General features: G+C 66.4%; 54 protein-coding genes and 1 tRNA gene. 37 read left to right on the forward strand and 18 right to left on the reverse strand.

Features of this window, described 5'->3' with window-relative positions:
* Positions 1–92: 92 nt before the first annotated feature.
* The 3 genes from VNN77_12400 to VNN77_12410 are packed head-to-tail and all read left to right on the forward strand — an operon-like array spanning position 93 to position 3767.
* The gene (locus VNN77_12400; protein ID HXG52188.1) at positions 93–587 is read left to right on the forward strand and encodes a (2Fe-2S)-binding protein; all 495 of its coding nucleotides are present in this window, start codon (positions 93–95) and stop codon (positions 585–587) included.
* The gene (locus VNN77_12405) at positions 574–1455 is read left to right on the forward strand and encodes a xanthine dehydrogenase family protein subunit M (protein HXG52189.1); all 882 of its coding nucleotides are present in this window, start codon (positions 574–576) and stop codon (positions 1453–1455) included. The genes VNN77_12400 and VNN77_12405 overlap by 14 nt, the downstream gene beginning before the upstream one ends.
* Positions 1452–3767: a xanthine dehydrogenase family protein molybdopterin-binding subunit gene (locus VNN77_12410; GenBank protein HXG52190.1), complete on the forward strand. Its 2316-nt coding sequence runs from the start codon at positions 1452–1454 to the stop codon at positions 3765–3767. The genes VNN77_12405 and VNN77_12410 overlap by 4 nt, the downstream gene beginning before the upstream one ends.
* Positions 3768–3894: 127 nt before the next feature.
* On the opposite strand, the gene VNN77_12415 is transcribed toward VNN77_12410, so the two are convergent.
* Both VNN77_12415 and VNN77_12420 read right to left on the reverse strand, forming a co-directional pair.
* Positions 3895–6447 (reverse strand): ABC transporter permease, encoded by a 2553-nt coding sequence (locus VNN77_12415; protein HXG52191.1) that lies wholly within the window; start codon positions 6445–6447, stop codon positions 3895–3897.
* On the reverse strand, positions 6444–7157 hold the full coding sequence (locus VNN77_12420; protein HXG52192.1) for an ABC transporter ATP-binding protein: 714 nt from the start codon (positions 7155–7157) through the stop codon (positions 6444–6446). The genes VNN77_12415 and VNN77_12420 overlap by 4 nt, the downstream gene beginning before the upstream one ends.
* A 55-nt stretch (positions 7158–7212) precedes the next feature.
* On the opposite strand from VNN77_12420, the gene VNN77_12425 reads away from it, so the two are divergent.
* Complete coding sequence (locus VNN77_12425) at positions 7213–7884, forward strand: arylesterase (GenBank protein ID HXG52193.1); 672 nt, start codon at positions 7213–7215, stop codon at positions 7882–7884.
* 101 nt (positions 7885–7985) lie between these two features.
* Positions 7986–8270: an Lrp/AsnC ligand binding domain-containing protein gene (locus VNN77_12430; GenBank protein HXG52194.1), complete on the forward strand. Its 285-nt coding sequence runs from the start codon at positions 7986–7988 to the stop codon at positions 8268–8270.
* A gap of 82 nt (positions 8271–8352) precedes the next feature.
* On the opposite strand, the gene VNN77_12435 is transcribed toward VNN77_12430, so the two are convergent.
* The 4 genes from VNN77_12435 to VNN77_12450 form a co-directional block, all read right to left on the reverse strand.
* Positions 8353–9840, reverse strand: a complete 1488-nt coding sequence (locus VNN77_12435) for a tripartite tricarboxylate transporter permease (protein ID HXG52195.1) — start codon at positions 9838–9840, stop codon at positions 8353–8355.
* 104 nt (positions 9841–9944) lie between these two features.
* Positions 9945–10445, reverse strand: coding sequence for a tripartite tricarboxylate transporter TctB family protein (locus tag VNN77_12440; GenBank protein ID HXG52196.1), 501 nt, complete (start codon positions 10443–10445; stop codon positions 9945–9947).
* Positions 10446–10450: 5 nt separating this feature from the next.
* A complete protein-coding gene (locus tag VNN77_12445; GenBank protein ID HXG52197.1) occupies positions 10451–11404 on the reverse strand; it encodes a tripartite tricarboxylate transporter substrate-binding protein in 954 nt (317 codons plus the stop codon).
* Positions 11405–11573: 169 nt separating this feature from the next.
* Positions 11574–13265, reverse strand: a complete 1692-nt coding sequence (locus VNN77_12450) for a radical SAM protein (GenBank protein HXG52198.1) — start codon at positions 13263–13265, stop codon at positions 11574–11576.
* Between the two features lie 229 nt (positions 13266–13494).
* On the opposite strand from VNN77_12450, the gene VNN77_12455 reads away from it, so the two are divergent.
* The 25 genes from VNN77_12455 (at position 13495) to VNN77_12575 (ending at position 36677) form a co-directional block, all read left to right on the forward strand.
* Positions 13495–13863: a cupin domain-containing protein gene (locus VNN77_12455; GenBank protein HXG52199.1), complete on the forward strand. Its 369-nt coding sequence runs from the start codon at positions 13495–13497 to the stop codon at positions 13861–13863.
* An 18-nt stretch (positions 13864–13881) separates the two neighbouring features.
* Positions 13882–15576 carry a type II secretion system ATPase GspE gene (gene gspE, locus VNN77_12460; GenBank protein HXG52200.1) on the forward strand — a complete coding sequence of 565 codons (1695 nt, stop codon included), beginning with the start codon at positions 13882–13884 and terminating at the stop codon, positions 15574–15576.
* A 57-nt stretch (positions 15577–15633) separates the two neighbouring features.
* Positions 15634–16857, forward strand: a complete 1224-nt coding sequence (locus tag VNN77_12465; protein HXG52201.1) for a type II secretion system F family protein — start codon at positions 15634–15636, stop codon at positions 16855–16857.
* Positions 16858–16867: 10 nt separating this feature from the next.
* Complete coding sequence (gene gspG / locus VNN77_12470) at positions 16868–17320, forward strand: type II secretion system major pseudopilin GspG (GenBank protein HXG52202.1); 453 nt, start codon at positions 16868–16870, stop codon at positions 17318–17320.
* Positions 17235–17765 (forward strand): prepilin-type N-terminal cleavage/methylation domain-containing protein, encoded by a 531-nt coding sequence (locus tag VNN77_12475; GenBank protein HXG52203.1) that lies wholly within the window; start codon positions 17235–17237, stop codon positions 17763–17765. Before gspG ends, VNN77_12475 begins: the two co-directional genes overlap by 86 nt.
* Positions 17762–18166 (forward strand): type II secretion system protein, encoded by a 405-nt coding sequence (locus VNN77_12480; GenBank protein ID HXG52204.1) that lies wholly within the window; start codon positions 17762–17764, stop codon positions 18164–18166. The genes VNN77_12475 and VNN77_12480 overlap by 4 nt, the downstream gene beginning before the upstream one ends.
* A complete protein-coding gene (locus VNN77_12485) occupies positions 18163–18798 on the forward strand; it encodes a type II secretion system protein GspJ (GenBank protein ID HXG52205.1) in 636 nt (211 codons plus the stop codon). The genes VNN77_12480 and VNN77_12485 overlap by 4 nt, the downstream gene beginning before the upstream one ends.
* Positions 18759–19790, forward strand: coding sequence for a hypothetical protein (locus VNN77_12490; GenBank protein HXG52206.1), 1032 nt, complete (start codon positions 18759–18761; stop codon positions 19788–19790). The genes VNN77_12485 and VNN77_12490 overlap by 40 nt, the downstream gene beginning before the upstream one ends.
* Positions 19791–19806: 16 nt before the next feature.
* Positions 19807–21360 carry a PilN domain-containing protein gene (locus VNN77_12495; GenBank protein HXG52207.1) on the forward strand — a complete coding sequence of 518 codons (1554 nt, stop codon included), beginning with the start codon at positions 19807–19809 and terminating at the stop codon, positions 21358–21360.
* On the forward strand, positions 21357–21998 hold the full coding sequence (gspM, locus tag VNN77_12500; protein HXG52208.1) for a type II secretion system protein GspM: 642 nt from the start codon (positions 21357–21359) through the stop codon (positions 21996–21998). The genes VNN77_12495 and gspM overlap by 4 nt, the downstream gene beginning before the upstream one ends.
* A gap of 358 nt (positions 21999–22356) precedes the next feature.
* Entirely contained in the window at positions 22357–22812 is a 456-nt protein-coding gene (locus VNN77_12505) for a hypothetical protein (protein ID HXG52209.1), read from the forward strand.
* A 399-nt stretch (positions 22813–23211) separates the two neighbouring features.
* A complete protein-coding gene (gene gspD / locus VNN77_12510; GenBank protein HXG52210.1) occupies positions 23212–25869 on the forward strand; it encodes a type II secretion system secretin GspD in 2658 nt (885 codons plus the stop codon).
* Positions 25870–26086: 217 nt separating this feature from the next.
* Positions 26087–26920, forward strand: coding sequence for a selenium-dependent molybdenum cofactor biosynthesis protein YqeB (gene yqeB, locus VNN77_12515; GenBank protein HXG52211.1), 834 nt, complete (start codon positions 26087–26089; stop codon positions 26918–26920).
* A 24-nt stretch (positions 26921–26944) separates the two neighbouring features.
* Positions 26945–27865, forward strand: a complete 921-nt coding sequence (locus VNN77_12520) for a MoxR family ATPase (GenBank protein ID HXG52212.1) — start codon at positions 26945–26947, stop codon at positions 27863–27865.
* A 1-nt stretch (position 27866) separates the two neighbouring features.
* Positions 27867–29078: a VWA domain-containing protein gene (locus VNN77_12525; protein HXG52213.1), complete on the forward strand. Its 1212-nt coding sequence runs from the start codon at positions 27867–27869 to the stop codon at positions 29076–29078.
* Between the two features lie 29 nt (positions 29079–29107).
* Positions 29108–29503, forward strand: coding sequence for an XdhC family protein (locus VNN77_12530; GenBank protein HXG52214.1), 396 nt, complete (start codon positions 29108–29110; stop codon positions 29501–29503).
* Positions 29500–30273, forward strand: a complete 774-nt coding sequence (locus tag VNN77_12535; GenBank protein HXG52215.1) for an XdhC/CoxI family protein — start codon at positions 29500–29502, stop codon at positions 30271–30273. Before VNN77_12530 ends, VNN77_12535 begins: the two co-directional genes overlap by 4 nt.
* A gap of 43 nt (positions 30274–30316) precedes the next feature.
* Positions 30317–30697: a DUF120 domain-containing protein gene (locus tag VNN77_12540; GenBank protein ID HXG52216.1), complete on the forward strand. Its 381-nt coding sequence runs from the start codon at positions 30317–30319 to the stop codon at positions 30695–30697.
* Entirely contained in the window at positions 30694–31341 is a 648-nt protein-coding gene (locus VNN77_12545) for a UbiX family flavin prenyltransferase (protein HXG52217.1), read from the forward strand. Before VNN77_12540 ends, VNN77_12545 begins: the two co-directional genes overlap by 4 nt.
* A gap of 19 nt (positions 31342–31360) precedes the next feature.
* A complete protein-coding gene (gene fni, locus VNN77_12550) occupies positions 31361–32410 on the forward strand; it encodes a type 2 isopentenyl-diphosphate Delta-isomerase (GenBank protein HXG52218.1) in 1050 nt (349 codons plus the stop codon).
* Positions 32411–32442: 32 nt separating this feature from the next.
* Positions 32443–32916 (forward strand): pyridoxamine 5'-phosphate oxidase family protein, encoded by a 474-nt coding sequence (locus VNN77_12555; protein ID HXG52219.1) that lies wholly within the window; start codon positions 32443–32445, stop codon positions 32914–32916.
* A gap of 42 nt (positions 32917–32958) precedes the next feature.
* A complete protein-coding gene (locus tag VNN77_12560) occupies positions 32959–33435 on the forward strand; it encodes a hypothetical protein (protein ID HXG52220.1) in 477 nt (158 codons plus the stop codon).
* A complete protein-coding gene (locus VNN77_12565) occupies positions 33432–34718 on the forward strand; it encodes an efflux RND transporter periplasmic adaptor subunit (GenBank protein ID HXG52221.1) in 1287 nt (428 codons plus the stop codon). Before VNN77_12560 ends, VNN77_12565 begins: the two co-directional genes overlap by 4 nt.
* Complete coding sequence (locus VNN77_12570; protein ID HXG52222.1) at positions 34715–35458, forward strand: ABC transporter ATP-binding protein; 744 nt, start codon at positions 34715–34717, stop codon at positions 35456–35458. The genes VNN77_12565 and VNN77_12570 overlap by 4 nt, the downstream gene beginning before the upstream one ends.
* 4 nt (positions 35459–35462) lie before the next feature.
* A complete protein-coding gene (locus VNN77_12575; protein HXG52223.1) occupies positions 35463–36677 on the forward strand; it encodes an ABC transporter permease in 1215 nt (404 codons plus the stop codon).
* A gap of 39 nt (positions 36678–36716) precedes the next feature.
* Here the strand turns inward: VNN77_12575 and rnr are convergent, their stop codons facing one another.
* The 7 genes from rnr to VNN77_12610 all read right to left on the reverse strand — a co-directional run bounded on the left by rnr (position 36717) and on the right by VNN77_12610 (position 43837).
* A complete protein-coding gene (gene rnr / locus VNN77_12580) occupies positions 36717–38882 on the reverse strand; it encodes a ribonuclease R (GenBank protein HXG52224.1) in 2166 nt (721 codons plus the stop codon).
* Positions 38883–39075: 193 nt separating this feature from the next.
* Positions 39076–39351 (reverse strand): DUF4911 domain-containing protein, encoded by a 276-nt coding sequence (locus VNN77_12585; GenBank protein HXG52225.1) that lies wholly within the window; start codon positions 39349–39351, stop codon positions 39076–39078.
* 66 nt (positions 39352–39417) lie between these two features.
* The gene (locus VNN77_12590; protein ID HXG52226.1) at positions 39418–40620 is read right to left on the reverse strand and encodes a thiolase family protein; all 1203 of its coding nucleotides are present in this window, start codon (positions 40618–40620) and stop codon (positions 39418–39420) included.
* Positions 40617–41366, reverse strand: a complete 750-nt coding sequence (locus tag VNN77_12595; protein HXG52227.1) for a 3-hydroxyacyl-CoA dehydrogenase family protein — start codon at positions 41364–41366, stop codon at positions 40617–40619. Before VNN77_12595 ends, VNN77_12590 begins: the two co-directional genes overlap by 4 nt.
* Positions 41353–42219 carry a 3-hydroxyacyl-CoA dehydrogenase NAD-binding domain-containing protein gene (locus VNN77_12600; GenBank protein ID HXG52228.1) on the reverse strand — a complete coding sequence of 289 codons (867 nt, stop codon included), beginning with the start codon at positions 42217–42219 and terminating at the stop codon, positions 41353–41355. Before VNN77_12600 ends, VNN77_12595 begins: the two co-directional genes overlap by 14 nt.
* Positions 42220–42266: 47 nt before the next feature.
* Positions 42267–43049 carry an enoyl-CoA hydratase-related protein gene (locus VNN77_12605; protein ID HXG52229.1) on the reverse strand — a complete coding sequence of 261 codons (783 nt, stop codon included), beginning with the start codon at positions 43047–43049 and terminating at the stop codon, positions 42267–42269.
* 14 nt (positions 43050–43063) lie between these two features.
* Entirely contained in the window at positions 43064–43837 is a 774-nt protein-coding gene (locus VNN77_12610) for an enoyl-CoA hydratase-related protein (GenBank protein ID HXG52230.1), read from the reverse strand.
* Between the two features lie 130 nt (positions 43838–43967).
* On the opposite strand from VNN77_12610, the gene VNN77_12615 reads away from it, so the two are divergent.
* From VNN77_12615 to VNN77_12625, 3 genes are read left to right on the forward strand one after another with little or no spacing between them, the layout of a single operon-like run.
* Positions 43968–44666 (forward strand): TetR/AcrR family transcriptional regulator, encoded by a 699-nt coding sequence (locus tag VNN77_12615; GenBank protein ID HXG52231.1) that lies wholly within the window; start codon positions 43968–43970, stop codon positions 44664–44666.
* Between the two features lie 22 nt (positions 44667–44688).
* Complete coding sequence (locus VNN77_12620) at positions 44689–45216, forward strand: peroxiredoxin (protein HXG52232.1); 528 nt, start codon at positions 44689–44691, stop codon at positions 45214–45216.
* Between the two features lie 3 nt (positions 45217–45219).
* Entirely contained in the window at positions 45220–45951 is a 732-nt protein-coding gene (locus VNN77_12625; protein ID HXG52233.1) for a VIT1/CCC1 transporter family protein, read from the forward strand.
* Here VNN77_12625 and VNN77_12630 read toward each other — a convergent pair.
* From VNN77_12630 to VNN77_12650, 5 genes are all read right to left on the reverse strand, one after another.
* A complete protein-coding gene (locus VNN77_12630; protein HXG52234.1) occupies positions 45932–47320 on the reverse strand; it encodes a sigma-54 dependent transcriptional regulator in 1389 nt (462 codons plus the stop codon). The genes VNN77_12625 and VNN77_12630 overlap by 20 nt on opposite strands.
* Positions 47320–49059 carry an ATP-binding protein gene (locus VNN77_12635; protein HXG52235.1) on the reverse strand — a complete coding sequence of 580 codons (1740 nt, stop codon included), beginning with the start codon at positions 49057–49059 and terminating at the stop codon, positions 47320–47322. Before VNN77_12635 ends, VNN77_12630 begins: the two co-directional genes overlap by 1 nt.
* A 470-nt stretch (positions 49060–49529) precedes the next feature.
* Positions 49530–49922 carry a PepSY domain-containing protein gene (locus VNN77_12640; protein ID HXG52236.1) on the reverse strand — a complete coding sequence of 131 codons (393 nt, stop codon included), beginning with the start codon at positions 49920–49922 and terminating at the stop codon, positions 49530–49532.
* Positions 49923–50092: 170 nt separating this feature from the next.
* Positions 50093–50959: a deoxyribonuclease IV gene (locus VNN77_12645; protein ID HXG52237.1), complete on the reverse strand. Its 867-nt coding sequence runs from the start codon at positions 50957–50959 to the stop codon at positions 50093–50095.
* 62 nt (positions 50960–51021) lie between these two features.
* Positions 51022–52632, reverse strand: coding sequence for a DUF885 domain-containing protein (locus VNN77_12650; GenBank protein ID HXG52238.1), 1611 nt, complete (start codon positions 52630–52632; stop codon positions 51022–51024).
* Between the two features lie 103 nt (positions 52633–52735).
* Here VNN77_12650 and VNN77_12655 point away from each other — a divergent pair, with 103 nt between their 5' ends.
* The 4 genes from VNN77_12655 (at position 52736) to VNN77_12670 (ending at position 55104) form a co-directional block, all read left to right on the forward strand.
* The gene (locus VNN77_12655) at positions 52736–53146 is read left to right on the forward strand and encodes an EVE domain-containing protein (protein HXG52239.1); all 411 of its coding nucleotides are present in this window, start codon (positions 52736–52738) and stop codon (positions 53144–53146) included.
* Positions 53143–54021 carry a methyltransferase domain-containing protein gene (locus tag VNN77_12660; protein ID HXG52240.1) on the forward strand — a complete coding sequence of 293 codons (879 nt, stop codon included), beginning with the start codon at positions 53143–53145 and terminating at the stop codon, positions 54019–54021. The genes VNN77_12655 and VNN77_12660 overlap by 4 nt, the downstream gene beginning before the upstream one ends.
* 474 nt (positions 54022–54495) lie before the next feature.
* Entirely contained in the window at positions 54496–54954 is a 459-nt protein-coding gene (locus VNN77_12665; protein ID HXG52241.1) for a RidA family protein, read from the forward strand.
* A gap of 73 nt (positions 54955–55027) precedes the next feature.
* Positions 55028–55104: transfer RNA gene (locus tag VNN77_12670), tRNA-Val, on the forward strand.
* Positions 55105–56091 lie beyond the last annotated feature (987 nt).

The following is a 56091-nucleotide window of genomic DNA, read 5'->3' on the forward strand; positions in this document are numbered from 1 at the left end:
TGAACCGCCTGAACCGCCGGAACCGTCAATGTCCCGTCCCGGGCCGATTCCCGCACCCGGGGGGCACCAACAACTCAAGCGAAGGACGCGCCATGGAAGACGATCGCATCGGTATCACCGTCACGGTCAACGGCAAGACGCATCGCGCCGAGGTCGAGCCCCGCGAGCTGCTCGTTTATTTTCTACGGGAGCGGCTCGGGCTCACCGGAACTCACGTCGGCTGCGACACCAGTCAGTGCGGCGCCTGCACGGTTCATCTGGACGGCCGGGCCGTGAAATCGTGCACGGTTCTCGCCGTGCAGGCGGACGGAGCGGAGGTGACGACGATCGAAGGGCTCGCGCGCGGCGGCGAACTCCACCCGGTGCAGGCCGCTTTTCACGAGAAGCACGGGCTCCAGTGCGGCTTCTGCACTCCCGGCATGATCATGACGGCCGCCTACCTGCTGGCGCAGAATCCAGCTCCGAGCGAAACGGAGATCAGGCACGCGCTGGAAGGCAACCTCTGCCGCTGCACGGGCTACGTGAATATCGTGGAGGCGATCCGGCACGCGGCCGAGAACATGGGGGGCGCGCATGTATCCCGCTAGCTTCCGCTACCTGAGGCCGCGCTCGCTCGCGGAAGCGCTGGAATTCCTGACGCGCCACGGCGAGGAAGCGAAGCTTCTCGCCGGCGGCCACAGCCTGCTTCCGGCGATGAAGCTCCGGCTGGCGTCGCCGCGGTATTTGATCGATATCGGCGGGCTCCGGGAGTTGCGCGGCATCGACACGAGCCCCGGCGAAATGGTGATCGGCGCGCTCACGCTGCACGCCGAAATCGCCGCGTCGGACAGCGTCCGCCGCCTCCTTCCCGGGCTGGCCGAGGCTGCTTCGGTGATCGGCGACCTCCAGGTGCGCAATCGGGGCACGATCGGGGGCAGCGTCGCGCACGCGGACCCGGGCGCCGACTTTCCCGTGATCCTCACGGCGCTGAGCGCCGCCTTTGTCCTGCAATCTTCTTCGGGAAAACGACGCGTGGCCGCGGACGGCTTTTTCCGGGATTTCTTCACGACCGCTCTCGCGCCCGATGAAATTCTCACGGAGATCCGGATTCCGCTTCCGCCCCGCGGCGCGGGAACGGCCTACGCCAAGCTCGGCCATCCCGCTTCCGGCTATGCGGTCGTGAGCGCCGGCGCGTGGCTGATCGTGGACTCGGCGGGCAACTGCGAAAGCGCGCGCGTGGCGGTCGGCGGCCTGGACGGGATTCCGCGGCGCGCGGCGGCGACGGAAGCCGCCCTGCAAGGTCGGCCGTTGACGGCGGAAAACATCGCCGCGGCCGCCGCCAGGGCGGCGGACGGGGCGAAAGCGGAAGGGGACACCTACGCCAGCGCCGAATACAAGCTGCACGTGGCGACGGTCTTCGCAAGACGCGCCATCGAGGCCGCGGCGGGTCGGGCGGGGAGGCAGGATCGGGCATGACAACCGAGCACGGGAACGGAAAGCTGATCGGTGCGCCGGTGAGGCGGGTGGAGGATGCCGCCCTGATCACCGGAGCAGGTTGCTTCGTCGAGGATATTCGGCGTGCGGGCATGCTGCACATGGCGTTGCTGCGGAGCCCGCACGCGCACGCCAGGATCGTTTCCATAGATGCCCGCGCCGCCGGAGCGATGCCCGGAGTCGTTGCGGTGGTGACGGGCGAGGACGTCGCCGAGTTGCGCATCCCCGTTGCCGCGGTGGTCCAGGGACAGAAGATCCCGCCCCATCCGGTTCTGGCGCGTGGCGCGGTTCATGCGGCCGGCGTGCCGGTGGCGGCGGTGGTGGCCGAGACGCGCGCGCAGGCGGAAGACGCGGCCGCAGCCATCGAGGTCGAGTACGACGAGATGCCGGCGGTGGTCGATGCCGAGAAGGCGCTCGAGCCGGGAGCGCCCCTGGCGCGTGAAGAGCTGAGCGACAACGTTTGCTATGTCGCCACGAAGAAAGGCGGCGACGTCGACAAGGCGTTCGCCGAAGCCGATCACGTCGTGCGCATGCGCATCGCGAGCCCGAGGCAGGTCGCGCTCGCGATCGAGCCGAGGGGAATCGTCGCCGATCCGGAGCCGGCGGGCCGCGGGCTCACCGTCTGGGCCTCGACGCAGGCGCCACACCGGCTGCGCGCCGACCTCGCCACGGCGCTCGGCTTTCCCGAGCACAAGATCCACCTGATCGCACCCGACGTGGGCGGAGGCTTCGGCAGCAAGGGCCCGCTCTACCGGGAGTACGTGCTGGCCTGCCACATGGCGCTCAAGCTCGGCCGCCCGGTGAAATGGATCGCGACCCGCAGCGAGGATTTCGTGACCATGATTCAGGGACGCGATCAGATCATGAGGTCGGAGCTGGCGCTCAAGCGCGACGGTACCATGCTCGGCCTCAAGGTCCGTGTGGTCGCGAACGTGGGCGCTTATCTCTATTCCAACACCGCCGGCCCGCCGCAGCGCATGATGGCGATGGCTCCGGGCTGCTACCGGATCCAGAACTGCCACGTCGAGGTCGTCGCCGTCTTTACCAACACCGTCCCCACCGGACCTTACCGCGGCGCGGGGCGGCCCGAATCCGTCCTCAACATCGAGCGGCTCGTCGACAAGGCCGCTCGCGACCTGGGGATCGACCGACTGGAGTTGCGGCGAAAGAATTTCATCCGGCCCGAACAGTTTCCCTACCGCACCGGCGTGGGCGTCGAGTACGACTCGGGGGATTACGACAAGGCGCTCGCGGAGGCTTTGCGGCTTTCGCGCTACGACGACCTCGTCCGCCGGCGCGACGAGGCGCGCAGGCGCGGCGAGCTGGTGGGCGTGGGCGTTTCCACGTTCGTCGAGCCCAGCGGCGGCGCGGGCTTCGAAAGCGGCACCGTGCGCGTCGAGCGCACAGGGGAGATCACCGTGCTCACCGGATCCAGCTCGCACGGCCAGGGGCACGAGACTTCGTTCGCCCAGGTGATCGCGGACTTGTTGCGGGTCTCCATGGATCACGTCGCGATCCGTCACGGCGATACCGTGGCCGTGCAGCAGGGCGTCGGCACGTTCGGCAGCCGCAGCATGGTGATGGGAGGCGGCTCGATGGCGATCGCGGCGCAGCGCGTGATCGAGAAAGGGCGCCGCATCGCGGCGCATCTGGCCGAGGCTTCGCCCGACGACATCGTGCAGGCCGACGGGGGCTTCGCGGTCGCCGGGGTGCCGGACAGGCGGATTACGTGGCGGCAGATCGCCGCCGCAGCCTACGGCGGCAAGCTGCCGCCGGGAATGGAGCCGGGACTGCAGGAGACGGCCTTTTTCAATCCTCGCCGCGAAGCGTGGGGCTTCGGAACGCATGTCGCCATGGTCCGCATCGACAGGGAAACGGGAACACCGTCGATCGAGAAGCTGGTGCTCGTCGACGATTGCGGCGTGGTGGTCAATCCGATGATCGTCGAAGGACAGATTCACGGCGGGGTCGCGCAGGGGCTTGGCGAGGCGTTCCGCGAGCAGATGCTCTACGGCGAGAACGGCGAGATACTTACCGGCACGCTGATGCACTACGCGGTGATGCGCGCGCCGGACATGCCGGTGCTGGTGCTGGGGGAGACCGTGACGCCGAACCCGTTCAACCCTCTCGGAGTGAAGGGCGTGGGCGAGGCGGGCACCAACGGCGCGCCGCCGGCCGTGGCCAACGCCGTCATGGACGCGCTTGCGCCCCTCGGGATCGATCACATCGACATGCCGTACACGCCGCCCAAGCTCTGGGCGGCGATCCGCGACGCGGAGCGGCGGGCGCACTGAGGCGCCTGCTTCGCCGGCCGCGAGCCCGGACGTAACCGGTGCCGACATTGAAGACGTGGTTGCCGTTGTCGGCATTTCGGCCCACGCGATCGAAGGCGTCGAAGAACCCCTCGTGGCGGACGGCGCGCTAGGTTTCGGCGCGAAGCGCCTCGAGGGGAGAACGGCGAAAAATTCCCGCGCAGCCCGCGATGCCCGCCAGGAGGGTCGTACCGGCCGCGGCGGCGAGGACGAGCACGAGCGACGACCACGAGATCACCGCAGCGGTCCCCAGGAAGTAGAAGCTCAGCCCCCAGGTCGCGAGAACCGACAGCGCGGCGCCGCTCCCGCCGGCGATGACGCCGAGAAACAGGTATTCGGCGGCGACCGCGGCGACGATCTGAGCCCGAGGAGCTCCGAGCGTTCGCAGCAGAATGCCTTCCCTGACGCGTTGCGCGCGGCTGCCGAGGACGGCGCCCGCGAGCACGGCAGCTCCCGTGACGATCGTGAACAGGGCGATGAAGCGGATCGCGCCTGCGACCTTCCGGAGAATCGCGCTCAGGGTCTCGAGCACCAGACCGAGGTCGATGATCGAGACCGTCGGGAAACGCTCGGCCAGGGCGCGCTGGACGCGGGCGAGCGCTTCCCTGGAGTCGGCGCGCGTCAGGATCGCGTAGAAGCGCGGCGCGCTTTCGAGCACGCCTTCCGGAAAGACGACGAAAAAGTTGGGACGCAGGCGCTGCCAGTCGACTTCCCGAAGGCTTGCCACCCGGACCGCCAGCCGCACTCCCTGGACGTCGAATTCCAGCCGGTCGCCGATGCGGACGCCGAGCGTTTCGGCAATCCCGGTTTCGAGCGAGACCGGTACGGGGCCGCCGTCGGGAGGCGCGCTCGGGTACCAGCGGCCCGCGGCCAGCGTTTCGGTGCTCGCAAGACCGCTCCGGAACGTCGAGCGATACTCCCGCCGCAGCGCCCAGTAGGGGATGGGCGCCTTCGGGTCGGCCCGCAGCTCCTCGACGCGCCGGTCCTTCACGGCCGAAAGCCGCATCGTGACCACAGGCACTTCCTCGGAACCGCGTATGCCGAAGGATCGCAGCAGCGCCGCCACGCCGTCGCGCTGATCCTGCTGCACGTCGAAGAGCACCAGGTTGGGCTCGCCTTCGCCGACGCGGTCGAGGACCTGGTTGAGGAGCATGCCGCGGACGCCATAAAGCGTCGCCAGCAGGAACGTCCCCAGACCGACCGCGAGCGTCAGCGCCGCCGTCTGGTTGTCGGGGCGGTGCAGGTTGGCGAGCCCCTGGCGCCAGGGGAAGGGAAAAAAGGCGGGCGTGATTTTCCTCGCCAGAAGCGCGCTGCCGCGGGCGAGCCCGGTGAGCAGCGCCGAGACGACGAGAATCGCCGCCGTGAACCAGAGACCGTGCAACCATCGACCCGCGGCTGCGGCGGCAAACCCCAGGATCCCGACAACGAGGATTGTCCCCAGAGCCCAGAGCACCGGGTCGCGGGCCGGGCTCTTCACGGGCTCGCAGGAGGCGCGCAACGCCGCGAGCGGCGCCACCTTTCTCAGCCCGACCAGCGGCAGGAGAGCGAACAGAGCGGCCGCCGCCATGCCCACGAGAAGCCCGGCGACAAGTCCCGGGAGCGAGAACGAGGCGGCGGGGGCCACGGGCAGGAAATCGGCCAGCGCCAGCGGCAGCAGCGCCTGGAGCGCCGCGCCCAGCGCCGCCCCCGCGATCGAGCCGGCCGCTGCGATTGCGAGCGCCTGGATCAGGTAAACGGCGACGGTTTCCTCCGGCAGCGCCCCGATGCACCGCAGCGTCGCGGCCGCAGCCCGCTTTTCCCGGGCATAGGCGTGGATGCCGCTGGCAACGCCGACGCCGGCGAGCAGCACGGCAACGAAGGTCGCGAGCTGGAGATAGCGGGAAAGGTTTTCCGTGGCGTGCTCGATGCGCCTCAAGCGCCGGCTCACGGTGTCCGCTTCCAGGCGCAAGGCGCTCAGCTGCCCCGAGAGCCCGTGGGCGAGCCGGTCCGCGTCCATTCCATCCGGCAGCTTGAGGAAGACACGGTAACGCGCCAGGCTGCCGGTCCGGATCAGCCCGGTTTCCTCCAGAAAGGCGAGCGGAATGTAGACCCGCGGGCTGATCAGCGACAGCGCCGGGGTTTCCCCCGGGATCCTGATGAGCTTTCCCGCGATGCGGAACTGCCGATCTCCGATCCTCACGAAATCGCCGACCCCCGCATTCATCTGGTGCATCAGGGCTTCGTCGACGAGCGCGTTGGGTCCGTCCCGGAACCGGGCCGCCGCCTCCGGCGGGTCCGTCTCAAGCTTGCCGTAGTACGGAAACCCGCCCGCGAGCGCGCGCACCTGGACCAGGCGCGAGCCGCCGCCCCGGGGAAAGTAGGCCATCGAAGCGAAGCTCACCTGGCGCGATCGCTCGCCTGGAAGCGAGGCGACGAGGGCTTCGGCTTCCGCCGAAAACGGCTCGCGGCCGGCGATGGCGAGATCGGCGCCGAGCAGGATCTTCGATTGCGCCCGCACGCTCCGCTGCAGGCTGTCGCGGAACGAGAACGCGCCGACGACGGCCGCGACGCCGAAAACGACGCCAACCATCGACAGCAAAACGGACTTCAGGCCGCGGCGTGCGTCACGCGCAGCGACGCGCCAGACCCATGGGCCCGGAAAGAGCGCGAAGGCGGCGGTCACGCGCTCCCGCCTCCGCCCGCGTCGGGCGCCGTCGCGCCGCCGTCGAGGACGCCGCCTCTCAGCGTGAGCGTGCGGCTCGCCTGGCGCGTGAGATCTCGATCGTGCGTCACCAGCACGAGCGTCGTTCGGGCGCTCGAGTTCAGCTCGAAGATCAGCCGGGCGATGTCGCGGGCCGTCTCGGCGTCGAGGTTTCCGGTCGGCTCGTCGGCGAAGAGTATCTTCGGGCGGTTCATGAAGGCGCGCGCGATGCCCACCCGTTGCTGCTCCCCGCCGGAAAGCTGGGCGGGGTAATGGTGCCGCCGCTCGGCCAGCCCGACCCGTTCGAGCAGCTCGGCGGCGCGGCTGCGGGCGCCGCTTTCGCCGCGAATCTCCGCAGGCACCATCACGTTCTCGAGCGCGGTCAGCGACGGCAGGAGCTGAAAAGTCTGGAAGATGAAGCCGATCTCACGATTGCGGATCCGCGCGAGCTCTTCCTCGGACAGCCGGTGGAGCGGCAGGCCGTCGAGCAGCACCGCGCCCGAGGTGGGGCGCTCCAAACCCGCGCAGATCGCGAGCAGCGTGGTCTTGCCGCTTCCCGAGGGCCCAACGATCGCGCACGCCGTCCCGGCGCCGATCTCGAAGGAGACGTCGTCGAGAACGGTGATGTCGCGGTTCCCGCTCTTAAAAACCTTGGTGAGATGTTCTACCCTGAGAATCGGCGTCGCGGTCATCGGCTGCGGCGAAGGGTCCGGAAGATCGCGGGGCGGCGCGGCATACCGGTCGGCAATGCTTCACTGTAGATTCTTTGCCCGGGCAACACAACACGGAGCGGCCGGCCTCGCCGCCGCGCTGCTTTTCTTCGTCTGGGCCGCGGCCGCGCCCGCCGCGGCGGGCCGGACCGTGCTCTTCCTGGGCGACAGCATCACGGCGGGCCACGGCGTCGACCCGGAGCTCGCCTATCCGGCTCTCATCCAGCGGCGCATCGAAGAGAACGGCTGGGATTTCCGGGTCGTCAACGCGGGGCAGAGCGGCGATACGAGCGCCGGCGGGCTCGGGCGGCTCGACTGGCTGCTCAAGAATCGGATCGACGTTCTGGTCCTGGAGCTGGGAGGAAACGACGGGCTGCGCGGCTTCCCCGTGGAGGCGACTCAGAAAAACCTTCAGGCGATCATCGATCGCACCAAGCAACGCTATCCGGAGGCGAAAATCGTCGTTGCCGGCATGAAGGCGCCCCCGAACATGGGAAGCGACTACGGCCGGCGGTTCCACGCCATGTTCGCCGCGCTGGCGAAGACCAATCGGGCCGCGCTCATCCCCTTCATCCTCGAGGGCGTGGGCGGAGTCCGCCGCCTCAATCTCCCGGACGGCATCCACCCCACGGCCGAAGGGCACAGGATCGTCGCCGCCAACGTCTGGAGGGTGCTCGAGCCGGTGCTGCGTTCCCTGCTCGCGCGCTGACGGCGGCGGCAGCGCGCGCAGGACGGCCGCGCCCGCATTGACGGCCGGGCGGGCATCGCATAGTGTCGTTGCCGTCGGGAGCGAACTCAGGAGGATCCGTTATGGTCACTGCCATCGTTTTGCTGACGGTCGAGCGCGACAAGATCAACCGGGTCGCGGACACGATCGCCGATCTGGACGGCGTGAGCGAGGTCTATTCGGTCGCGGGCCGCTACGATCTCGCCGTGGTCATCCGTGTGCGCGACAACGACGCGCTCGCCCGGGTCGTCACCGAGCATATCCGCGGCGTCCCCGGCATCACTTCGTCCGAAACGCTGATCGCTTTTCGCGTCTACTCGCGCCACGATCTGGAGCGCATGTTTTCGATCGGGCTGGAAAAGGCCTAGCGCTCAGGGATTCCGCCGATTGCAGGCGCGTTCCGGTGAAGCTCCGCTCCCGGGCCGACGAGCGCGCCGATCCGGGATCGCTTCAACCGGCTCGGGCGCGCCGCAGGACAACCGGAACGATCAGGAGCAAGGCGGAAATCAGCAGCAGCCCGGCTGCGATCGGCTGCGTGACCAGGACCAAGAAATCGCCCTGGCTGATGGCGAGCGCGCGCCGGAGCTGGGTTTCGGCGAGCGGGCCGAGGATCAGGCCGATCACCGCCGGGGCGACCGGAATGTCCCAGCGCCGCATGACAAAGCCGAGCAGGCCGAAGACATAGAGGATCAAGAGGTCCACCGCGGACTGGTGCAGGCTGTACGCGCCGAGCGTGGCGAAGAGCAGGATGCCGCCGTAAAGCAGCGGTTTGGGAAGGGCCAGAACCTTGACCCAGATACCGACCAGCGGGAGATTGAGAATCAGCAGCAGGACGTTGCCGACGTAGAGGCTGGCGATCAACCCCCACACCAGCTCCGGTTGCGCCTGGAACAACAGCGGTCCCGGCTGAATGCCGTAGTTCTGAAACGCTCCGAGCAGGACCGCGGCCGTGGCGGAGGTCGGAATGCCGAGCGTCAAGAGCGGCACCAAGGCGCCGGTTACCGAAGCGTTGTTGGCCGCTTCCGGGCCCGCCACCCCTTCGATCGCGCCGTGGCCGAACTCGTGCGGATATTTGGTGAGCCGCTTTTCGGTCGCGTAGGAAAGAAACGTCGGAATCTCGGCGCCGCCCGCGGGGATCGAGCCGAAGGGAAAGCCGATGATCGTGGCGCGGAGCCAGGCGGGCACCGACCGCTTCCAGTCCTCTTTCGACATCCACAGCGACCCCTGGAGCTTTTCGATCTTTTCCTCCAGCCGGCTCGAATAGGCAGCCACGTAAAGCGCCTCGCCGACCGCGAAGAGCCCGACCGCGAGCACCACCACGTCGATTCCGTCGAGCAGCTCGGGAATCCCGAACGTGAAGCGCGACTGGCCGGTCTGGCTGTCGATGCCGACGAGCCCCAGGAGGAGCCCGAGAAAGAGACTGGTCAGCCCGCGGGCGGTGGAGCGGCCGATCACCGCCGAGACCGTGGTGAAGGCGAACACCATCAAGGCGAAATACTCCGCCGGACCGAATTTCAGGGCGAACTCGATCACGATCGGAGCGAGCAGCGTGACGAGCAATGTCGCGATCGTCCCGGCGACGAACGAGCCGATCGCCGCGGTCGCCAGCGCGGGACCGGCGCGCCCGTTTTTCGCCATGAGGTTGCCCTCGAGCGCGGTGGCGATCGAGGCCGACTCCCCCGGCGTGTTCAAAAGGATGGTCGTGGTCGAGCCGCCGAACATCGCTCCGTAGTAGATGCCGGCGAACATGATCAAAGCCCCGGTCGGATCGAGCTTGACCGTGAGCGGCAGCAGCATGGCGACGGTGAGGGCCGGGCCCACTCCGGGCAGGACGCCGACGAACGTTCCCAGCGTGACGCCGAGAAAGCCCCAGAAAATATTGAACGGTGTCAGGGCGACGTCGAAGCCTTGGGCGAGCGATTGTAGGGTGCCCGTCATGCCGGCATCCGCCCTGCCGGCTCGCCCGAGTCGCAAGCGCCGGGAAGCGACCTGTCGACGTCCCGCTTGAGCCGGAAGGAAACCGAGCGGATCATGGGGTTAGGTCAGATTCCGGCGGTCCCGAGGATCGGCTTCAGCCAGCCCGGAGGAAGGCTGACATTGAGGAACTTGACGAAAAACAAGAAGACCGCCACCGCCAGGGCGAGCCCCACCCCCAGGTCACGAGCGGCGCGCGTGCTTCCGAACCCCCGGGCCACGCAGGCGAAGAGCACGGTCTGGGCGACGACGAATCCCGCTCGCTGAATCAGGAGAATCTGCGCGAACAGTCCGGCGGTAACCCAGAGGAAAGCGCCCGTATGAAAGTCGTGCTCGCCCCGCTGCGCGGCCCGGTCAGGGACGCCGTTGCGCCACCCCCCCGTGAGCGCCTCGTAGAGCAGCCGTATGCCGAGCAGGATCAATCCGGCGGCCACCGCCGCCGGCGCCGCGTTGGGGCCGACGCCGGCGTAGCCGCCATGCGCGGGCAGCGCCGCCGTTCCCATCGCCACGGCGGCGCCCAGGACCAGAACGGCCAGCGATAAGAACAGCTCCGCCCGTTTGAGCTTCACGCTTCCTATTTCTTCTTGAGGCCGAGCGAGTCGATGATCGCGGCGATCCGCTTGCTGTCCTGGTCGATGAACTTCTTGTATTCGTCTCCGGCGAGGAAGATCGGCGCCCAGCCGTATTTCGCCAGCGCGCCTTTCCACGACTGGGTCTCGGTCGCCGCCCGCACCAGCTTCACGAGCGCGTCGCGCTGCGGCGTCGTGATCCCGGGGGCGCCGAAGACGCCGCGCCAGTTGGCCAGCTCGACGTCGACACCCTGCTCCTTGAGGGTCCGGATGCCCTCGATGCGCGACGGCGAGGAGACCGCCAGCGCACGCATGCGACCGCCCTTGATGTGCTCGGAAAACTCACCGATTCCGGAAACCCCGGCGGTCACGTGGCCCCCGATGATGGCGGCAACCGCCTCGCCGCCTCCCTTGAACGCCACGTAGTTGGTCTTGGCCGGGTCGACGCCGACCGCTTTGGCGATCAGTCCGACCAGGATGTGATCGGTTCCGCCCGCCGAACCGCCGCCCCAGGAGACGGCTCCGGGATTTGCCTTCAGCGCCTTGACGAGATCGGCCATCGACTTGTGCGGCGAGCTGGCGGGAACGACGATGACCTCGTATTCGCCGGTCAGCCGGGCGATCGGCGTGACCATGTCGAGGTTCACGGGCGCATTGTCGAGATAGATGGCGCCGACCATGACCATGCCGCCGATCATCAACGCGTTGGGGTCGCCCTTGGACGAGTTGACGAACTGCGCCAGGCCGATGGTACCGCCCGCTCCGCCCTTGTTCTCGAATTGAACCGACGAGACCAGCTTGGCGCTTTGCATGGCCGCCGCCAGCGCCCGGCCGGTCTGGTCCCAACCGCCTCCGGGATTGGCGGGAATCATCATCTTGAGGCTCGGCTGCGCGCCGGCGACGGCGGCGCCGAAAGCGACGAGCAGGCCAGTGGCAAGACTCACAACCCAATTGCGCATATCTCCTCCATGTTAAGCGGGCCGGCTGAACCGCCAAATGGCGGAGAGCCTCGGTCCGAGCAATCGCGACGCGACATCCATGGGACTTGCGGATTCACTAATAGTCCAGGGCGCGACATTTCACAACCTCGGATCGCGGTCTCCGGTCCGGGCAGCTCCGGAGCAGGCGTTACGGCGCGCGTCCTCGTTGCGCGCTCCGGACCGGTTCGGGCGCCGCGCAGCGTGCGCGAAGAAGCTCCGCGAATTTCCCGACGGCGATCCTCCCCCCGGCGCGGCAGCGTATCTCTCCGGCTTCGCGCAACACGTCGCCGAAGAGGCCGGTCTTGAACCTCTGGTTTTCGACCGCTCCGCCGGCGGTCAGAAAGCAGAGGCGGCCGGTTGCCGAGAGCCGCCCCAGGAGAGCGAGGCCGACGGCCGCTCCGTTGCCTGCCGGCGGGGAGTCGATCAGGTCGACGAGATCCGCAAAGGAGGCGATCGGCAGGCCCTTGAGGAAGTTCACGATCCGCGTGGCGACGAGCAACGTATAGATGTCGTCGCGTCCGAACCGATCCGTTTCCACGCCGAGGGCCGTCAGCCGCGCGCGCACGTAGTCCGCCTCCGCAAACTCTCGACCGCGGGCGATCGGCGCATCCGGCGTCAGATAGAACGGCGAGGCGCCGAGCAACACCGGCAGGCGCGCGTTGAAGGCCAGCGTTTGCACCATGCTTTCCAGGCTTTCGCTCGGGAGGCCGAGGATCTGGTACGAGACGATTTTGAAACCGAGCCCGGCCGCCCGGTGAACCACCCTCAGGTAGGCTTCGAGCGTGTGCGGTCGTTTGGTGGTTTCGCGGACGGCCTTGTCGGAGCTCACGAGCGAGAGGTTCAGGTGCGAGAACCCCGCCGCGCGCATCAGCTCGAGTAGCTCGTCGTCGAGGCTCAGGTAGCTCACGCCGTTCATCGCGACGAACTCCATCTCGCCGCCCGGAAAACGGGCGATCAATCTCCGGCAGAGCTCCTTGAAGGCGCTCCTGTAGTAGGTCAGGTTGTCGTCCTCGAAATCGATCACGCGATAGCCCTGGCGGTAGCGCAGCTCGATCTCTTCCAGGACGTTTGCCACCGAGCGGCGCCGGTAGGTCGTTCCGAAGGTCGTGTGCACGGAGCAGAACGAGCAGCGGTGCGGGCAGCTGCGCGAGGTGATCGCGAAGGCGAGCGGCTTGCCGGCGATCCGGTAACGGGAGGGCGAGAGATCGCTCAGGTCGGGGAAGGGGAGATCGTCGAGCGGGAAGTTGTCGGCGAGCGGATTGAAGCACAGCCGGCCGTCGCGCCTGTAGACGAGGTTCGGCACCTCGTCGACGCGCAGCTCGCCCCGGAGAAAACGGAGAAAGGCAACCAGCGGCCGCTCGCCCTCGCCCCGCACCACGTAGTCGACGTGGGGCGAGGCGAGGAGCGACTCCGGAGCGGCGGAGGCGTGGGAGCCTCCCATGAGCACCGGAATGTCGCGGCGGCGCTTGACGCGCGCCGCGACTTCCAGCGCCTCGCGGAAGTAGGGCGTGAAGAGGGACGAGATGCCGACGACGTCGGGCCGAAGCGACGCGATCTCTCCCTCGATCGCGTCGAACGATTCGCCGAAGTGGTAGTACCGGTGGAAGGTGGAAAAAGGCGACGTATCCGGCGCGGCGTAATAGCCGCGGAGATAGCGGAGCTCCCGCGGTATGGCGACCGTGAAGCGGCCGCGGCCGGCGTGGCAGTCGCGGATCACGACATCGACGTCGGGCAGGTGGCGCGCGACCGCAGCCTTGAGATAGCAAAGCCCGATCGGCTGAAGGCGGACGTCGGTGTCGTAGAAGTCCTGGACGGGAGGCTGGATCAGCAAAAGCCTCATCGCCGTCGCTTATAGCACTTCAACCGGGCGCCCTTCCACGCTCCGGCTTGGAAGAGGAGGGGGCAGCGGTATACAATGGACCAGACGGATCGTCGACCCGAAGACTTCCTGCGGCTCGCGAAACGGGCGATCGGGCTCACCGCCCCGGTCTTTTTTTTCGGCCGCGGGACGATGCTGGTTCCCGGGAGCGCAAGAATCTGTTATCATTGCGGCAACTTACATGGCGGAGCTGACGCACACGGCAAGGGTCGTCGATAAACCGTGGGGCTACGAGCTCATCTGGGCGCAGACGTCGCGTTACGTCGGCAAGGTTCTCCACATCAAGCGGGGTGAATCGCTCAGCTACCAGTACCACCGGGTCAAGGATGAAACGATCCGCCTGCTCAACGGCCTCATGGACATGGACATCGAGGTGGACGGCCGGGCTTCCAGGGTGCGCCTGAGCCCCGGAGACTGCCTCCACATCGTCCCGGGCATGAAGCACCGGATGATCGCCGTCGAGGAATGCGACGTCCTGGAGGTCTCGACGCCCGAGCTGGACGACGTTGTCCGCCTCGAGGACCGCTACGGACGCGCCGATCCCGGCAAACCGCGGTAGTCGTTCACGCATGCCATCATGAACGCGTACTCCAATCTCGCCGAGAGGCTCATCGAGCGACGCCTCCTGTCGGCGGAGGAAATGGAAAGGGTGCAAAGGCTCCAGGAAGAGCATCAAAGCCCTTTGATCCGCCTGATCGTCGAGCTGGGCTTCCTTTCCGAGGACGATCTGCTGCCGGTGCTGCGGGACCATTTCGACATTCCGCTGATGTCGCTGAAGGAGCCGGCGACGGTGCCGCTTGCGCTGGAATTCGCACCCGGCATCGCCGACTTTTTGCGGCAGGCGCGGATGGTTCCGGTCAAGATCGAGGGCAAGGAGCTGATCGTGGCGACCACCGATCCGCTCGACCTCTCGCGCCTGCACGCCCTCGAGCTGGCGGCGGGGATGCGGGTCCGGCCGGTCCTGGCGAAGGAAAAGGAGATCCTGGCGCGCATCGAGACCCTGTTCGGCAACGGTTATGCGGCGGAAGGCGCGCCGGCGCCGGCCGCGCGGGAAATCGAGGGCGCGGTGGACGAGGAAGACGTCGCGCACCTGCGCGACATGGCGTCCGAGGTCCCGGTGATCCGCCTGGTCAACCAGATGCTGGTGCGCGCGCTGGAAAGCCGCGCCTCCGACGTGCACATCGAGCCGTTCGAGAACCAGCTCAAGGTGCGCTATCGCATCGACGGCATCCTGCACGACGTCGAGCCGCCGCCGCGGCAGCTCAAGGCCGCGGTGATCTCGCGCCTGAAGATTCTCGCGCAGCTCAACATCGCGGAGCGCCGCCTGCCGCAGGACGGCCGGATCAAGATCCGCCTGGCGGGAAAGGACGTCGATCTGCGGATCTCCACGGTGCCGACGCTGTACGGCGAGAGCGTGGTGATCCGGCTGCTCGAGCGGGCGCAGATCTTCACCCGTCTCGATTCGCTCGGCTTTCCGCCGGAGATCCTCGAACGATTCAACGAAATGATCGCCAAGCCGCACGGCATGATCCTGGTCACGGGACCGACCGGCAGCGGCAAGACGACGACGCTCTACGGCGCGCTGCAGAAGATCAACGATCCCGGGAAGAAGATCATTACGATCGAGGACCCGGTCGAATACCAGCTCACCGGCGTCAACCAGATCCAGGTGAAGCCGCAGATCGGTCTCACGTTCGCGAACGGGCTGCGCTCCATCGTGCGGCAGGATCCCGACGTGATCATGGTCGGCGAGATTCGCGACACCGAGACGGCGGAGATCGCCGTCCAGGCGGCGCTCACCGGGCACCTGGTCTTCTCCACGCTCCACACCAACGACGCGGCCGGCGCGATCTCGCGGCTGCTGGAAATGGGCGTGCAGGACTATCTGCTTTCGTCGTCGCTGCTCGGGGTTCTGGCGCAGCGGCTCGTGCGCCGGCTGTGCACCGCGTGCCGCCGCGAGACGCCGTTTACCGGCTTGGGCCCCGCTGCAAGCGAGCTCGGGAACGGCGACGCGCCGCGCACCGTCTGGGAAGCGGTGGGCTGCGAGGCGTGCAGCGGGACCGGTTACCTCGGCCGGATCGGCATCTTCGAGCTGCTCCCGGTGACCGCGGAGATCTGCAAGGTCATCGTCCAGCGGGCGGATGCCGGCTCGATCCGCAACCTGGCCGTGCAGCAAGGAATGCGGCTGCTCCGCCAGGACGGCTGGAGCAAGGTACGCCAGGGCATCACCACCCTGGCGGAGGTGCTGCGCGTGACGCGCGAGGAGATTTGAGCCGAGGTTCCGGACCGGGCTCGCCCAGGGGCGAGGGGTTCGGGCGCAGATTCCACGATGGCATTTTTCCAGTACCGCGCCGCGGATCACGCCGGCAAGATCGTCGAAGGTGTCATGGAGGCGGAAGCCGAACGCGGCGTGGTCGCGCGCCTGCACGAGATGGGATGCGTGCCCCTGCGGATCTATGCCCCCGGGGAGCGGGCGGCCGGCGCAGGGTCCGCGCACCGGCCGCTGTTCGCCAGACGTAGGGTCGGGCAGCGCGAGCTGCTGCAGTTCACCCACGAGCTGGGCACGCTCCTCGCGGCCGGGATGCCGCTGGACCGCAGCCTTTCGATCCTCAGGGGGCTGGCGGAGGGCGGGGAGCTCGGTAAGGTGATCGGCGCCCTGCTCGAGGCGGTGCGAGCCGGGAAGTCGTTGGCGAGCTCGATGAGCGAGCATCCGGACGTCTTCCCCCGCCTCTACGTCAACATGATCCGCGCGGGCGAGGCGGGCGGCATGCTCGAAGGGGCGCTGCGCTACCTCAGCGACTACCTTGAACGCTCGACCGCCTTGAAGGAGGACATCAAATCGGCGCTGATCTACCCGGTGATGCTGGCGAGCGCGGCGGGTCTGTCGCTGATCGTGCTGTTCGTCTACGTGGTGCCGCGCTTCGCGCTGATCTTCAAGGACGTGCGCCAGACGGTTCCCTGGATCACGCGCGCCGTGATCGGCGTCAGCCAGCTGCTGGCCGACTACGGGTGGCTGGCTTTGCTGGTCGCGGTGGCCGCCGCCGCAGGGCTCGCCTGGTACTGGCGAACCCCGGCGGGACGGCTGGAGTGGGACCGGCTCTCGCTGCGGTTGTGGCTGATCGGCGATCTGGTCCGCAAGTTCGAGACATCGCGCTTTGCGCGCACGCTGTCGGCCCTGCTCAAGGGAGGCGTGCCGCTGCTCGAGGCCCTCGGGACGGTCCAGGGCGTGGTCGGCAACCGGCTGCTGGCGCGGGCGATCGGACAGGTCCAGGTGCGGGTGCGCGAGGGAAAGGGAATGGCGCGAACCCTGGCCGAGAGCGGCCTTTTCCCGCAGCTCGCCCTGAACATGATCGGTGTCGGAGAGGAGACCGGCAAGCTGGAGGGAATGCTGGTCGAGATCGCGGACTATTACGACCAGGAGGTGAAACGCGCGACCAAGCGGCTCACCTCGCTGCTCGAGCCGGTGTTGATCCTCGGCATGGGGCTCGTCATCGGGATCGTGGTGATCTCGATGTTGCTCGCGATATTCAGCATCAATGATCTGCCCTTCTGAACCGAGGTCCATGAAAAACGCGCACGCACGAAAGCAACGCAACCGCACGCCGGCGTCTCGCTGCGAGGGCTTCACGCTCGTCGAGCTGATCGTCGTTGTCATCATCATCGGCCTGCTGGCCGGGCTGGTTCTTCCTCAGTTCATCCGCCAGGAAGAAAAGGCGAAGCTGAAGGCGGCCCGGGCGCAGATCGAGCTCCTGGGCACGGCGCTCGACACCTTCCGCCTCGACGTCGGGCGCTATCCGACGACTCAGGAGGGGCTCCAGGCGCTCCGGCAAAAGCCGCCGGGGGTCGACCGCTGGGACGGCCCGTATCTCAAAAAAGAGCTTCCGGTCGATCCATGGGGCAACCCCTACATCTACAAGAGCCCCGGCGATCATGGACCCTACGACATCATCTCTTACGGCGCCGACAAGGCGCCGGGGGGCGAGGGTGACAACCGCGACATCAACAGCTGGGAATGACGCGCGCGGCTTCAGCCTGCTGGAGCTCGTGCTGGTGCTCCTGCTCTTCGGGGTGGCGGGCCTGATCGTGCTGCCGAACCTGCGGGAAGCGCTGCGCGATCAGTCGGTCAAGCGTTCGGCTCTGGGGCTGGCAGCCGCCGCTCGCGAGCTGCGCCACCGCGCCCTGGAAACCGCGACGCCGCAGCGGCTGCTGCTCGATCTTTCGCGGAACAGCTATCGGGCGGCGCGCGAGCGCGAGGTTCAGCTCCCCGGGGACGTGCGCTTCGCCGGGGCGGAGGGAGCCGAGATTCCGGAGGAAACGCTGCGGCAGTTCGTCTTTTTCCCGAACGGCAGCGTAACCGGCGGGGTCGTGGCGCTCTCGGGCGGGGAAAACGAGGTTTCCTATGCCGTGCGCCTCGAGCCGATCACGGGCAGGATCGTGGTTTTGCGGGGAGACTTCCGATGACCTCTCGGGCCAGACGCGCGTCGGCGGGCTTTACGTTGCTGGAGATCGTGGTCGCGATGGCCATCGTCGGCCTGGGCATCGTCACCCTGCTCGAGATCTTCTCCCTCGGGCTTCGCCTGGGCGGCCGGAGCACCGCGCGCACCGAATCGATGCTCGACGCCGGGCGGGTCATGGACGAGCTTTTCGCCCGGCCGGCGCTCAAAGAGGGGACGGAGCGGGGAAAGAGCCCCGGGGGGCTCCTGTGGAAGCTCGAGGTTCGCGCGGTCAAACCGTCGGACGGCGAGCTTACGCTGTCGAGCGACTGGGAGCTCAAGGAAGTGGCGGTGGAGATGCGATCGGCCGGCAGCCCGGAGGCGCCGGTGGAGCTGCGCACGCTCCGGCTGGCGAGGAAAGAGCGGTGAAGCCGCAGGAGAAACCGCCGGTCCCGCCGGCCGGCTTCACGCTGATCGAGGTCGTTCTCGCGATGACGATTTTCGCCCTGATGGCGACGATTCTCTACGGCGCCTTCGCGCTCGGCCACAGCGCGATAGAAAGAACCCGGGGCCGGTTCGACGAAAACCAGAAGCTGCGCTCGTTCAGCGACCTCCTGGCCGGCTATATCCGGTCGTCGTACCCCTACCGGCCCTCGCCGCAGGATCCGGCGGTGTACTACGAAGGCCAGGAGCGCCGGCTGGCGTTTGTCTCCTCGATCTCGGTGGCGATGGGCGGCCGCGGCATGGCCCGGGTGGAGCTGTCATGGAGCGGGTCGGAGGACGGCGAAGGCGCGTTGCTGCTCGAGGAGCAGGTGCCGGTTCGCCTGGACGGCGAAAGCGAAGAGAGCGGCCAGCGCAGCCGGGTCGTGCTCGACGAGAGGGTCCGCGACGTGCGGCTCGCCTATCTCGATCCCCAGGGCGACGGGGAGAGCTGGGAAAGCGAATGGAGCGGGGGCCGCAATCAGGCGCTCCCCCGAGCGGTCCGGCTCGCCTACCGGACCGCGGCGGGGCGCGAGGTGCAATGGACCTTTCCGATCATGATGACCGTGTTGCAGCCGTGACACCGGCGCGCATCGGGCGCGACGAGCGGGGCGTCGCCCTGCTGGTCGTGCTGTGGATCTTCATTTTCCTGTTCGTTGTCGCTTTCGACTTCAGCGCGGCGGTGCGCGAGGAGGGAGCGGCCGCCGGCCGTTACAGCGAGGAGACCGCCGGCTACTTCCTGGCGCTGGCGGGCTTCCAGCAGGGGCTCTACGAGCTGGTTCATCGCCCGCCCGGTCCGGTCCAGGGGGAGAAAAGGAGCGAGGGGGACTTGTTCGACGGCGAGTGGCGCGAACGCGTGCTGGGCGGCGGCTCGTTTCGCGTGCGGTTCGTCGACGAAGGCGGCAAGATCAACATCAATCGCGTCGACGAGCAGACGCTGCGGCGGATCTTCACTCATCTGGGGATCGAGGAGCCGCGTCGGACGATCCTGGTCGACTCCATCATGGACTGGCGCGACCCGGACGACCTGCACCGGATCAACGGCGCCGAAAACGAGTACTACCGATCGCTTTCGCCGCCCTACACGGCGAAAAACGGCCCGTTCGACACGGTCGAGGATCTGCTGTGGGTCCGGGGTATGACCGCCGGCCTTTTCTACGGCACTGCCGAGCGGGCCGGTCCAGGAGAGGATGTCGAGAAGGTCGGGCTGCGGCAGATCTTCACCGTCGACAGCACGATCGACCGGGTCAACCTGCGGACCGCCCCGGCCGAGGTGCTGCACGCCTTGCTGGGCATGCCGCTGGAGAAAAGCCGCGCCTTCGTCGAGGAGCGAAAGAAGCTGTCCGACAAGACCATCGGCGATCTGCTGCCGTTGCTCGGGATGAACGCCGGCGACCCCGCGCTGCAGATGTTCGTCTTCACCAATCCCTCGGTGGCCTCGATCGAGGCCGAAGGCCGCGCAGGAGGGGTCGGGGTGCCGCGGCGGATCAAAGCGGTGGTGCGTCCCGGAGGCAACCGCGGCTTCGAGCTCGTGCGATGGGTCGATCGCGAGGCCGCGCCGCCCCAAGGGTGAAGGCTGGGGGTAAGCCATGCGCAAATTGCAGATGAACATCGGGGCGGCGAGCTTGCCGTCTCCCCCGCGCTGGTTGCGCGAGCTGTCGCGCGCCGACTTCCTGCGCAGCGTCGGGCTCTACATCACCCGCGACCACGTGGTTCTCGCACGCCTGCGGAAAAATCTCCAGAGAGTCGCATTGCTGCAGGAGGAAAAACGGGAGCTCGCCGCGGCGGAGGGCCGGCAGGCGATCTCGGAACTGACCGGCTGGATCGCCGAGGACGTTCGCGAGATCGCGCTGAAGGCGGAAGGGGACTCGCGCGAGCGGGCGCTGCGCCAGGCGCTGCTTTCCCTGCTGCCGCACTTCAGCGCGGGCAAGGACTCCCTCTACATCTGCGTCCCCGAGGACCAGGCGATCGTCCAGCCGATCTTGCTGCCGCGGGTTGCGGAGGAAAATCTCCGTCAGGTTCTCGAGTACGAGATCGAGCGCCAGCTGCCGTTTCCCCGCGATGAGGTTTTCTACGACTTCCTCCCGCTGGGAAGGCGCGGAGACAGGTTCGCGGTCTATCTGTTCGCGATCCCGAAAAAAAATCTTTCCACGACGCTCGAGGTCCTCGGCTCGTTCGGGATCGTGCCCGACGGCGTGGAGACGACCACCACTGCGCTGGCCAACTACCTGACCTTCTGCAATCCGGAAGCGACCGGCGCGTTCGCCGTGATCGGCGGGCTGGACGGCGGCTGCCAGATGGTCGGCCTGCGCGCGGACCCGGGTGCCTGGCAGCCGACGCGTCGGATCACGTTCTCGCACCGGCTGCCCGACGCGGACTGGAGCCGGGCCGTCGGCAGAGAGCTGTTGAGAGAATGTCTCGACCCTTCGGTCAAGCTGTACCGCTGGGGCTCGACCGCTGCTCTGCTGTCCGAGTTCGTCGAGAATCCTCCGCCTCAGGAAGATCTGGTGGCGGCCGGAAACCGCAGGCTCACGGGCGGAAAGCCGATTCGCGATCCCGACGCGGTCCCCGCCGTCGGGGCCGCTTTGCGCGGCGTGCGCGAGGCGACCTTCGGGGTCAACGTGGTCGGCGGAGAGGGAGCGCGGCAGCGCGGCGCCAGCCGGTTTTCCCTGTTGAACGGAGCGCTCGCCGGGTTGCTGGCTCTGGCTTGTCTGGCGTGGGGCGTGAGCTATCCGATCAAGGACGAGCTTCGCGTGCGCCAGCTTCAAAAGGAAAACCGGAGGCTTCAGCCCGCGGTCGATGCGTTGCGCCGCGAGGAAAAGCAGCTCGAGCAGGCGCGCAAGGAGCTGGAGCTGTTTGCGGACATCGACCGGCGCAAGGGCGAGGTCCTCCGGGTGCTCGACGAGCTGTCCAGGGTCGTTCCAACGAACGCCTATCTTTCCAATCTTCGCTACCGGGCGGGAAGCCTGGAGATCCAGGGCAATGCGGAGAACGCCTCGAGCTTGATTCCCGTTCTGGAGAAGTCGGCGCTTTTCGAGAACGTGGGCTTCAACGCCCCTTCCAATCGCGGCCGCGACAACCGCGAGACGTTCTCGCTCAAGGCCGAGCTCGAAAAGCCCAAAGGACAGGTGCGCAAGCCATGACGAAGCTCTGGCAGAGGCTGTCCCGTAGAGAGCGAGGGCTGGTGCTAGCGACGGGCGCGATCATCATCGTCGCCCTTGCCCGCTATCTGATCGTGGGGCCGTTTCTCGAGCGGCGCGACTGGATCAAAACGCAGCTGGAGGCCCAGCCGCAGCTGCTGGAGAAAAACCTCCGCTATATCGCCAGGAAGGAAGAGCTGCTGGCGGCGCTGGAAGCGGCGCGCAACGAGATCAAGAGCCGGGAGCCGCGTCTGTTGTCGGGCGACACGCCCTCGGTCAACGCCTCGGACCTCCAGGAGACGGTCCAGGCCCTCGCGGCCAAGGAGGGAGTGCAGGTAATCACCACCCGCGTGCTGAACCCCGAGACGAGCGGCACGCTTTCCAAGATCTCCATCCAGCTGGAGATCGGGGGACAGATCGACCAGGTGGCCAATCTCATCCGAGGGATCGAGGCTTCACCGCGAATGCTTGTGGTCGACGAAATCAACATCCGGTCTCTGTTTCGCCCGATTGGAGTGCCTCAGCCTCAAGGAGTGGCCGCTCAGGCCGCTGTGCAGAACCTCAGGGTGAGCCTGACGGTTGCGGGTTTTGCCCGCCCGCGGCCCGCTGCCGGCGAAAAGCCCGGGTCGGCGCCGGGTTGAGCCCGGGCCGGGAAATTTTTGGTTACTAAAGTTGCGGCGAAAACTATAATAGAGGGCGTCTCGGCCGGCACTGAAATCGACAAGCGGCTCGCCGGCACTAAAATTTGACGCACGGTGCGAATCAGGGTAAATTGTGACCCTTTTCGGACACGCTGAAGCGGAGGAGCGGTAGATTCTTACGCGATCTTCATTGCTTACGGCGCTTCTTGCGGCAGCCGTGGGTTTGGTGGCCTTCCGGGTTTACTGGCTCTGGTGGGCCGGCCCCTGGGATCTTCCAAAACCGGTTGCCCCAGCGGCTCCCGCCTCCGAGCCGAGCTCCCCTGAGAGCGCGGCGAAGCCCCAGACAGTGGCCACGGACGTGATCATCAGTAGAAATCTTTTCGATCCTGAGAGGGGTGCCGGGAGGACGAGGGAAGCCGAGCTCAGCTCGCGTTCGTTTCAGCGGGTACGCAACATGGTGCTTCTGGGAACCGCGATCCTGGGGGCCCAGCGGTACGCGGTGCTGGCCGACCCCGGACCATCCGCTCCCGGCGGGGGATCGGCACAGCCCCGAGAGCTGATCCGCGCCAAGGTCGGGGACGACATCGAGGGGTTTCGGTTGACCGACGTCGGCGAGAAGCGAGTGGTCTTCACCAAGGGCGCAACCCGGGTGGAGCTGGCGCTCGACTATTTCAGGAAGGACGAGCCGGTGGCGGCGCCGAAGCCTTCGGTCGCCGGCCAACCCCCCGCACGTGGAGCCGGCCCCCGGCCCGTGCCCAACCTGCCCCGGCGGGAGCGGTTGCCGCTTCCTCCCCGACCGTCGCCGAATCCATAAAGCGGAGCTCGAATGCGCGGGAAATCCGGAATCTGCCTGCTCGCTCTCAGCTATCTCGTTGCCTGCACGTCCGCTGTTGCCCAGCAGTCGTCGCCGGTCCGGCCGCCCGGTCCCCAGCCTTATGCCGACGCCGCACAAGCTCCCGCACAAACGGGTCCGCAACCCGATCAGGGGGAGCGCCCGGCGGTTCCGCGCAGGCTCCCGCTCCCGCCCCGTCCAGCGGCGCAGCCGGGGCAGACGGTTCAACCGCAGGGGGAGCCCGCGGCGCAGACCGTGCCTGCGCCCCAGCCCCGGCAGGGTCCGGGACCGGAGCCTTCTCCCGCGGTGCCGCCGCAGGGCGGTCCGACACCGCCAGAACGAAAGCTCCTTCCTCCCCCCGTGGCTCCGGGAGGAGGAGCGATGGTGTCGCTCAACTTCAACCGCGCCGATCTGGTGGAGATCATCCATATCCTGGCGCAGCACCTCAGGCTCACCTACACGATCGATCCCGAGGTAAAGGGCACGGTCACGATCCACAGCGCCGAGCCGCTGCGCAGCGAAGATCTGCTGCCGATCTTCCATCAGGTCCTGCGGATGAACGGGGCGGTGGCGGTCCGCACCGGGAACGTCTACCGCATCATGCCGATCAAGGAAGGCAAAGGACTGGCGCGGCCCGTCGGGCAAAGCCGCGAGGACAGCTTTTCGATCCAGGTGCTTCCGGTGCGCTTTTTCTCCGTGGCGGAGATGAAGAAGCTGCTGACGCCGTTTCTCGCGCCCGGCGGCGAGATCATCGATTATCCCCGGGGCAATTTCCTCATCCTGGTCGACCTTCCCTCCAACATCCAGCGGCTCGTCGAGATCGCCGAGACCATCGACGCTCAGGTGTTCGCCGGCACGCGCATGGAGATCTACCAGCCGAAGGTGGCGAGCGCCGAGGAGCTGGCGGCCGAGATGACCAAGGTGATGCAGTCGTTTGCCGCCTCGGCGCCGCAAACGGAGAATTTTGCGGCGCAGTTCATCGCTCTTCCGAGGATCAACCAGCTGCTGGTGATCAGCCACAGCGAAGCCGCGTGGAGCTACGCCAAGCGCTGGCTCGAGCGCATCGACGTGGTCGCCGAGGGTCCGGGCCGAAGAATTTTCATTTACCCTGTCGAAAACGGCAAGGCGAGCGAGCTGGCGGAAGTTCTCTCGCAGGCGCTCGGGCAGCCGGTGGTCTCCCGCGGCGCGCCCCCGAAAACCCTCCAGGACCTCCATCGTTCCGCTCCGGCGGGCGGGATGGGGCAATCCGGGTTTCAGCGGCCCGGAACGTCCGGTCTTTCAACGACCGCTCCGACCTCCACTCAGACCCAGCCCTTCGGGGCGTACGCCACCGTACCGGCGCAGCCGGGAGCGTCGGCGCAACCACCCGCGCCAGCGGTCCCGCCCGGGCTTCCCCGTCCGCCTACGCCTTCGGCCCCAGGCGCGCCGGGAGCCAGGCCCGAGGAGCAGCTGCGCATCGTCCCGGACACGGCGACGAACTCGCTGATCATCTACGGCACGGCGCAGGAATTCCAGAACATCCGAAACATCCTCAAGGAGCTCGACGTGGTTCCCCGGCAGGTGCTGCTCGAGACCCTGATCGCCGAAGTGACGCTCTCGGACGACGAGACGTTCGGCGTGGATTACGAGATCCTGAGGAAGGGCGGCGACGTGCGGATTTTCAACCGCGAGTTCGGCTCGAGAGGATCGATTCTCGGCGGAATTTTGCCCGCGCCGCCGGAGGGCGGCGGCCTCACGTCGTTCCCGCTCGGGGTGAGCGGCGTGATCGGAACGGGCTCGGTGCGCGCGTTCATCAACGCCCTCAGGTCGGACTCCCGGGTCAAAATCCTTTCTTCGCCGGCCGTGCTCGCCACCGACAATCGCCCCGCCCGTATCCAGGTCGGAAGCGAGGAGCCGGTGGCCACGGGAACGATTACCGGAGCGGTAGGGACCGTGGCCTCCAGCACCACCATTCAGTACCGCAACACGGGCCGCATTCTCACGATCATCCCCCAGGTCAACTCCCAAGGCCTGGTCAACCTCCAGGTGCTCGTCGAGGTGAGCCAGCGCGGCGCCAACGTCGTGATCGGCAACGAGAACGACTCGTTCCCGTCCTTCGACACACGGCAAGCCGAAACCACGGCGGTGGTGCAGGACGGCGATACGCTGGCGATCGGCGGAATCATCGCCGAGAACAAGTCCCGCGAGCGGGCCGGCGTTCCCTACCTGATGGACATCCCGGTGCTCGGCCGGTTCTTCGGCACGACGACCGATACGGTCCGGCGCACCGAGCTGGTGATGCTGATCACGCCCCACGTGATCCGCAACCGCAACGAGTCGCAGCAGGTTTCCGAAAGCTTCAAAAACAAGCTGTCGGCCATTCGCAACGAGCTGGAGCGAATGCGCGCCGAACGGGAGCGCGAGGAGAAAAAGCGGGAGCAGCTTCGGCTGGAGCAGCAGCGGCGTCTGGAGGAGGAGAAAAGGCTCAAGAAGGGCGAGCCGGCGGCTTCCGCATTCCCGACACCGCAGGCTCCGGGAGCCGCGCCGGCGGAAGAGAGCCCGGCGGCCGCCGAGCGAGCGGAGCGATTCCCTGAAGAACCGGCGGCGGCGCCTCTCGAGCAATCAGCCAGGACAGCCGACGGCCCGCCGATCGAGGGCCGAGCCGTGGCCGGGCCGTCGGCGGTGTCGGCCGCGGTCGGGAGGCGGAGCGAGCCCGGATCGAGCGTGCAGAGCGGAGCGAAAGTCACGAGCGTTCGGGCGGCGCCGCAAGCAAAGCGGCCGGCCCCGGCTCAGCCCGGCGGCAACGCTCAGGCGCGCTCCGATCAGCGCTGGGTGGTTCAGGTCGCCTCTTTCGCCTTGGAGAAGGAGGCGGAAATTGCCGCCCGCAAACTGAGGGAAAAAGGCTACGACGTCCACGTGGTGAGCGCCGAGGTCGGCGGCAGGACCTGGTATCGGGTACGCGTCGGTCAGCCGTCGAGCCGCTCCGAAGCTCTCGCGCTGCAGGAAACTCTCAGGTCCAACGAGAGGATCCCGGAGACCTACCTGGTTCTCACCCGGTAAATTTCGCGGCCGTTCTGCCCTCCCCTTGCGCGGGGCCGCACCCGTCAACTCATTTGAGAATGTAACCCCGGTGAATCACCGCGTCGTTCACGATGTAACCCGGCGCCGGGTGTCTTCCAGGTGTCAGTGGCGGTGCTGGGCTGATATGACGGGTCGATACGCCGTATTTTCATAACTCCAGCGCCTCTGTTATGATGTTGATCGAGAGATCAGCCGCATGAGAGACGGCGTTATCGACGGGCCGGTCTTGATCCGCGGGGGCGGGGAAATGGCCACCGGGATCGCTCACCGGCTGTATCAATGCCATTTCCGGGTTTTGATCACAGAGGTTGCGGCGCCGACCGCCGTGCGCCGCACGGTGGCATTCGCCGAGGCGGTTTACGACGGCCGGCAGACGGTCGAGGGGGTTCAGGCCGTGAGGGTCGCCACCCCGGAGGAGGCTTTTCGGGTCTGGAGCGAGGGCGGAATTCCGCTGTTCGTGGATCCGGAGGGAGCGATTCGCCGCGAGATCCGGCCGGCGGTGCTCGTCGACGCGATCATGGCGAAGCGGAACACGGGAACGGCGGTTTCGGACGCGCCCCTCGTCATCGGCGTCGGACCCGGTTTCACGGCGGGAGGGGACGTCCACGCCGTCGTGGAGAGCAACCGCGGTCACCATCTCGGGCGCGTGATCTGGAGCGGCGGCGCGCAGCCCGATACCGGCGTGCCGGCGCCGGTCGACGGTCACGGAGAAAAACGGGTGCTCCGGACGCCGCGCGCGGGCAGGTTCACCGCGCTGCGCGAGATCGGCGATCCGGTGCGCGCGGGCGAGACGGTCGGCGAGGTCGACGGAGCTCCGATCGCGGCCGAGATCTCCGGCATGCTTCGGGGACTGCTGCGCAGCGGCATACGGGTTCCCTCCGGGATCAAGGCCGGCGACGTTGATCCCCGCCACGAAAGGGGATATTGTTATCTGATTTCCGACAAGGCTCGAGCGATCGCGGGAGGGGTGCTGGAAGCGATCCTGCACGCCGCTCGGAGCTCGCAAACCTCCCGCCCAACAGGCGCGTAACGCCAAAGCACACAGCGAGGTCACGTGAAACCGGAACAGCTCAGCATCGAAGGAATCCAGGAAATCCTCCGAAGCGAACGATACATCTGCGACCGTTCGCTCGCCACGGTGGTCTACCTCTCGCTCGTGATGGGGAAACCGCTCCTGCTCGAAGGGGAAGCGGGGGTCGGAAAGACGGAGATCGCGAAGGTGCTGGCCAAGGTGCTCGACGCCAAGCTCATCCGCCTGCAGTGCTACGAGGGGCTGGACGCCAATACGGCGCTCTACGAGTGGAACTACCCGAAGCAGATGCTGCGCATCAAGCTCGAGGAGGTCGGCCACGGCGACAAGGAAGCCGTGGAAACCGAGATCTTCACCGAAGAGTACCTCGTCAAACGGCCGCTCCTCGAGGCGATCCAGAGCGACGGCGCCAACCCGCCGGTGCTGCTGATCGACGAGATCGACCGCGCCGACATGGAGTTCGAGGCCTTCCTGCTCGAGGTGCTGTCGGATTTCCAGATCACGATTCCCGAAATCGGCACCCTGAAGGCGAAGCACCGCCCGTACGTCTTTCTCACCTCGAACCGGACGCGCGAGATCCATGACGCGCTCAAGCGCCGCTGCCTCTATCACTGGATCGAGTACCCGAGCTTCGAAAAAGAGTACGAGATCATCACGACCAAGTTCCCGGAGATCGAGTCGCTCATGGCGCGGCAGATCTGCGCCTTCATGCAAAAGGTCCGCGAGATGAATTTCTACAAGCGGCCGGGCGTGGCCGAGACGCTGGACTGGGCGGCCGCGCTGATCGCGCTCAACCGCCGGGGGCTGGACGACAAGACGGTGGTCGAGACGATGGGATGCGTCTTCAAGTACCGGGAAGACCTGCACCACCTGCGCGAGCAGATCGACGCCCGGCAGCTCAATCTCGAAGCGTTGCTGCGGGCGGCTCCGGAGCTGGCGGGCTAGAATGGAAATCACGCGCGAAACCGTCGCCGCAGCCGTCAACAGCTACAGCTCCGTCCGCGGGCACGGAACGCTCGCCAACCTGATGTCGTTCGCCCGGGTGCTCAAGCAGCTCGGCGTGAAGATCGGCCTGAGCCAGGTGATCGACGCCGCGCGCGCGGTCCGCCTGATCGATATCGCCGATCGGGGCGATTTCCGGGCGCTGCTGCGGGCCAACCTGATCTCGCAGAAGGAAGACTTTCCGATTTTCGACCTGGCCTTCGACTGCTTCTGGCGCGAGCAGAGCTACGAGAAGGTCGACCCGGAGGATCTCGAGACCCAGGGCGAACCCCAGGAGTCCGGCGGGCGCGACGGCGGCGAGGAGCAGGGGCTGGAGGAGGCGCTGGCGGACGGTTTCGCCCGCGAAGACAGCCCCCGGGAGCCTCTCGAGGAGATTTCCGTCCCGGCTTACAGTCCCCAGGAATCCCTCAACCAGAAGGACTTCAGCGAAATGGGGATCGAGGAAAGCCGGGCCATCGCCCGCGCGATTCTGCTGATCGCCACCAAGATCGCCACGCAGATCAGCCGGAGGAAAAAACGCGCCCGCCGCGGCGCGACGGTCGACCCGCGCTGGACGCTGCGCCGCAGCATGAAGTACGGCGGCGAGGTCGTCGAGCTGGTCAACCGCAAGCGGCGCGTCAAGAAGACCCGGGTGGTGCTGCTCTGCGACGTCAGCGGCTCGATGGATTGCTACAGCCGCTTTCTCATCCAGTTCATGTACGGCTTGCAGAACGAGCTGTGGGGCGTGGAAACCTTCGTCTTCAGCACCTCGCTCAGCCGCATCACGCACCTGATCCGGACCAAGGATATCGGCAACGCGCTGGAGAAGATCTCGGGGAGCGTTCTCGGCTGGTCGGGCGGCACCAACATCGGCCGCTCGCTGCACACCTTCAACCGCCACTTCGCACCGTCGATGATGACGCACCGGACGGTGACGGTGATCATCAGCGACGGCTGGGACCGCGGCGACGTCGGCCTGCTCGAAGCCGAGATGCGCGCGCTCAAGCGCCGCTGCCGCACCGTCATCTGGCTCAACCCGCTGCTGGCGAGCGAGAACTACGAGCCGCTGTGCAAGGGGATGCAGGCGGCGCTGCCCTACATCGACTTTTTCCTGTCGGCACACAACGTGGACAGTCTCGTGCGGCTCGGACGCACGCTGCAGAAAATGGTGGCTTAGAGAACGGACCCGATCGGGGGAGGAGAAAGATGGCAGGCCAAGGAACCTGTTACGACGATCCCAACACCGACGTCAAGAAGCGGGAATCGGTATACCATCAGGTCAAGGAGCTCCTGGACAAGGGCGAAACCGTCGCGGTGGCGACGATCGTTTCGACCAAGGGCTCGACCCCCCGGGAGGTAGGGGCGAAGATGGTGGTGACCGCTTGGGGCGAGATCCTGGGAACCATCGGCGGCGGCTGCGGGGAGGCGGATGTCAAGCGCGAGGCGATCGAGGTGATCCGGACCCGTAAACCCCGCATGGTCCGCATCGATCTGACCGACGACATTTCTTCGGACAGCCCGGCGGTCTGCGGCGGGATCATGAACGTCTTCATCGACCCGTGGTGGAAAGAGCGCGACGAGGAGGCCGCGAACGCTTCATGAGTTCGCTCACGAGCGAGCTGATCCGGATCAGCGAAGAAAACGCCGCGGCCGTGCTCGCCACGGTGATCGAGGTCGAAGGCGACGGCCGCGTGGCGCCGGGCGCTAAATGCCTGGTGCGCGACGGCCGCGTCGTGGCCGAGACCATCGGCGAGCCGGGCATCGTGCGATCGATCGTCGCCGAAGCGGACGTTCATCTCAGGGCGGAAAAGTCGAAGCTCGTGGAACTCGCGGTTCCGGAGACCGCAGGCAGGCTCCACGTCTTTTTCGAGGTGATGCCCGCACCCCCCAAGCTCGTCGTGGTGGGCGCCGGCCATATCGCGCTGCCGCTGGTGCGGATGGCGAAGATCCTGGATTTCTACGTGATCGTCATCGACGATCGGCTGCTGTACGCGAACCGCGAGCGCTTTCCGGACGCCGACGAGGTGCTGGTCGGCGACATGGCGCGCATGCTGAAAGAGATGACGATCACGCCCTCGACGTACATCGTGCTGATCACGCGGGGGCACAAGTACGACGAGCCGTGCCTCCGCGAGATCATCCACAGCCCCGCCAGGTACATCGGGATGATCGGCAGCCGCCGGCGCATCAAAGCCTGCTTCCAGAGGTTTCGGGACGAAGAAAAGATCGCCGAAGAAGTGATCCAGCGCGTCTATGCGCCGATCGGTCTCGACATCGGGACCGAAACGCCGGCCGAGATCGCGCTGTCGATCCTGGCGGAGATCGTAAAGGTGAGGCGGGGAGGCAGCGCCGCTTCCCTGTCTGGCCGATAGGAGGGCGAGCGCAACGGCCGGTCCGCGCAGGGTCACCGGGGAGATCTTTTCCGACCTCGGGCGGGCGGCCGAGTTCATGGCCCTGGACTGGGTCCGGGCGGCGCTCGAGGAAAGGCTCGGATTCACCCCGTTTCCGGCCACGCTGAACCTCCGCCCGGTTTCGGCCGCCGACCGCCGGCTGTGGCGGGCGGTGCGGGAGGAAGCGGGTATTCCGCTCCTTCCCGGAGAGCGGGGCTTTTGCGCGGCACGGTTGTACCGGGTGGAGATCCGGGCGGGGGAGCGCGCGGCGCCGGCGGCCGCGGTGCTGGTGCCGGAGGTGGAGGGGTACCCGGAGGACAAAATCGAGGTCGTCGCGCCGCTCAGGCTGAAGGACGCGCTGGGAGTTAGCGACGGCGACCGGCTGATTCTGGAGTTCACGCGTTGAAAAGGAAGCGGCGATTGATTGTCGGTATTTCCGGGGCGACCGGCGCGATCTACGGCGTGCGGATCCTCGAGGTGCTGGCCAAGGTCGAGGACGTGGAAACCCACCTGGTGCTGACCAAAGCCGGCAGGATGACCATCCAGGTGGAGACCCCCTACGCCGCCAAGGACGTGGAAGCGATGGCCGACGTTGTCCACGACATCAACAACGTCGGCGCGAGCATCTCGAGCGGTTCCTTCCGCACCGAGGGTATGGTCATCGCGCCCTGCTCGATGAAATCGATGGGCGGGATCGCCCACTCGCTGGGCGGCGATCTCCTCGTGCGAGCCGCGGACGTGGTGCTGAAGGAACGAAAAAAGCTCGTGCTGCTGGTCCGGGAGACTCCCCTGCACCTGGGGCATCTCGAAGCGATGGCGACCCTCACCCGGATGGGGGCGGTCATCTTTCCGCCGGTGCCCGCCTTCTACCATCGGCCCAAGACGATCGACGACATCATCAACCAGACCGTGACCCGGGTCCTCGACCAGTTCGACATCGACGTCGAGCTTTTTCGCCGTTGGGACGACGAAGGAATGACCCGCCATCCGGAAGCGGGAGCTCCGCCGCCCCTGGCATCGGCCCGCAAGCGCCGCGACGTCGAGGGGTAGCGCGTTCGTTGTTTCGGCCATGCCCGGCCCGAGGCTCAAGAAAGACCTGACGCCGACCCAGCGAAGGAAGAAAGAGCATCTCGAGCTTTGCCTGGAGGCGGAGACGGCGGCCGGCCGCCTCGCTACCGGTTTCGAGCGTTACCGCTTCGTTCACAACGCCTTGCCCGAGCTCGATCTCGAGGAGATCGATCTCAGCGTCGATTTTCTCGGCAAGCGGCTCCGCGCGCCGTTGCTCATCTCGTCGATGACCGGAGGATTCGAGCTGGCCGGCACGGTCAACCGGAACCTGGCCGCGGCTGCCGAACGCCTCGGGATCGCCATGGGGGTGGGATCTCAGCGGGTGGCGCTCGAGCAGCCCGCGGTCGCCGATTCGTTCCGGGTGCGCGACCTGGCCCCCGACATCCTGCTGCTCGCCAACCTGGGCGCCGTCCAGCTCAACTACGGCTACACCGTCGAGCACTGCCGTAAGGCAGTCCAGATGATCGGCGCTGACGGCCTGATTCTTCACCTCAACGTGCTCCAGGAGGCGGTGCAGCCGGAAGGCAACCGAAATTTCAGAGGCCTCACGCAAAAGATCGCCGACGTATGCCGCGAGCTCGAGGTTCCCGTGATGGCCAAGGAAGTAGGCAACGGAATCTCGGGGGAGGTGGCCGTCCGGCTGCGCAACGCCGGCGTCAAGGCGATCGACGTGGCGGGGAGCGGCGGCACCTCCTGGTACGCCGTGGAGTCGGCCAGGGCGGCGCGGCGCGGCCAGCCGTTCGAGACGACCTTCGTCGAATGGGGCATCCCGACCGAGGAAGCTCTCGTCGAGGTGCGCCGGGCGGTGCCCGAAATTCCGCTGGTGGCTTCCGGAGGAATCCGGAGCGGCCTCGACATCGCGAAGGCGATCGCCCTGGGGGCGGACATCGCCGGGTTGGGACAGCCGTTGCTCGCGGCGGCGCTGGAATCGAGCGACAAGGTGGTCGAATTCCTCAGCGGCATCATCCGCGAGATCAAGGTGGCCATGCTCTGCGTCGGGGCCGGGAACCTCCGGGCACTGAAGGCCGCCCCCCTGGTGCGGAGGGCTTGAAGACCGCCCCGCGGGGAAGTCACGGAGGCGCCATGGCCGAGGACCTGAAGCGGCAGATCCTCGAATACCTCAAAAGTCACAACACGATGACCCTGGCCACGTGCGCCGACGGGGTGCCGTGGGCCGCGACGGTGTTCTACGCGAGCGATGGCCTGAGCCTTTATTTCTTTTCGGCTCCCGATACCCGGCACAGCGAGAACCTGGCGCGGAACCCTCGGGTTGCGGTTACGATCCAGGAGGATTACCGTGATTGGCGCGCGATCAAGGGGATCCAGCTGGAAGGGAGCGTCGCGCCCGTCGAGTCGGCGGCCGAGAAGGCCAGGGCGATGGCGGTTTACGCGCTCAAGTACCCGGAGGTGATCAAGCTGTTCACCGATCCCGCAAGCGGGATCTTTTACCGGGCCTTTCTGAAGGTCCGATTCTACCGCGTTTCCCCGCGCCGGATCCTCTTCATCGACAATGAGCAGGGATTCGGCAACCGCCGGGAGCTTCTCGTCGAAGAATAGCCCGCCGGGCGGGGTCCGACGTCTAAAGTAACGAGGTTCCAGATGTCCAAGGTTGTCGGAAGAGAGTTGACGCCCGAGCTCTACGAGCGGCTGAGCGGTCGGGAGGTCGCGGCGCACGAGGGGAAAATCATTCCCATTTTTACCCTGGACCCCGCCGGCTGGCCGCATCCGGCGCTGCTGTCGTATTACGAGGTGGTCGCCCGGGACTCCCGGACCGTCGACGTTGCGCTATGGAAAAACAGCTCCACGGCGAACAATCTCCGAAAAACTGGTAAGATCACATTGATGATCACGGACCGTGGGGTCAACTACTACCTCAAAGCAAGGGTGGCGAGGTTCGACGACGAGATGGAGGGAGTGCCCCAGGTTTCTCGGATTCGGCTCGAAACCGAGGAGCTTCTGGAAGATCAGGAGCCGAACGCGGAGATCACGGGTGGAATGACCTACCGGCGTCAAGCGGACCGGCAGGCAAGCGACTTTGCCCTGAAGGTGTTCCATCGATTGCGCGAGGCGAAATGAAGCGTCACCGCCGTCTTTTGAGCGCCGCCGGCCTGATGCTGCTGGCGGTCGCGGGATACGGCTTTTGGAGCTTCGGCAGAGCTCCCAACGAGCCGCCGTACGTGACTGTTCCGGTGCAGCGGGCGAACGTAACGCAGGTGGTCTCCTCGACCGGGACGCTCCAGGCCGTGGTAACGGTCCAGGTCGGGAGCCAGGTTTCAGGGACGATCGACAAGCTGTTCGCGGACTTCAACACCAGGGTCAAGGCGGGACAGGTCGTCGCCCAGTTGAATCAGGACAAGTTCCGGGCCGCGGTGGACCAGGCGAAGGCCAACTTGCTCGCCGCCCGCTCCAATCTCGAGAAATCCAAGGTCGCCCTCCAGGACGCGGAACGGACGCTCACCCGCAACCGCGAGCTCCGCGCCCGGGATCTGATCGCGCAGAGCGAGCTCGACGCGGCCCAGACGGCCTATGACGCCGCCGCGGCGCAGGTCGAGGTGAACAAAGCCCAGGTGGCTCAGGCGCAGGCGGCGTTGAACCAGGCCACCGTCGACCTCAACAACACGGTCATCCGCTCGCCGGTGGATGGCATCGTGATCTCGCGCAACGTCGACGTGGGACAGACAGTGGCCGCCTCGCTCCAGGCGCCGACCCTGTTCACGATCGCCAACGACCTCTCGAAGATGGAGGTGCATACCAACGTCGACGAGGCCGACGTCGGCAACATCCGCGAAAACCAGGAAGTGACCTTCACCGTGGACGCGTTTCCGGCGCGCCGGTTCCGCGGCCGGGTGCACCAGGTGCGCAACGCTCCCACTGTGGTGCAAAACGTGGTGACGTACGACGCGGTGGTGCGGATCGACAACAAGGAGTTGCTGCTCAAGCCGGGGATGACCGCCAACGTCCAGTTCCTGGTGAGCCGGCAGGAAAACGTCCTGACGGTCCCGAACATGGCGATCCGTTTCCGGCCGCCGGAGGAAAAGAACCAGGCCCAGGAGCTGCTCAGGCAGGAGCAGAGCCGCGCCGCCCCGAGGGTCGGGGCGCGCCGGACCAGCCGTTCGGGGGCGGGGGGCGGGCCCCGGGGGCCGCGCATGGTCCGCATTTACGTTCTCAGAGGCGCGAAGGCGGAGCCGGTGGAGGTCGAGCTGGGAATCACCGACGGGTCGAAAACCGAGGTGAGGAGCGGCGACCTCAAGGAGAACGAGCGCGTCATCATCGCCATGGCGAGCGCCGCCAACGGGACTTCGGGCATCGCCAATCCCTTCCAGCCGCCGCCGCAGCCGAGGCGTTTCGGTTTTCGATGAGCGAGGTCATTCGCGTCGAGGAGCTTTACAAGACCTACCGCATGGGGGACGTGGAGGTGCCGGCCCTGCGGGGGATCAATCTCACGGTCGAGCGCGGGGAATTCATTGCGGTGATGGGCTCCTCGGGCTCCGGCAAGTCGACCTTCATGAACATCCTCGGATGTCTTGACCGGCCGACGAGCGGGAGGTATTTCCTCGAAGGCGAGGAGGTCGGCTCGCTCGACCCGGACCAGTGGGCGCACATCCGCAACAAGCGCATCGGCTTCGTGTTCCAGGGCTTCAACCTGCTGCCGCGCACCAGCGCCCTGGAGAACGTGGAGCTGCCGATGATGTACAACGGCTTCGCGGGGCGGGAGCGGCGCGCGCGGGCGATGGAAGTTCTCTCGCTCGTCGGGCTGGAAGAGCGCACCGACCATACGCCGAACCAGCTCTCGGGCGGCCAGCAGCAGCGCGTCGCGATCGCACGCGCCCTGGTCAACCGGCCGTCGCTCATCCTCGCCGACGAGCCCACCGGAAACCTCGATTCGGCGACCAGCGCGGAGATCATGACGCTCTTCCAGAAGCTCAACGTCGAGCAGGGCATCACGATCATCCTGGTGACGCACGAGGCCGACATCGCGGGATATGCGCAGCGGCGGGTCGTCTTCCGCGACGGCGTGATCATCGCAGACCAGAAGAACCCAGCGGCCGCTGCCGGCGGCGACCAGACCCGGGGAGCGCCCCAGGCCCGGAAGGAGTGACCCCATGTGGTTCATGACGTTCCGGATCGCGCTGCGCGCGCTCGGCCGCAACAAGCTGCGAGCGTTTCTGACGATGCTCGGCATCATCATCGGCGTCGGCGCGGTCATCGCGATGGTGGCGATCGGTGAGGGCGCAAAAGCGACCATCCGGGCGCAGATCGCGAGCCTCGGGACCAACGTCCTGATGATCGTCCCGGGCACCGTCACCCAGGGCGGGGTCCGGTTCGGGGCCGGCGGGGTCACCACATTGGTCGAGGCGGACGCCAGAGCGATCATGAGCGAGGTCCCGGCGGTGGCTTTCGCCTCGCCCGCGCTCCGCCGCTTCGAGCAGACCGTTGCCGGCAACCTGAACTGGGGGACGCTGATTCAGGGCGTGGCGCCCGAGTATCAGCAGATCCGCGACTGGCCGGTGGTCGAAGGCCGCTTTCTCAACGACGGGGACGTCGAAAACGCCGCCAAGGTCGCCGTAATCGGGCAGACGATCGTCGACAGCCTGTTCGGGAACGACGATCCCATCGACGCGGTCATCCGCATCCGCAACATCCCGTTCCGGGTCGTCGGGGTGCTCGGCCCCAAGGGACAGAGCAGCCAGGGAACCGATCAGGACGACACCATCCTCATCCCGTACACGACGATGCAGAAGCGGTTGATGCGCATCACGCACCTGCAGAGCATCATCGTCTCGGCCGTCAGCGCCGATCGCGTGGAGGAAGCCAAGGAGCAGATCACCGCGCTGTTGCGCCAGCGCCACCGCATCGGTCCCGATCGCGACGACGACTTCACGATCCGCAATCTCTCCGACATCGCGGAAGCCGCCTCGACGAGCGCTCACGTGATGGCCGTGTTGCTGGGGAGCGTGGCGTCGATATCGCTTCTGGTGGGCGGCATCGGAATCATGAACATCATGCTGGTCTCGGTGACGGAGCGGACTCGCGAGATCGGCATCCGGATGGCGGTGGGCGCCCGCGGGCGCGACATCATGCTCCAGTTCCTGGTCGAGGCGGTGGTGATGGCGGCGACCGGAGGCCTGCTCGGCATCCTCCTCGGGATCGGCAGCTCCCAGATCCTCAAGAGCTGGGCGCACTGGCCGACGCTCGTCAGCCCCCACATCGTCGCCGTGGCCTTCATTTTCTCCGGCGCGGTCGGCGTCTTCTTCGGCTTCTATCCGGCCAAAAAGGCGGCCAACCTCGATCCGATCGAAGCGCTGCGGTACGAGTGAGCGGCGCGGCCCTCGGCGAGCCGCCCGCAAAGGCCGGCCTCAGAGCGGCGGGCCCGAAACCAGCTCGAAGTCGATTTCCCCGCGAAACGCGGTGATGCGCGTCACCTTGATCCGGACGCGGTCGCCGAGGCGGAACTTGCGCCCGTGGCGGCGGCCTTTGATGACGTATTCCTTCTCGTAATAGTGGTAGTCGTCGTCGGTCAGCGTGGAGAGGCGCACGAGGCCTTCGACGAAGTAGTCCTCGAGCTCGACGAAGAAGCCGAAGCCTGCGAGGCGTGTGATGAAGCCCGCGAATTCCTCGCCCAGCTTGTCCATCATGAACTGCGCCTTCTTGAGATCGATCATCTCCCGCTCCGCGTCCATGGCGTTGCGCTCGCGCTCCGAGGTGTGCCTGCCGGCCTCGTCGAGGTAGCGGAGGAGCTCGTCGCGCTCGCTCGGCCTGAGTCTGGTGCCCTGCAGCAAGCGCTCGAGCATCCGGTGGACGATCAGATCCGGGTAACGCCGTATCGGTGAGGTGAAATGCGTGTAGCACGTCGAAGCGAGCCCGAAGTGGCCGATGTTCTCCGGCTGGTAGTGCGCCTGCTTCATCGCGCGCAGCAGGACGTGGTTGACGACCTTCTCTTCGGGCTTGCCGCGGCAGGCCTCGAGCACCCGCTGCACCTCCGTGGGGGCGAGCTTCTCCCGCTTGACGGGAAGTCGGTAGCCGAGGCTCGCGAGAAACGGCGCGATCGCCTCGACCGCCTGCGGGTCGGGTCCTTCGTGCACCCGGTACAGCAGCGGAAAATGATGCTCGGTGAGGTGGCGGGCGACGGCCTCATTGGCGGAAATCATGAACTCCTCGATGATCCGGTGGGCGATGTTGCGCTCGGCGCGGACGATGTTTTCCGGGACTCCCTGGAGATCGAGCACGATCTCCGCTTCCGGGAGATCGAAGTCGAGGCTGCCTCTCGCCCGACGCCGCTCGCAGAGCAGGAGCGCCAGCTCTTCCATCAGCCGGAACTGCCCCACCAGATCGCGGCAGCGCGCGGTGGCCTCGGCGTCGCCGTCCCCGAGGATCCGGGCGACCTCGGTATAGGTCATGCGGGCGCGGCTGCGGATCACGGAGCTCAGGAAACGGCTTCGCGTGATCTCGCCTCTGGCACCGATTTCCAGCGCGACCGTCTTGGTCAAGCGGTCTTCGCCGGGATTCAGGCTGCAGATCCCGTTCGAGAGAACTTCAGGGAGCATCGGGAGCGCGCGGTCGGGAAAGTAGACGCTGGTGCCCCGAGCGTAGGCCTCTTCGTCGAGCGCGCTCTGCGGCCGCACGTAAAACGCGACGTCCGCGATCGACACGAACAGCTCGTAGCGCCCGTCCTTTTTCCGGACGTGGACCGCGTCGTCGAAATCGCGCGCGTTCTCTCCATCGATCGTCACGAACGCGAGCGAGCGCAGATCGGCCCGCGCCGCGATCTCGGGGGCCGGGATCTCGAACCGGCAAGCCGCGGCCTCGCGCCGGGCCGCTTCCGAAAACGCAGGGCTCAGGCCGTAGCGGTAGACGATGGAACGAACGTGGGTCTCCGGATCGTCGGCGTCGCCCACGATCTCGACCAGAACGGCCTCAGGCGCCGAGAAGGCGGTGCCGTAGCGCGCGATCTCCGCCGCGATCACCTTCCCCTCCGGCGGTCGGAGAGCCGACGGCCGGAGCGAGATCATCGGCGCGATCCTGGCGTCCATGGGAATCACAAAAGGCCGTCCGTCGATCTCCCGGTAGGTCCCGACCACCCGTTTCTGGCCGCGTTCGAGGATCTGGATGACGCGGGCCTCGAAGCCGGCGCGCTCCCTGCGGTCGGCGCGCGCCACGACCCGGTCCCCGTGCATCAGCCGCCGCATCTCGCGCCGGCTGAGGTAGAGATCGGCGATGCTTTTGTCCTCGGGGATGAGGAACCCGTAGCCGTCGGGGTGGGCGTGAACCCGCCCGACGACCAGGTGGCGGCGATCGGGAAGCGCATAATGGTTTTTCTTGAGCCGCACCAGCCGTCCTTCGCGGCAGAGCGCTCTCAGGGCGTCGACGACGGCCTGAAGATCCTTGGGCGCAAAACCCCCGCGTCTTTGAATCTCGGCGGGCGTCAGCCGCAGCCTGGGATTGCGCGCGAACAGGGCGAGGATTTTCTCCGTCGCGGAGTTCCGCGCGGAGGGGCGGTCTTGCGATCCGGGTAACGCGGGCATACTCAAGCATCTATCGGCGATCGGGGCTTTGCAAGCCGCGAGACCGCTCTCGGCGACCGTTCGATCGGTTCAAGCCGTTCAACCGCTGCGCTCCGTTCAGGCCGCGCCCAGAGCTTCGAGGAGAACGACCGGGGGCCGAAGGCCGGCACGAACGAAAACCGGGAACCGGCAGGAACTGGAAACCGGAAAGTAGCTAGAAGCCGTTTTCCATGTCGTCGAGCTCTTTCATCAGCCAGTCGTCCGAAGAATCGACGGGTTCGGGGGGCTCGACGAGAGGAATTTCGCTCTTCAAAGAAGCCACGATCCGGCGGGCGGTCTCGACGAAATCGGGGACCACCAGAAGCACGATAACCGCGCGCCTGCGGTCGACCGTGCGGACGATGCCGACGTGCTCGTACGACTCGAAGATGAACTTGACGTAGGCGATATGCTCCGGGAGGGTTTCGAGGTAGATCGTCTCGAGCTTCATCGGACTCGGCACCCGGCTGGGCTCTCCAGGTCCCCGTCTCGGATCGCCGGCTTCCCTGCGGGCGGTTCAGGAGAGCCGCTCCACGACCGTCGCGATTCCCTGGCCCACGCCGATGCACATGGTCGCCAGGCCGTAGCGGCTGCCGCGCTTTTGCATCTCGTGAAGCAGCGTGGTCATGATTCTCGCGCCGCTGCAGCCGAGCGGGTGGCCCAGCGCGATGGCGCCGCCGTTGACGTTGAGCTTCGCCGGATCGATTTCCAGCTCGCGCACGCAAGCCAGCACCTGGGACGCGAAGGCCTCGTTCAGCTCGACGAGGTCGATCTGGTCCATGCGCAAGCCGGCGCGGCGCAGCGCCTTTTGCGACGCCGGAATCGGGCCGATGCCCATGTAGTCGGGGTGGACGCCGGCCGCGGCCGACGCGATGATACGCGCGAGCGGTTTGAGCCTGAGCTGCTCGGCTTTTTGCGGCGTGGCGATCAGGAGCGCCGCGGCGCCGTCGGAGAGCGGCGAGGAGTTGCCGGCGGTGACGCTTCCGCCCTTCCTGAAGGAGGGCGGAAGCGCCGCGAGCTTTTCCATGGAGGTATCGGCGCGCGGCCCCTCGTCCCTGTCGCACACCACCGGCGCTCCTTTTCGTTGCGGGATCTCCACCGGGACGATCTCGTCTTTCAGGCGCCCCGTCTGCTGCGCGCGGATCGCCTTTTGATGGCTTCCCAGCGCGAACTCGTCCTGCTCCTTGCGGCCGATGCCGTATTTGTCGGCGACGTTTTCGGCGGTTTCCCCGTTGTTGATCAATGAATAGAGCTCGGCCATGCGGGGGTTGGGAAAACGCCAGCCGAGGGAGCTGTCGTAAACGGTGACGTCGCCGCGCTGAAACGCGACCGATGGCTTTCCCATCACCCAGGGTCCCCGGGTCATGCTTTCGACCCCGCCGGCGACGAACAGATCGCCGTGATCCGTCTCGACCGCCCGCCCGGCCTGAACGATCGCCTCCAGACCGGAGCCGCACAGCCGGTTCACCGTAACGCCGGGAACGGTATAAGGCAGCCCCGCGAGCAAGGCGGCGTTGCGCGCCACGTTACGGGAGTCTTCCCCGGCCTGATTCGTGCAACCGAAATAGACGTCCTCGATTTCCGCCTTGTCGACACCGCTCTGCTCGAGCAGCCTGGCGATGACGTGAGCCGCGAGGTCGTCGGTGCGGATGTCCTTGAGGATGCCGCCGTGACGTCCCATGGGCGTGCGCACGGCTCTGACGATGACCGCCTCTCTCATGTGGGCTCCTCTCCGTCGCGGTAAGAATAAAACCCCTTGCCCGCGGTCTCTCCGACGAAGCCTGCCGCGACCATTTTCTTCAGGAGCGGAGCGGGCCGGTAGCGGTCGTCTCCCGTTTCCCGCAGCAGCCCTTCGAGAACGGCGAGCACCTCGTCCAGGCCGATCTCGTCGCCCCAGCGCAGCGGCCCCTTCGGATAGTTGACCCCGAGCCGCATGGCAAGGTCGATCTCGTCCGCCGCCGCAACGCCTTCCTCCAGCGCGCGCGCGGCCTCGTTGATGATCAGGCTGAGGATACGCGGGAACGTCAGGCCGGCCGCATCCTTGACGCGGACGGTCTCCTTGCCGAGCGCCTTGAAGAAGTCCTCCGCCGCGCGGATCGCGGTCTCGGCGCTGCGCAGCCCTCCCGCCACCTCCACCAGCTTTCTCTCCTTCAGCGGCCGGAACGTCGCGAACCCGACGACCCTGGCGGGGTTTTTCACCGCCCCGGAGGCCTGCTCCGTCACGCAGGCGCTCAGGCACGAAGTGACGATCACCGAGGAGGCGCCGAGCACGGCGTCGAGCTGCTCCACGTTCGCTTTCTTGCGGTGGAGATCTCCGGCCCCGGCGTCGACGACCAGGGGTACCGCCGCGCCGACGGATGCCGCACCGGCCGCCGCGGACGCCTCCCATCCGTGCGCGCGCGCGAGCGCGATGAGCTCCTGGGCCAGGCGATTCTCGCCGAGGACGACGACGCTATTTCTTGTCATAGACGTAAAAGCCGCGGCCGGTCTTGCGCCCCAGATGGCCGCCCATCATCATCCGCTGCTGGAGGGGGCTCGGGCGGAACCTCGGGTCTTCGAAGAAGGAGCGGTAAAGCGATTCGGTCGCCGCGTAGTTGATGTCGATGCCGATCAGGTCCATCAGCTCGAAGGGCCCCATGCGGAAGTTGCCCGCCTCCTTCATGACGCGATCGATCGTTTCCACCTGCGCGTCGCCGCTGCCGAGGATTTGCAGCGCCTCGTTGTAGAACGGGCGCGCCACGCGGTTGACGATGAATCCGGGAGTGTCCTTGGCGCGGACCGGGGTCTTTCCCATCTGGCGCACCAGCTCCGTCGCGCGCTCGACCGTCTCGGGCGCGGTGCGCTCTCCGCGGACGACCTCGACCAGAGCCATCAGCGGCGGCGGGTTGAAGAAATGCAACCCCAAAATCCGCTGCGGGTGCCGCGCCCCGGCCGCAATCGCGGTGACGGAAAGGGAAGAGGTATTGGTCGCGATCAACGTCGTCTCGGCGCAAAGGCCGTCCACTTGCCTGAAGATGTCCCGCTTGAGGTCGAGCCTTTCCGGCGCCGCCTCGATGATCAGGTCGCACCCCGCGAAGTCCTCGAGCCGGGTCTTCCCTTCGAGCCGCCCCAGGATCTCCGCTTCCTGCTCCGCGCTGAGCTTGCCGCGCTCACGGCTTCCCTCCAGGAAACTCCGGATCCGTTCCAGTCCCTTGTCCACGAGCTCCTGCGAAACATCGTAAAGCAGGGTTCGGAAACCGGCCTGGGCTGCGACCTGGGCGATTCCCGCCCCCATCGTTCCGGCACCCAGAACGCCGATTTTTTCTTTCTTGTCGGTCATGTCGTATCGTCCGAATCCGGCGGCCGGATCCGGGGATCGGCCCCGAGCTATTTCCCCCTGAACACCGGCGCTCTTTTTTCCAGAAACGCCCGCACTCCCTCGTCATAGTCGGCGGTACGGCCGGCGATCTCCTGGAGATAGGCCTCGTACTCCAGGTCCGCCTCGAGATCCCGCAGCATGGCATGGTTCAGCGCCCGCTTAATCAGGCCGGCGCCCCGAGGCGCGCGCGCCACCGTCTCGGCGACCGCCCGGGCCGAAGCGGCGAACTCCGCCGCAGGGAAAACCTTGGCAACGAGGCCGATACGCTGCGCCTCGCGGGCGTCCACGGTCTCGCCGAGCAGGAGCAGCTCCATCGCCTTGCTCAGGCCCACCAGGCGGGGAAGGATGAAGCTTCCCCCCGAGTCGGGCGCGAGCCCGACCCGGATGAACGACTGGATGAACTTCGCCTCTTCCGACGCGACCCGCAAGTCGCAGGCAAGGGCCAGGTTGCACCCCGCGCCGGCCGCGACGCCGTTGACCGCGGCCAGCACGATCTTTTCCATCTGGCGGATCGAGCGGATCATGGGGTTGTATCTCTCCCGCAGCGACTCTCCCAGGGATCCTTTTTGTTCCGGCGTGCGCCCCTTCAGATCCTGCCCGGCGCAGAACGCGCGACCGGCGCCGGTGATCATCACGCAGCGGATTTCGTCGTCCCGCTCGGCGTCTTTCAGGGCGGCGAGCACCTCCTGGTTCATCTGCGGCACGAAGGCGTTGAGCGCGTGCGGCCGGTTGAGGGTGATCGTGGCTACGCCGTTCGCCTTTTCCACGACGATGGTCTCGTATCCCGCCATACCGATGAACCGCCTCACCTCCCCTTGAATTGCGGCTTGCGCTTCTCGAGAAACGCCTTCATGCCTTCGGTGCGGTCTTCCGAGGCGAACAGCAAATAAAACGACTTCCGCTCGAACTCCAACCCTTCGTCGAGCGCCGTGTTGGCGGCCTTGAGCACGGCTTCCTTGGCGGCCTTGACGGCAAGGGGCGGTTTCGCGGCGATCTTTGCCGCGAGGTTCTTGGCGACCTCGAGCAACAATTCGACCGGCACGACGCGGTTCACCAGGCCCAGGCGCTCGGCCTCGGCGGCTCCGATCGGCTCGCCGGTGAGCACCATTTCCATGGCGCGGAATTTTCCGACCACCCGGGCGAGCCGCTGGGTACCGCCGCTGCCGGGAATGATGCCGAGGTTCACTTCCGGCTGTCCGAACCGAGCCGTTTCCGAGGCGACGATGATGTCGCAGCTCATCGCCAGCTCGCAGCCGCCGCCGAGCGCAAAGCCGCTGACCGCCGCGATCAGCGGCTTCCCGATGCGGTTGATCCGGTCGCGATACGCCAGCCGTTCGCGAATGAGGTCGTCGAAAGGACCGCGTTCCGCCATCTCCTTGATGTCGGCCCCGGCGGCAAAAACCCTGGTTCCTCCGGTGATCACGATGGCGCGGACGGCGGGATCGGCGTCGAGTGCTTCCAGCGCCGTGCACAGGTCCCGGATCAACCCGTAGGAAAGGGCGTTGAGCTGCTGCGGCCGGTTGAGGGTGACGACCGCGACGGGCCCGTCGATTTCGACGACGACGTTCTCGAATTCCATGGAGCTCGGCCTTCTACACATACACCATGCCCCGCGGCGAATCAAGAAAAGCGCGGCGCCGAAGCTCGCGCCGGGCGGGCGGAAACCTTTGGCCGCCGCAGAATTGACACCCCAGGACCGATCTGCGAAGATGGTCAAGATCATCATGTCCAGCCGCCTCGAGGGTGTCACCCGGCAGCACGACGAAAAGCTGCGCCAGATCCTGAAAGTCGCGGCGCGAATCTTTGCCGAGAAGGGATTCCACAGAACGTCCGTGCGGGACATCTCGCGCGCGACGCGGATGAGCCTCGCGGGACTCTACTATTACTTCACCACGAAGGAAGAGCTGCTCTATCTGATCCAGGCACGTTGCTTCGAGACGCTGCTCCAGCGCTGGGAAAGCGCGGCCGCCAGCAGCCTCGACGTGCGGGCCAGGATCCGTATCTTCGCCGAGAACCACCTGAGCTTTTTCCTTCACAACATGCATGAAATGAAGGTCATGGCCCACGAGGACGAGTCGCTGACGGGTGAGTTCCAGGAGCGCGTCCTCGTGCTCAAGCGGCGCTACGTCAAAGTGTTGATGGACCTGATCGCCGAGCTCCAAAAGCGGCAGGGCGAAAAGACTCTGGACCTGCGCGTGGCCACGTTCGCGCTTTTCGGCATGATGAACTGGATCTACACGTGGTATCAACCGAAGCGGGATCTGCCGTTTCCCCAGTTGATCGAGCAGATGCTCCGCGTCTATTTTTTCGGCATCCTGAACGGCGACAAGGTCGACGCCCCGTGGTTCACGGCGGCGGCGGTCGGCGCGGGGAAAGAAGCCTTCTCGCTGTGGCGGCCGCTCACCTAGGTCGCGGCCGAGGGAGGGAGCGATGCTACGCGTGGGAGAGCGGGCGCCGGACTTCACGCTGCCGGGGGTTTTCCGGGGAAAGGTCTCCGATTACTCCCTGAGGCAGTACCGCGGCCGCTGGCTCGTGCTCTTTTTTTATCCCGCCGATTTCACGTTCATCTGCCCGACGGAGGTGACGGGTTTCAGCCGCATGGCGGCGGAGTTCCGCGCCGAGGGGGCGGAGATCCTCGGGGTGAGCGTCGATTCCGTCGAGAGCCACCGGCAGTGGGTCGAAGAGCTGGGCGGCGTCGATTATCCGTTGCTGAGCGACGAGGCCAAGCGGGTGAGCGCGAGCTACGGGGTGCTGAACGAAAGGGAAGGCGTAGCGCTGCGCGCGACCTTCATCATCAATCCTGCGGGCGAGATCGCCTACGCGGTCGCCAGCCACACCAACGTCGGGCGCAGCGTGGAGGAAACGCTGCGCGTGCTGAAAGCGCTGCGCACCGAACGGCTCTGCCCTTCCGGCTGGAAACCGGGCGAGCCCACGGGCGATCTGGGCCTCAAGTATTGAGCAATGGCGCTGGAGGCGATCGCCCGCAAAAAGGAGGTGATCGAAAGCCGGGCTCGCATCCGCGAGTTCGTGTTCGGAATCCAGGACGGGTTGATCAGCACCGTAGGGCTGCTGGCGGGAATTCAGGGGGCGACGGAAAGCGGCGCAGTGGTGTTGATCACCGGCTTGACGGCGATGTTCTCAGGAGCCATCTCGATGGCCGCCGGATCCTACCTTTCCTCCGGCGCGCAGAAGGAGATCTTCGACAAGGAATTGCGGGACGCGGAAGCGCTGGCCGAGCGGGAGCCGTACCTGGCCGCGGAGGGGCTGATGAAGGCTTTGAGCCAGGAAGGCCTGGCGCGCGAGCAGAGCTACCGGATCGTCAAGGCGCTGCTGCGCGAAGAGCAGGTGTTTCTGAGGACTTTCCAGGAAAAGGTCTTCGGTCTCGGCTCGGCGGAAATCAATCAGCCCTTCCAGGCGGCCCTGGTGATGGGACTGTCGTTTGCCGTCGGCGCCGTGATCCCCATCCTCCCGTATCTGTTCTTTTCCGGAATGGCAGCGCTCTACGCGTCGATCGCGCTCTCAGCGTTCACGCTCTTCGGCGTCGGCTTCTTCAAAGGGCGGCTGGCGGCCAAGTCGCCGCTCGCCTCCGGGCTGCAGTTCTTCACGATCGCGGTCGGGGCGGCGGTCCTGGGATACCTCATCGGTATCGTCGTCCAGTACTTTTTTCCGCAGGTCACGATTCCGGCGGGGTAGAGCCCGTCGAGTCGTCTCCCGCCAGGCCGTATTTTTTCAGCTTGTAACGAAGGGCCCGCTCCGTGATGCCGAGGAGATCCGCGGCGCGGGTCTGAACGCCGCCGGCGCGAGCCAGCGCCTCCTTGATCATCCGGCGCTCCAGCCCCTCGACGGCAGCAGTGAGCCGGGCGGGGAGCGGCTCCTTTTCCTCCTGCGCTTCGATCGTCAGCGGCAGATCGGCCCGGCCGATGACATCGCCGCGGCTGAGAACCACCGCGCGCTCGATGAGGTTTTCCAGCTCGCGGACGTTCCCGGGATAGTCGTAGCGGAGCAGCGCCTCGCGGGCCTCGCGGCTGAAGCCGCGAATCGGTTTGCGGTTTTTTTCCGCAAAGCGCTTGAGGAAATGGTCCATCAAAGCCGGAAGATCCTGCTTGCGATCGCGTAGCGGCGGCAGCAGGATCGTTACGACGTTGAGGCGGTAGTAAAGGTCGTCGCGGAACCGCCCGGCTTTCATCAGCGACTCGAGGTCGCGGTGCGTCGCCGAAAGAATTCGCACGTCCACCTTGATCGGGCGGCTCGAGCCGACGCGCTCGAACTCGCGCTCCTGCAGCACCCGGAGGAGCTTAGCCTGCAGGTGCAGCGGCAGGTCGCCGATTTCGTCGAGAAAAAGGGTCCCGCCGTCGGCGAGCTCGAACCGGCCTTTGCGTGCAGCGACCGCTCCGGTAAACGCGCCTTTCTCGTGGCCGAACAGCTCCGACTCGAGCAGAGTTTCCGGCAGCGCCGCGCAGTTGACCCGTACCAGGGGACGCGACGCCCGCGGGCTGGCGTAGTGGATCGCCTTGGCGATCAGCTCCTTTCCGGTGCCGCTCTCGCCCCGGATGAGCACGGTCGCCTCGCTCGCCGCAACGCGGCGCACGAGGGAGACGACCTCGAGCATCTGCCCGCTTTCGCCGATGATCCCCTCGATCCGGTGGCGGGCCTGGAGTTCCTCGCGCAGCGCCCGGTTCTCGGCATAGAGCCGGTGCCGCTCCCCGATCAGCCGGATTTTTTGCAGCAGCTCCTCGAGGTGGAGGGGCTTGGTGAGATAGTCCGCCGCTCCCGCCTTCATCGCCGAGACCGCCATGTCGATGTTGCCGAACGCCGTGACGACGATGACATGGGTTTCCGGATCGATCTCCCGCGCGGCTTTGAGCAGCTCCAGCCCGGACAGTCCCGGCATGCGCTGATCCGTCAGGATCAGCTCCACCGGCTCGCGGCGAAACAGCGCCAGCGCTTCTTCGCCGCCGGCGGCCTCCAGGACCTCGTAGCCCTGCTTGCGCAGAAAGCCGCAGACCAGCTCGCGCTGGGCGATTTCGTCATCGACCACCAGGATACGAAAACGTTCCGCCATCAGCTTTCGCTCGCTTCCCGAGGCAGAAAAACACAAAACCGAGCGCCGCGCGAGGGGGCGCTCTCCACGGAGACCCGGCCTCCATGCGCCTCCGCGATGCGGCGGACGATCGAGAGACCGATGCCCGAACCGCCCGGCTTGGTGGTGTAGTAGGGCTCGAAGATCTTCTCCCGGACCTCCGGCGCGATTCCCGGCCCTTCATCCGCCACCTCGAGCCGAAGGAATCGCCGGTCGGCGGCCGCCTCCACGGTCAGCCGGCCGCCGTCGGGCATCGCCTGGATTCCGTTCAGGATCAGGTTGAGCAGCATCTGCTTGAGATGATTCCGGTCGGCCCGGATCGCCGGGAGCCCCGCCGGGACCTTGAGCTCGATTTGCACCCCGGCCGCGCTCGCGTCCCCGGCCATCAGCTCGCGGACTTCGGCGAGCAGCGGCGGCACCGCGATCTTTTCTGGATTCAATGACAGCGGCCGGGCGAGCGACAGAAACTGCTCCACCGTCGCGTTGAGCCGGCGAACCTCTCCCAGGATGATCTCCAGGAAACGGGCATACTCGTCGCGGTCGTTCGCCGGCGAGAACTCCGCTTGGAGCCGCTGCAGGCCGACGGCGATGGCGTTCAGCGGATTGCGAATTTCATGGGCGACGGTTGCGGCGAGGTTGCCGAGCTGGGAAAGCCGCTCCCGCCGGTCGATCTCGCTCTGAAGCGAGCGAACCTTCCTCAGGTGCGTTTGCTGGTTGTAGAAGATGGCGCCCATTCCCAGGACACCTGCGGCGAGCACGGCGAGGCCGAAAGCGACCATCGAGCGCAGGCTCTGGCGCCAGGCCGTTTCCACGGGCCGCAGCGACAGCCCGATCTCCAGGAAGCCCAGCAGCGATCCGCCGACGCTGACGGCTTTCACGACGTCGTAGTGGCGGCTTCCGTCCTTCCCTTCAGCAATCCGGTAAGCAGGCCCGCCGTCCGGCGGGATTCGGGTGAGCAAGGGGTCCTCGCTTCGCTGATCGACCCGGCGCGCATCGGTGTGCGCGAGGATCTTGAAGTCACGGTCGATCAGGGCGATGTGCTCGATATCGGAGCGCCGTCCCAGCTCTTCGATCTGCTTTTGCACCTCGATCTCTTTTCGGAAGTTGAGGATGTAGTCGGCGTTGGCGTGCACGGCGATGATGCCGGGGAAGCTGCTCGCGCCGATCGCGACCCCGAAAACGCTGCCTTCCCAGAATTTCCGTTCGGCGACCTGCGGAACGGGTTGACTCCTGTCCTGAGCGGGGCCCCAGCGGCGGCCCCACATGAACATCATCGGTCCGTGCGGTCCTGCGGCAGAAGGTCCGGGCGCGTGCGCTCGCCTGTGCTGCATCATCATCCGGCGCATGCGCCTTCCAGGAAGCTCGTCGGGAGGAAGCGGTCGGCCGCGCGAATCGAGCAGCTCGATCTTCTGCAGGCGATTCACCGCCGCCACGTCCTCGAGCGCCGCCTGGTCGACCGGAGGAAAAGCCAGGAGGCGATCGATGAGCCGGGCGTTGTCGAGCAGGCGCTGGGCGATGAGGTCTTCGAGAAGGCGGTTCCCCAGCACCGCGCTGCGGACGTTGGTCTCGACGGCATCGGCCAGAGCGAGCCCCTTGGCTTGCGCCTGCCGCAGCAGCTCGTCCTGCAGTCGTCGCGCTTCGGAGTAGACGTAGGCCGAGACCAGCGCCAGGAGCAGAAGAACGGAAAAAATGAAGTGGCGGGGCAGAATGATTTTCCGCATACCAGACCGAATTATCGCGGACTCCGGGTTCCCGGCTCGCGATTCGAGACCGGGACGTGAACCACCGAACTGAGGAATAATGAACCGTTCTGCGCGCGGCTTGAAGGTTCCAGGCTCTTGCTCGAACGCGGGCAGAAAGTCTCGGCCCGAGCGATCCAGCCGCGATCCTCACGTGCCGACGAGCTCACGGCGGTTCATTATACTAAGAAGCTCATCGGCAGGTAGACTCCCATCGAAAGCGGAGCGGGCCCTGGAGAATAACGGTTCCTGGTTTGCGGTTTTCAGCCGAACCTTGAACTTTTGAACGATTGAACCGCCGCGAAGCGGAGCGCTCGAAGGCTCCCGGTCACGAGATGCCATGCCCGCATACTTACGCGAACTCGCCATCAGTTGATACGGCGGGGCCGATCAAAAGCAAGGGCCCCGAGAGGCCCCCGGGCTGCTCCGGGGGCCTTCTCGCGGAACGTTCTTCAGCCGCGGCGCCACGGTCCCCCGAAGGGCATCACGTTACCGAACGGATTGACGTGCAGCGTGCGTACCTCGCCGGCCTCGTTTTTCAGCTCCACGGAATACATCGTGTGGAACCGGCCGGTAAAGGGAAGCACGCGTTCGACGGTGAAGCCTTTGAGGTACCGGTCCGCGTACGCGGTCGCCAGCTCCTTGGCCTTCTCCTCGGTGATCGTCTCGGCCGCCGCGCCGGGCGCGCCCGCGCAGGGCGGAGCGCCCTGCATCCAGCCGCGGCCCGCGCCGCGCATCATGCCCGGACCCATGCCGCCGCCAGGCCCGCGCCACTGGGCTCCGGCAACGCCGGCCGCGAGGGCCACGCCGCTTGCCAGCGCAATCGCCCCCAGCAATCTTTTCATGGCTCGTTTCCCCCTTTCCTGTCTGGTCTCGCCCCAGGAAGAGGGCAATCGGCATGCCAGGGGGGAGATCGGCCAACCCCGCGGCGGCGCGATACTTTTTTCGCGCGGTCGCGGCGGAAATCGCCGCGTTCGTCGATTCCTCGACGAAAACGTCGAAAGCGAAGCAGCCGTCAGTCGAGCAGTCGGCGCAGCACGGCGAGATTTCGCCGGTCTTCCCTGAGATCCGGACCCTTGGGGGTCTCCAGACACATCGGGAGTCCCCAGAAGCGCTTGTCGTTGACCAGGAGGCGAAAGGCTTCGAGCCCGATCTTCCCCTTGCCGATGTGCTCGTGGCGGTCGACGCGCGAGTTCAGCTCCCGCTTCGAGTCGTTCAAGTGGAAGGCGGCGAGCCGCTCCAGGCCGATCAGCTCGTCGAACTCGGCGAAGGTGCGCTCGTAACCGTCCCGGGTGCGGATGTCGTAGCCGGCGGCGAAAGCGTGCTCGGTGTCGAAGCAGACGCGCAGCCGCTCGCCCTCGCGCGTCGCGTCGATGATGTCGCGCACCTGCTCGAAGCGGTAGCCGAGATTCGAACCCTGTCCGGCCGTGATCTCGAGCGTGACCTTGACCGCGTAGCCGGGACAGGCCGCGTGGATCTCGTCGAGCGAGCGGGCGATCAGCCGGATGCCTTCGCGCTCGCCCGCGCCCATGTGCGCGCCGGGGTGGGCGACCAGGTTGGAAATCCCCAGCCGTTCGCAGCGCTCGACCTCGTCGATGAAAGCCGCCACGGATTTTTTCCTCAGCCGCGCGTCCGGCGACCCCAGGTTCAGAAGATAGGAGTCGTGGGCGATGACGGCGGCGATGCCGGTCTCCCGGCGGTGCCGGGCGAAAAGCTCGATCTCCTCCCGGCTGTAGGGTGGAGCGGCCCATTGCCGCGACGATTTCGTGAAGATCTGGATCGCGTCGCAGCGCACCTTGGCGCCGCGGAGGAGCGCGTTGCTCACGCCGCCGGCAATCGACATGTGGGCGCCGAGCAAAGGGCCGCGTCTCCCTGCCGCGATGGTCTTCACGAGCCTCCCTTCGAGTTGTCGGAACCGCTCGAGCGGAGCGACCGGCCGGTGCCCTATTCCTGAAAATGACGGCGCTCGACGAGCGGCAGCGAGATGCTCCCGGCGCTCAGCAACCGGTCGTGGAAATCCCGCAGCCGGAAGCGCGAGCCCAGGCGCGCCTGCTCCCGCGAGCGCAGCCGGTTGATGATCGACCAGCCGAGCGCGTAACCCATCGGCCCGGCCGGCGACTGGCTGTACCAGTTGAGATCGGCGTGGGCCAGGGGCCGCGGAAAGCCGAGCTCCCGGACCATCAGCTCGGCCGCTTCGTCGTAGGTCATGCCGCCCGTCTGCGTCTTGACGTCGATGACGATGCGCAGCGCCCGCCACAGGCGGTCCTTGAGCATGACAAAGCGGTGCTCTTCGGTTCCGAGAAATCCTTGCTCCTGCATGAGCTGCTCGCAGTACAAGGCCCAGCCTTCGTAAAAAACCGAGGACTCGTTCGTCAAGCGTGGCAGCGTCGAGGCGGTCGGGATCGAGTTGGCGATCGAGAACTGCAGGTGATGCCCGGGATAGCTTTCGTGAACCGAGGTGTTCTCCAGACCCACCCAGTTGTGCTCGCGCAGCAGCTCTTCGTCCGCGGCGGGCGTCACGTAATAGTAGCCGACCTGCTCCGGATCCCTGGGCGACGGCGAGAGGTAGGCGGCAAAGGGGATCTCGTGGCGCCGGAACTCCGGTGTGTAGACCACCCGCAGCTCCTCCCTGGGCGGGAACGAGACCAGATCGTTTTCCCGCACGAACTCTCGCGCGGCGCGCATCGCCTTCTGGTAGGCGGCGAGCAGCTCGCCCGGGCCGGGATGGCGCTCCTGGATCATGCGCGTCACGTCGGCGATGCTCTTCCCGGGGGCGAGCTCGTCGGCGAGCGCCGCCAGGCTCTTCCGGGTCTCGATCAGCAGCGCTTCTCCGAGGGCGAGAAGAGCCGCGGAGTCCAGGGCGAGGAAGTGCTTCTTGGCGAGCAGCAGCTCGTAGTGCTCCCGCCCGACGGCGTAAGCGCCCGAGCTTCGCGGCAGGAGGTCGGCCTCGAGAAAAGAAGCGAAGTCCTTGACCGCTTCGCGCGCTTTCTCGACGGCCGCGCGAAGCTCCTCGGGGTTTTTCACTTCCGCCCGGACTTTCGGATGTTCGAGCAGGGAGTCGAGAAAGCTCAAGGCGCCCCTTGCGCCTTCGATCGCCATCTCGGTCCAGAGCTTCGGCGGGTTAGCCTCCGGGCGGCTGAGATTGTGAATCCCCTGGCGGATCAGCCCGGGCGCCCGCTCGAGCCGGCCCCGGAGGCTTGCGGGAAAATCGCGGGTCGGGCGGACGGTCAGGATGTAGATCGCTTCGATCGGCGAATAGATGTCCGGCTGGCGGAGTCGGTAGTCTTCCTTTCGGCGCTCGTAGCTCTCGATCGTCAGCCGGCCCTCGAGGAGCGCATGGTCGATGGCCTCGTCGGGGTCGAGCCCCTCCGCGGGGATGCGCCGCAGGGCGTCGAGCGATTCCGCAACGAAGCTTTTCTCCGCGGCGTAAGCGTCGTCGCTGTAGTCGTTCAGGAGGTGATCGTAGCCATCGACGCCGTAGTAGATCGCCTCGGTCGGGTGGAGGTCGAAGTAGCGGCGGAAGTAGCGGGCGCAGAAATCGGTGAACGCGGACATGTCATTCGCATATCATCTCGATCGCCCCGGCGCAATTTTTCCGGGCGCGGGGGATTTGTAAACTCGCGGCCGGATGCTATAAAAGGCGCCAGTGGAGGCGACCATGGCGAACCGCTGGCTGTTCAAGACCGAGCCGAGCGCGTACTCCTTTCAGCAGTTGCAGAGGGACGGAAAGACCGTCTGGGACGGTGTCAAGAACAATCTCGCGCTCAAGAACCTGAAGGAGGTCAAGAAGGGCGATCCGATCATCATCTACCACACGGGCGACGAGAAGGCCGCGGTGGGAACGGCGCGGGCTTCGAGCGGCGCGTATCCGGACCCGGAGAAGAAGGACCCGAAGCTGCTCGTGGTCGAGATCGAGGCCGGAAAGGCGTTTGCGAAACCGGTTACGCTGGGACAGATCAAGGCTCACCCCAGGCTTGCAAGGTTCGATCTGGTCCGTCTGCCGCGTCTTTCGGTGATGCCGGTGACCGACGAACAGTGGAAGATCATCGAAGAGATGGCCAGGCGATGAAACACAAACACGGCAACGAGCACGGTCGGACCGCCGAGACCGGACACCGCCACGATCACCAAGGGCACGCGGCGCACGGCCCCGGCCACAAGACGCATTTTCACGATCCGGAGCACGCCGCCGAGTACCACCGGCGCTCCGCGGCGGGAGGCATTCGCGCCGCGCTCACGGAGAAGCTCGTCGAGATGCTGGCATTGGAGGGCGGGGAGACGGTTCTCGATCTCGCCACGGGGACCGGGCGCGCGGCCCGATCGGTGGCGGCGCGCCTGACGTCGGGAACGGTCGTCGGCGTCGATCAGGCGATGGCGATGCTCCAGACCGGTCGCGAAGAGAAGATCGAGGCCTATCATGTCGTCGCCGGCGAAGCCGGGCGGTTGCCTTTCAAGACGGGCGTGTTCGATCGTGCCTTCGTTACCTTCGCGCTCCACCATTTCGGGGATCCCGAACAGGTGGCGCGCGAGGTGCTGCGCGTGCTCAAGAACGGGGGCACGTTCGTGGTGCTCGATCCGGTCGTGAAAGAAGCGAAGGACGCGGTCGACGTCGCGCTCGAGGCGAGGATCAACCAGGTCTTTCGTCGGACGCACGGGAGCGATTTTCGCTTCCACACGGCGAGCGGCATCCAGCGATTGCTGCTCAAGGCCGGCTATCGCATCGTTCGAGGCACGGTCGTGAGCTATCCCTTCGATCAGGAAGGGATGGACGGCGTCCCCACGGGGCGCCACTGGCTGGAGGCCGCGGAGGAGCTGGAACGGGAGGCGCCGGCTCTGGCGCAGCGAATGCGCGAGAGCTACTTCACATGGCACAGCCACGGCGACCACGTGCACGTCAAGGGGAGCTTCTCCTATGCTCTCGTATGCGCGCAAAAGCCGGCGTGAGTGAAACCGCGGTTCAATCGCTCAAAAAGCTCGAGGTTCGATAAAAACCGGACACCGGAAGCAGGAAACGGGCCCGGCCGGCTTTCGATGGAGGTCTATCTCGCAAGACGCTCGTAAGCCTGTGGGCGCCGGAGACTGGATACCGGATCCGACCGGGAGGAGCCATCCGTTGGACAGAGCCGACTTTCGCAAGTTCTATCGGGACGCGCATGCGGTCAGCTGCCTCACCGAGCGTGAAAAGATGCTGATCGGCCTCGCCGTGGCGATGGTACGCCTGTGCGATCCGTGAGTGGAGCGACGCCTTGCGGACGCAAGGAAAGCAGGCATGACGGAAGAAGAGCTCGACGCGGCCGTCGACGTGATCGCGGCGGTGGACGCGGGCGTGCTGCAGTCGCTGAATCAGCGGATCAAGCAACGGCAGCGGGGATAGTGCGGAGACCGCGCAGGCGGTTCGGAACCGCTCCAGGGAAAGGGATGCGATATCGGCCGGTTGTCCTGGCCGCGGCGCTGTCCGGCGGCTTGTTTCCAGTCGCCTCGGCCGTCGGTCAGCCGAGCGTTCCCGCGGGCGAATCGCCGGAAGTGCGAATCGTCAAGGAACGGGACTCCACGGTGATCGTGCTGGCCGGCGTGGGTCCGGTCGACAAGCAGGGGCGGCTCGCGGCGCCCGGTGACTTCGCCGGGCAGTTCAAGCAGGCGTGGGAAAATGTCCGGCTCCTTGCCGCCGGCGCCGGAAGTCCGCTCCGCAACATCGTGAGCGTGACCGTCTACCTGGCCAGGCCCGAGCTCCGGGAGGAGTTCGACAGACTGCAGGAGGAGACCTTCCAGGGCTGGCGGCCGGTCACCACGTTCGCGGTGGCCGGGGCGCTGCGCGTTCCCGGAGCGCTACTCGAAATCCACGCCGTGGCGGTCGTCAACCAACCCCGGCGGCGGTAGCTTCGAAAACCCCTGCGATTTCGCTCTTGAAGCGCGCCGCCGCAGGTGTTAATGAAGACACTACCCTGCGCGTGGTCGCATAGCTCAGCTGGTTAGAGCGCTCGCCTCACATGCGAGAGGTCGCAGGTTCGAGTCCTGCTGCGACCACCACCATTCCAAACGGCCTCTATTTCAACCGCTTGCTGCAAAATGTAGCGCGCCGGCGGTCGGGCAAAACCCGCATCGGTGCTTGCGCCGGCCCTCCCCCCGCCTGCCTCTCCCCGAAGCATACCTCCACCTTCCAGCGGAAGCACCACTCGGACATCGCACGCATGTATTCCTGATAGTCTTCGCGACAGAAAAAGTCGCCTGACGGCGATTGCCCCGCCGCGTGACGCGACGAGGTAGCGGCGCTACGGCCCGGGCAAATCCCTACCATGCGGCGACGCTGTGACAGCGCAATCTCCGAAGTCAAGAATTATGTATGGCGTTCCCGGAATTCCTACTCCGGCCAGGTCACGTGACAGCAGCCATCCGCAAACAAAGTCCGTAACGCCTGGCCACGGGCCCGAGCCGTGCCTTACAAGAATGTCAATAGTAAAGAGTCGACCCCAAGCTCCGCAGATGCGCCTCTTGACAACCAGCCTTCTAATGGGTGACCCCAAATCACCGAATCCACTCTTGAGGAATCTAAAGCCTGCTCCTCTATCTGGACACTATCTGACACGAGCCCTTAAAATCCCTCGCTAAATTTAGGGAATTCCGCGGGTGCCGGCTGGTGTTCTTTGTCCAGAAAACTGGCTGGGATTTGGAAATGGAGTTCCGACGACTTCCTCAAGGATCAACTGGCAGATCGGCATTTCAGGGTATAGGGTTATCGGATTGGAACCTAGATTTTTTATTTCGAGCGTGAGCGGACCTTTCCAACCTGCGTGGACGGTGGGCGCCGTGAAATGAACCAATAAACCGCAACGAGCAAAGGAGCTTTTGCCTTCGATGCGAGCGGCGAGTACCCTTGGTCCAGTTAAGGGCAATTCCACCTCCTCCTGGGTCGATCCCAACACGAACGCGTTGGGCTGGAGAGCAAAGCCACCAACCGGATCGATCTGAACGTGGTTGCAATTACGGCTTAGAAAACTTGCGAGCCCCGGATTTCTT

Source organism: Candidatus Zixiibacteriota bacterium (assembly GCA_035574315.1).
GTDB lineage: Bacteria > Desulfobacterota > Binatia > UBA9968 > UBA9968 > DATLYW01.

Coding starts and splice junctions, on each gene's coding strand:
- VNN77_12400 (HXG52188.1), top strand. CDS start 93: ATGGAAGACGATCGCATCGGTATCACCGTCACGGTCAACGGCAAGACG.
- VNN77_12405 (HXG52189.1), top strand. CDS start 574: ATGTATCCCGCTAGCTTCCGCTACCTGAGGCCGCGCTCGCTCGCGGAA.
- VNN77_12410 (HXG52190.1), top strand. CDS start 1,452: ATGACAACCGAGCACGGGAACGGAAAGCTGATCGGTGCGCCGGTGAGG.
- VNN77_12420 (HXG52192.1), bottom strand. CDS start 7,157: ATGACCGCGACGCCGATTCTCAGGGTAGAACATCTCACCAAGGTTTTT.
- VNN77_12425 (HXG52193.1), top strand. CDS start 7,213: ATGCTTCACTGTAGATTCTTTGCCCGGGCAACACAACACGGAGCGGCC.
- VNN77_12430 (HXG52194.1), top strand. CDS start 7,986: ATGGTCACTGCCATCGTTTTGCTGACGGTCGAGCGCGACAAGATCAAC.
- VNN77_12435 (HXG52195.1), bottom strand. CDS start 9,840: ATGACGGGCACCCTACAATCGCTCGCCCAAGGCTTCGACGTCGCCCTG.
- VNN77_12445 (HXG52197.1), bottom strand. CDS start 11,404: ATGCGCAATTGGGTTGTGAGTCTTGCCACTGGCCTGCTCGTCGCTTTC.
- VNN77_12450 (HXG52198.1), bottom strand. CDS start 13,265: ATGAGGCTTTTGCTGATCCAGCCTCCCGTCCAGGACTTCTACGACACC.
- gspE (HXG52200.1), top strand. CDS start 13,882: ATGAACGCGTACTCCAATCTCGCCGAGAGGCTCATCGAGCGACGCCTC.
- VNN77_12465 (HXG52201.1), top strand. CDS start 15,634: ATGGCATTTTTCCAGTACCGCGCCGCGGATCACGCCGGCAAGATCGTC.
- gspG (HXG52202.1), top strand. CDS start 16,868: ATGAAAAACGCGCACGCACGAAAGCAACGCAACCGCACGCCGGCGTCT.
- VNN77_12475 (HXG52203.1), top strand. CDS start 17,235: ATGGACCCTACGACATCATCTCTTACGGCGCCGACAAGGCGCCGGGGG.
- VNN77_12480 (HXG52204.1), top strand. CDS start 17,762: ATGACCTCTCGGGCCAGACGCGCGTCGGCGGGCTTTACGTTGCTGGAG.
- VNN77_12490 (HXG52206.1), top strand. CDS start 18,759: ATGGACCTTTCCGATCATGATGACCGTGTTGCAGCCGTGACACCGGCG.
- VNN77_12495 (HXG52207.1), top strand. CDS start 19,807: ATGCGCAAATTGCAGATGAACATCGGGGCGGCGAGCTTGCCGTCTCCC.
- gspM (HXG52208.1), top strand. CDS start 21,357: ATGACGAAGCTCTGGCAGAGGCTGTCCCGTAGAGAGCGAGGGCTGGTG.
- gspD (HXG52210.1), top strand. CDS start 23,212: ATGGTGTCGCTCAACTTCAACCGCGCCGATCTGGTGGAGATCATCCAT.
- yqeB (HXG52211.1), top strand. CDS start 26,087: ATGAGAGACGGCGTTATCGACGGGCCGGTCTTGATCCGCGGGGGCGGG.
- VNN77_12525 (HXG52213.1), top strand. CDS start 27,867: ATGGAAATCACGCGCGAAACCGTCGCCGCAGCCGTCAACAGCTACAGC.
- VNN77_12530 (HXG52214.1), top strand. CDS start 29,108: ATGGCAGGCCAAGGAACCTGTTACGACGATCCCAACACCGACGTCAAG.
- VNN77_12535 (HXG52215.1), top strand. CDS start 29,500: ATGAGTTCGCTCACGAGCGAGCTGATCCGGATCAGCGAAGAAAACGCC.
- fni (HXG52218.1), top strand. CDS start 31,361: ATGCCCGGCCCGAGGCTCAAGAAAGACCTGACGCCGACCCAGCGAAGG.
- VNN77_12555 (HXG52219.1), top strand. CDS start 32,443: ATGGCCGAGGACCTGAAGCGGCAGATCCTCGAATACCTCAAAAGTCAC.
- VNN77_12560 (HXG52220.1), top strand. CDS start 32,959: ATGTCCAAGGTTGTCGGAAGAGAGTTGACGCCCGAGCTCTACGAGCGG.
- VNN77_12565 (HXG52221.1), top strand. CDS start 33,432: ATGAAGCGTCACCGCCGTCTTTTGAGCGCCGCCGGCCTGATGCTGCTG.
- VNN77_12570 (HXG52222.1), top strand. CDS start 34,715: ATGAGCGAGGTCATTCGCGTCGAGGAGCTTTACAAGACCTACCGCATG.
- VNN77_12575 (HXG52223.1), top strand. CDS start 35,463: ATGTGGTTCATGACGTTCCGGATCGCGCTGCGCGCGCTCGGCCGCAAC.
- rnr (HXG52224.1), bottom strand. CDS start 38,882: ATGCCCGCGTTACCCGGATCGCAAGACCGCCCCTCCGCGCGGAACTCC.
- VNN77_12585 (HXG52225.1), bottom strand. CDS start 39,351: ATGAAGCTCGAGACGATCTACCTCGAAACCCTCCCGGAGCATATCGCC.
- VNN77_12590 (HXG52226.1), bottom strand. CDS start 40,620: ATGAGAGAGGCGGTCATCGTCAGAGCCGTGCGCACGCCCATGGGACGT.
- VNN77_12595 (HXG52227.1), bottom strand. CDS start 41,366: ATGACAAGAAATAGCGTCGTCGTCCTCGGCGAGAATCGCCTGGCCCAG.
- VNN77_12600 (HXG52228.1), bottom strand. CDS start 42,219: ATGACCGACAAGAAAGAAAAAATCGGCGTTCTGGGTGCCGGAACGATG.
- VNN77_12605 (HXG52229.1), bottom strand. CDS start 43,049: ATGGCGGGATACGAGACCATCGTCGTGGAAAAGGCGAACGGCGTAGCC.
- VNN77_12610 (HXG52230.1), bottom strand. CDS start 43,837: ATGGAATTCGAGAACGTCGTCGTCGAAATCGACGGGCCCGTCGCGGTC.
- VNN77_12615 (HXG52231.1), top strand. CDS start 43,968: ATGGTCAAGATCATCATGTCCAGCCGCCTCGAGGGTGTCACCCGGCAG.
- VNN77_12620 (HXG52232.1), top strand. CDS start 44,689: ATGCTACGCGTGGGAGAGCGGGCGCCGGACTTCACGCTGCCGGGGGTT.
- VNN77_12625 (HXG52233.1), top strand. CDS start 45,220: ATGGCGCTGGAGGCGATCGCCCGCAAAAAGGAGGTGATCGAAAGCCGG.
- VNN77_12630 (HXG52234.1), bottom strand. CDS start 47,320: ATGGCGGAACGTTTTCGTATCCTGGTGGTCGATGACGAAATCGCCCAG.
- VNN77_12635 (HXG52235.1), bottom strand. CDS start 49,059: ATGCGGAAAATCATTCTGCCCCGCCACTTCATTTTTTCCGTTCTTCTG.
- VNN77_12640 (HXG52236.1), bottom strand. CDS start 49,922: ATGAAAAGATTGCTGGGGGCGATTGCGCTGGCAAGCGGCGTGGCCCTC.
- VNN77_12650 (HXG52238.1), bottom strand. CDS start 52,632: ATGTCCGCGTTCACCGATTTCTGCGCCCGCTACTTCCGCCGCTACTTC.
- VNN77_12655 (HXG52239.1), top strand. CDS start 52,736: ATGGCGAACCGCTGGCTGTTCAAGACCGAGCCGAGCGCGTACTCCTTT.
- VNN77_12660 (HXG52240.1), top strand. CDS start 53,143: ATGAAACACAAACACGGCAACGAGCACGGTCGGACCGCCGAGACCGGA.
- VNN77_12665 (HXG52241.1), top strand. CDS start 54,496: ATGCGATATCGGCCGGTTGTCCTGGCCGCGGCGCTGTCCGGCGGCTTG.